Annotated in this window: 56 protein-coding genes, 2 tRNA genes, 2 rRNA genes, 1 other RNA gene and 1 riboswitch (2 of these 62 cut by a window edge); of the genes, 33 read left to right on the top strand and 28 right to left on the bottom strand. The window is 43.3% G+C overall.

Annotated features, from left to right (window positions below):
• Window positions 1–91, top strand: partial view of a dodecin domain-containing protein gene (locus ACVBDU_RS22360; RefSeq protein ID WP_447181896.1) — the 3' portion only. 56 nt of this gene lie to the left of the window's left edge; the window shows 91 of its 147 coding nt (coding positions 57–147); its start codon lies off the left edge, out of view; its stop codon occupies window positions 89–91.
• 275 nt (window positions 92–366) lie between these two features.
• Here ACVBDU_RS22360 and ACVBDU_RS22355 read toward each other — a convergent pair whose 3' ends face one another.
• Genes ACVBDU_RS22355 through ACVBDU_RS22345 form a run of 3 tightly spaced genes read right to left on the bottom strand, consistent with a single transcriptional unit; the run spans window position 367 to window position 2,463 of the window.
• Entirely contained in the window at window positions 367–1,263 is an 897-nt protein-coding gene (locus ACVBDU_RS22355; RefSeq protein ID WP_447181895.1) for a L,D-transpeptidase, read from the bottom strand.
• 25 nt (window positions 1,264–1,288) lie between these two features.
• The gene (locus ACVBDU_RS22350) at window positions 1,289–2,065 is read right to left on the bottom strand and encodes an LOG family protein (RefSeq protein ID WP_447181894.1); all 777 of its coding nucleotides are present in this window, start codon (window positions 2,063–2,065) and stop codon (window positions 1,289–1,291) included.
• A gap of 14 nt (window positions 2,066–2,079) precedes the next feature.
• Window positions 2,080–2,463, bottom strand: coding sequence for a hypothetical protein (locus ACVBDU_RS22345; RefSeq protein ID WP_447181893.1), 384 nt, complete (start codon window positions 2,461–2,463; stop codon window positions 2,080–2,082).
• Window positions 2,464–2,603: 140 nt separating this feature from the next.
• Between ACVBDU_RS22345 and ACVBDU_RS22340 the strand changes: the two genes are divergently transcribed.
• The 4 genes from ACVBDU_RS22340 (at window position 2,604) to ACVBDU_RS22325 (ending at window position 6,164) form a co-directional block, all read left to right on the top strand.
• A complete protein-coding gene (locus tag ACVBDU_RS22340; RefSeq protein WP_447181892.1) occupies window positions 2,604–3,374 on the top strand; it encodes an MlaE family ABC transporter permease in 771 nt (256 codons plus the stop codon).
• A gap of 14 nt (window positions 3,375–3,388) precedes the next feature.
• On the top strand, window positions 3,389–4,153 hold the full coding sequence (locus ACVBDU_RS22335) for an ABC transporter ATP-binding protein (RefSeq protein WP_447181891.1): 765 nt from the start codon (window positions 3,389–3,391) through the stop codon (window positions 4,151–4,153).
• A 7-nt stretch (window positions 4,154–4,160) separates the two neighbouring features.
• The gene (locus tag ACVBDU_RS22330) at window positions 4,161–5,138 is read left to right on the top strand and encodes an MlaD family protein (protein ID WP_447181890.1); all 978 of its coding nucleotides are present in this window, start codon (window positions 4,161–4,163) and stop codon (window positions 5,136–5,138) included.
• Between the two features lie 189 nt (window positions 5,139–5,327).
• Window positions 5,328–6,164 (top strand): universal stress protein, encoded by an 837-nt coding sequence (locus ACVBDU_RS22325; protein WP_447181889.1) that lies wholly within the window; start codon window positions 5,328–5,330, stop codon window positions 6,162–6,164.
• Between the two features lie 29 nt (window positions 6,165–6,193).
• On the opposite strand, the gene ACVBDU_RS22320 is transcribed toward ACVBDU_RS22325, so the two are convergent.
• Entirely contained in the window at window positions 6,194–6,778 is a 585-nt protein-coding gene (locus tag ACVBDU_RS22320) for a WG repeat-containing protein (protein ID WP_447181888.1), read from the bottom strand.
• Between the two features lie 153 nt (window positions 6,779–6,931).
• On the opposite strand from ACVBDU_RS22320, the gene ACVBDU_RS22315 reads away from it, so the two are divergent.
• The 7 genes from ACVBDU_RS22315 (at window position 6,932) to ACVBDU_RS22285 (ending at window position 12,880) form a co-directional block, all read left to right on the top strand.
• Window positions 6,932–7,747, top strand: coding sequence for a universal stress protein (locus ACVBDU_RS22315; RefSeq protein ID WP_447181887.1), 816 nt, complete (start codon window positions 6,932–6,934; stop codon window positions 7,745–7,747).
• A gap of 110 nt (window positions 7,748–7,857) precedes the next feature.
• Complete coding sequence (locus tag ACVBDU_RS22310) at window positions 7,858–8,673, top strand: universal stress protein (RefSeq protein WP_447181886.1); 816 nt, start codon at window positions 7,858–7,860, stop codon at window positions 8,671–8,673.
• Between the two features lie 122 nt (window positions 8,674–8,795).
• Entirely contained in the window at window positions 8,796–9,635 is an 840-nt protein-coding gene (locus tag ACVBDU_RS22305) for a universal stress protein (protein ID WP_447181885.1), read from the top strand.
• 86 nt (window positions 9,636–9,721) lie between these two features.
• A complete protein-coding gene (locus ACVBDU_RS22300; RefSeq protein ID WP_447181884.1) occupies window positions 9,722–10,138 on the top strand; it encodes a hypothetical protein in 417 nt (138 codons plus the stop codon).
• 44 nt (window positions 10,139–10,182) lie between these two features.
• Complete coding sequence (locus ACVBDU_RS22295) at window positions 10,183–11,037, top strand: PDDEXK family nuclease (RefSeq protein WP_447181883.1); 855 nt, start codon at window positions 10,183–10,185, stop codon at window positions 11,035–11,037.
• Window positions 11,034–12,407 (top strand): MBL fold metallo-hydrolase RNA specificity domain-containing protein, encoded by a 1,374-nt coding sequence (locus ACVBDU_RS22290; RefSeq protein WP_447181882.1) that lies wholly within the window; start codon window positions 11,034–11,036, stop codon window positions 12,405–12,407. The genes ACVBDU_RS22295 and ACVBDU_RS22290 overlap by 4 nt, the downstream gene beginning before the upstream one ends.
• An 83-nt stretch (window positions 12,408–12,490) precedes the next feature.
• Window positions 12,491–12,880 (top strand): DUF302 domain-containing protein, encoded by a 390-nt coding sequence (locus ACVBDU_RS22285; RefSeq protein WP_447181881.1) that lies wholly within the window; start codon window positions 12,491–12,493, stop codon window positions 12,878–12,880.
• Between the two features lie 36 nt (window positions 12,881–12,916).
• Here ACVBDU_RS22285 and pfkA read toward each other — a convergent pair whose 3' ends face one another.
• From pfkA to ACVBDU_RS22255, 6 genes are all read right to left on the bottom strand, one after another.
• The gene (gene pfkA, locus ACVBDU_RS22280; protein ID WP_447181880.1) at window positions 12,917–13,891 is read right to left on the bottom strand and encodes a 6-phosphofructokinase; all 975 of its coding nucleotides are present in this window, start codon (window positions 13,889–13,891) and stop codon (window positions 12,917–12,919) included.
• The gene (locus ACVBDU_RS22275; protein ID WP_447181879.1) at window positions 13,888–14,106 is read right to left on the bottom strand and encodes a hypothetical protein; all 219 of its coding nucleotides are present in this window, start codon (window positions 14,104–14,106) and stop codon (window positions 13,888–13,890) included. Before ACVBDU_RS22275 ends, pfkA begins: the two co-directional genes overlap by 4 nt.
• Before the next feature lie 219 nt (window positions 14,107–14,325).
• Window positions 14,326–14,550 carry a hypothetical protein gene (locus ACVBDU_RS22270; protein WP_447181878.1) on the bottom strand — a complete coding sequence of 75 codons (225 nt, stop codon included), beginning with the start codon at window positions 14,548–14,550 and terminating at the stop codon, window positions 14,326–14,328.
• Entirely contained in the window at window positions 14,547–14,969 is a 423-nt protein-coding gene (locus tag ACVBDU_RS22265; protein WP_447181877.1) for a hypothetical protein, read from the bottom strand. The genes ACVBDU_RS22270 and ACVBDU_RS22265 overlap by 4 nt, the downstream gene beginning before the upstream one ends.
• A gap of 21 nt (window positions 14,970–14,990) precedes the next feature.
• A complete protein-coding gene (locus ACVBDU_RS22260) occupies window positions 14,991–15,836 on the bottom strand; it encodes a universal stress protein (protein ID WP_447181876.1) in 846 nt (281 codons plus the stop codon).
• 32 nt (window positions 15,837–15,868) lie between these two features.
• Entirely contained in the window at window positions 15,869–16,168 is a 300-nt protein-coding gene (locus ACVBDU_RS22255; RefSeq protein WP_447181875.1) for an HPF/RaiA family ribosome-associated protein, read from the bottom strand.
• A 322-nt stretch (window positions 16,169–16,490) separates the two neighbouring features.
• On the opposite strand from ACVBDU_RS22255, the gene ACVBDU_RS22250 reads away from it, so the two are divergent.
• From ACVBDU_RS22250 to ACVBDU_RS22225, 6 genes are all read left to right on the top strand, one after another.
• On the top strand, window positions 16,491–17,573 hold the full coding sequence (locus tag ACVBDU_RS22250; RefSeq protein ID WP_447181874.1) for an ATP-binding protein: 1,083 nt from the start codon (window positions 16,491–16,493) through the stop codon (window positions 17,571–17,573).
• Complete coding sequence (locus ACVBDU_RS22245; RefSeq protein ID WP_447181873.1) at window positions 17,566–18,243, top strand: response regulator; 678 nt, start codon at window positions 17,566–17,568, stop codon at window positions 18,241–18,243. Before ACVBDU_RS22250 ends, ACVBDU_RS22245 begins: the two co-directional genes overlap by 8 nt.
• A 255-nt stretch (window positions 18,244–18,498) precedes the next feature.
• Window positions 18,499–18,666: a hypothetical protein gene (locus tag ACVBDU_RS22240; protein ID WP_447181872.1), complete on the top strand. Its 168-nt coding sequence runs from the start codon at window positions 18,499–18,501 to the stop codon at window positions 18,664–18,666.
• Window positions 18,667–18,679: 13 nt separating this feature from the next.
• Window positions 18,680–19,036, top strand: coding sequence for a hypothetical protein (locus ACVBDU_RS22235; protein ID WP_447181871.1), 357 nt, complete (start codon window positions 18,680–18,682; stop codon window positions 19,034–19,036).
• A 35-nt stretch (window positions 19,037–19,071) separates the two neighbouring features.
• Complete coding sequence (locus ACVBDU_RS22230; RefSeq protein ID WP_447181870.1) at window positions 19,072–20,409, top strand: TrkH family potassium uptake protein; 1,338 nt, start codon at window positions 19,072–19,074, stop codon at window positions 20,407–20,409.
• A gap of 45 nt (window positions 20,410–20,454) precedes the next feature.
• Window positions 20,455–21,579 carry a porin gene (locus tag ACVBDU_RS22225; RefSeq protein WP_447181869.1) on the top strand — a complete coding sequence of 375 codons (1,125 nt, stop codon included), beginning with the start codon at window positions 20,455–20,457 and terminating at the stop codon, window positions 21,577–21,579.
• 255 nt (window positions 21,580–21,834) lie between these two features.
• Here the strand turns inward: ACVBDU_RS22225 and ssrA are convergent.
• Window positions 21,835–22,232, bottom strand: a transfer-messenger RNA (tmRNA) gene (ssrA, locus tag ACVBDU_RS22220).
• A gap of 142 nt (window positions 22,233–22,374) precedes the next feature.
• On the opposite strand from ssrA, the gene ACVBDU_RS22215 reads away from it, so the two are divergent.
• Window positions 22,375–23,577, top strand: a complete 1,203-nt coding sequence (locus tag ACVBDU_RS22215) for an NAD(P)-dependent oxidoreductase (RefSeq protein WP_447181868.1) — start codon at window positions 22,375–22,377, stop codon at window positions 23,575–23,577.
• A gap of 17 nt (window positions 23,578–23,594) precedes the next feature.
• Here the strand turns inward: ACVBDU_RS22215 and ACVBDU_RS22210 are convergent, their stop codons facing one another.
• From ACVBDU_RS22210 to ACVBDU_RS22175, 8 genes are all read right to left on the bottom strand, one after another.
• Window positions 23,595–24,701, bottom strand: a complete 1,107-nt coding sequence (locus ACVBDU_RS22210) for an endonuclease/exonuclease/phosphatase family protein (protein ID WP_447181867.1) — start codon at window positions 24,699–24,701, stop codon at window positions 23,595–23,597.
• The gene (locus ACVBDU_RS22205) at window positions 24,701–24,865 is read right to left on the bottom strand and encodes a YqaE/Pmp3 family membrane protein (RefSeq protein WP_447181866.1); all 165 of its coding nucleotides are present in this window, start codon (window positions 24,863–24,865) and stop codon (window positions 24,701–24,703) included. The genes ACVBDU_RS22210 and ACVBDU_RS22205 overlap by 1 nt, the downstream gene beginning before the upstream one ends.
• A gap of 99 nt (window positions 24,866–24,964) precedes the next feature.
• Entirely contained in the window at window positions 24,965–25,783 is an 819-nt protein-coding gene (gene kdsA, locus ACVBDU_RS22200) for a 3-deoxy-8-phosphooctulonate synthase (protein WP_447181865.1), read from the bottom strand.
• Window positions 25,784–25,847: 64 nt separating this feature from the next.
• Window positions 25,848–26,591: a 23S rRNA (guanosine(2251)-2'-O)-methyltransferase RlmB gene (gene rlmB, locus ACVBDU_RS22195; RefSeq protein WP_447181864.1), complete on the bottom strand. Its 744-nt coding sequence runs from the start codon at window positions 26,589–26,591 to the stop codon at window positions 25,848–25,850.
• Between the two features lie 393 nt (window positions 26,592–26,984).
• Entirely contained in the window at window positions 26,985–27,686 is a 702-nt protein-coding gene (locus ACVBDU_RS22190) for a hypothetical protein (RefSeq protein WP_447181863.1), read from the bottom strand.
• Window positions 27,687–27,784: 98 nt separating this feature from the next.
• Window positions 27,785–28,786: a hypothetical protein gene (locus ACVBDU_RS22185; RefSeq protein ID WP_447181862.1), complete on the bottom strand. Its 1,002-nt coding sequence runs from the start codon at window positions 28,784–28,786 to the stop codon at window positions 27,785–27,787.
• Between the two features lie 13 nt (window positions 28,787–28,799).
• A complete protein-coding gene (locus ACVBDU_RS22180) occupies window positions 28,800–30,500 on the bottom strand; it encodes a SusD/RagB family nutrient-binding outer membrane lipoprotein (protein ID WP_447181861.1) in 1,701 nt (566 codons plus the stop codon).
• Between the two features lie 11 nt (window positions 30,501–30,511).
• Window positions 30,512–33,739 carry a SusC/RagA family TonB-linked outer membrane protein gene (locus tag ACVBDU_RS22175; RefSeq protein ID WP_447181860.1) on the bottom strand — a complete coding sequence of 1,076 codons (3,228 nt, stop codon included), beginning with the start codon at window positions 33,737–33,739 and terminating at the stop codon, window positions 30,512–30,514.
• Window positions 33,740–34,229: 490 nt separating this feature from the next.
• Here ACVBDU_RS22175 and ACVBDU_RS22170 point away from each other — a divergent pair, with 490 nt between their 5' ends.
• From ACVBDU_RS22170 to ACVBDU_RS22125, 10 genes are all read left to right on the top strand, one after another.
• Entirely contained in the window at window positions 34,230–36,431 is a 2,202-nt protein-coding gene (locus ACVBDU_RS22170) for a peptidase domain-containing ABC transporter (RefSeq protein WP_447181859.1), read from the top strand.
• Window positions 36,432–36,464: 33 nt separating this feature from the next.
• Complete coding sequence (locus ACVBDU_RS22165) at window positions 36,465–37,784, top strand: HlyD family secretion protein (RefSeq protein ID WP_447181858.1); 1,320 nt, start codon at window positions 36,465–36,467, stop codon at window positions 37,782–37,784.
• Between the two features lie 53 nt (window positions 37,785–37,837).
• On the top strand, window positions 37,838–37,990 hold the full coding sequence (locus tag ACVBDU_RS22160) for a hypothetical protein (protein ID WP_170164599.1): 153 nt from the start codon (window positions 37,838–37,840) through the stop codon (window positions 37,988–37,990).
• Between the two features lie 215 nt (window positions 37,991–38,205).
• The gene (locus tag ACVBDU_RS22155; RefSeq protein ID WP_447181857.1) at window positions 38,206–38,361 is read left to right on the top strand and encodes a hypothetical protein; all 156 of its coding nucleotides are present in this window, start codon (window positions 38,206–38,208) and stop codon (window positions 38,359–38,361) included.
• Between the two features lie 108 nt (window positions 38,362–38,469).
• The gene (locus ACVBDU_RS22150; protein ID WP_447181856.1) at window positions 38,470–38,640 is read left to right on the top strand and encodes a class I lanthipeptide; all 171 of its coding nucleotides are present in this window, start codon (window positions 38,470–38,472) and stop codon (window positions 38,638–38,640) included.
• 15 nt (window positions 38,641–38,655) lie between these two features.
• Window positions 38,656–38,859 carry a hypothetical protein gene (locus ACVBDU_RS22145; protein ID WP_447181855.1) on the top strand — a complete coding sequence of 68 codons (204 nt, stop codon included), beginning with the start codon at window positions 38,656–38,658 and terminating at the stop codon, window positions 38,857–38,859.
• A 161-nt stretch (window positions 38,860–39,020) separates the two neighbouring features.
• Window positions 39,021–39,284: a hypothetical protein gene (locus tag ACVBDU_RS22140; protein ID WP_447181854.1), complete on the top strand. Its 264-nt coding sequence runs from the start codon at window positions 39,021–39,023 to the stop codon at window positions 39,282–39,284.
• Window positions 39,285–39,491: 207 nt separating this feature from the next.
• A complete protein-coding gene (locus ACVBDU_RS22135) occupies window positions 39,492–40,700 on the top strand; it encodes a lanthionine synthetase C family protein (RefSeq protein WP_447181853.1) in 1,209 nt (402 codons plus the stop codon).
• Between the two features lie 63 nt (window positions 40,701–40,763).
• Window positions 40,764–43,007, top strand: a complete 2,244-nt coding sequence (locus ACVBDU_RS22130) for a lantibiotic dehydratase family protein (protein WP_447181852.1) — start codon at window positions 40,764–40,766, stop codon at window positions 43,005–43,007.
• On the top strand, window positions 42,997–43,914 hold the full coding sequence (locus ACVBDU_RS22125) for a thiopeptide-type bacteriocin biosynthesis protein (protein WP_447181851.1): 918 nt from the start codon (window positions 42,997–42,999) through the stop codon (window positions 43,912–43,914). The genes ACVBDU_RS22130 and ACVBDU_RS22125 overlap by 11 nt, the downstream gene beginning before the upstream one ends.
• 36 nt (window positions 43,915–43,950) lie before the next feature.
• On the opposite strand, the gene purE is transcribed toward ACVBDU_RS22125, so the two are convergent.
• The 9 genes from purE to thiS all read right to left on the bottom strand — a co-directional run bounded on the left by purE (window position 43,951) and on the right by thiS (window position 53,079).
• A complete protein-coding gene (purE, locus tag ACVBDU_RS22120) occupies window positions 43,951–44,436 on the bottom strand; it encodes a 5-(carboxyamino)imidazole ribonucleotide mutase (protein ID WP_447181850.1) in 486 nt (161 codons plus the stop codon).
• 79 nt (window positions 44,437–44,515) lie between these two features.
• Entirely contained in the window at window positions 44,516–45,679 is a 1,164-nt protein-coding gene (locus ACVBDU_RS22115; RefSeq protein WP_447181849.1) for a 5-(carboxyamino)imidazole ribonucleotide synthase, read from the bottom strand.
• Window positions 45,680–45,723: 44 nt separating this feature from the next.
• The gene (moeB, locus tag ACVBDU_RS22110; protein ID WP_447181848.1) at window positions 45,724–46,821 is read right to left on the bottom strand and encodes a molybdopterin-synthase adenylyltransferase MoeB; all 1,098 of its coding nucleotides are present in this window, start codon (window positions 46,819–46,821) and stop codon (window positions 45,724–45,726) included.
• Between the two features lie 64 nt (window positions 46,822–46,885).
• On the bottom strand, window positions 46,886–48,052 hold the full coding sequence (gene thiH, locus ACVBDU_RS22105) for a 2-iminoacetate synthase ThiH (protein ID WP_447181847.1): 1,167 nt from the start codon (window positions 48,050–48,052) through the stop codon (window positions 46,886–46,888).
• Between the two features lie 26 nt (window positions 48,053–48,078).
• Window positions 48,079–48,852: a thiazole synthase gene (locus ACVBDU_RS22100; protein WP_447181902.1), complete on the bottom strand. Its 774-nt coding sequence runs from the start codon at window positions 48,850–48,852 to the stop codon at window positions 48,079–48,081.
• Between the two features lie 7 nt (window positions 48,853–48,859).
• A complete protein-coding gene (locus ACVBDU_RS22095) occupies window positions 48,860–50,284 on the bottom strand; it encodes a thiamine phosphate synthase (protein WP_447181846.1) in 1,425 nt (474 codons plus the stop codon).
• Window positions 50,281–50,922, bottom strand: a complete 642-nt coding sequence (locus tag ACVBDU_RS22090; RefSeq protein WP_447181845.1) for a thiamine phosphate synthase — start codon at window positions 50,920–50,922, stop codon at window positions 50,281–50,283. The genes ACVBDU_RS22095 and ACVBDU_RS22090 overlap by 4 nt, the downstream gene beginning before the upstream one ends.
• A 41-nt stretch (window positions 50,923–50,963) precedes the next feature.
• Window positions 50,964–52,799 (bottom strand): phosphomethylpyrimidine synthase ThiC, encoded by a 1,836-nt coding sequence (gene thiC / locus ACVBDU_RS22085; protein ID WP_447181844.1) that lies wholly within the window; start codon window positions 52,797–52,799, stop codon window positions 50,964–50,966.
• A gap of 46 nt (window positions 52,800–52,845) precedes the next feature.
• Window positions 52,846–53,079 (bottom strand): sulfur carrier protein ThiS, encoded by a 234-nt coding sequence (gene thiS, locus ACVBDU_RS22080; RefSeq protein ID WP_447181843.1) that lies wholly within the window; start codon window positions 53,077–53,079, stop codon window positions 52,846–52,848.
• Window positions 53,080–53,178: 99 nt separating this feature from the next.
• Window positions 53,179–53,306: riboswitch (TPP riboswitch) on the bottom strand.
• Window positions 53,307–54,104: 798 nt separating this feature from the next.
• On the opposite strand from thiS, the gene ACVBDU_RS22075 reads away from it, so the two are divergent.
• From ACVBDU_RS22075 to ACVBDU_RS22060, 4 genes are all read left to right on the top strand, one after another.
• Window positions 54,105–55,622, top strand: a 16S ribosomal RNA gene (locus tag ACVBDU_RS22075).
• Window positions 55,623–55,772: 150 nt separating this feature from the next.
• A tRNA-Ile gene (locus tag ACVBDU_RS22070) sits at window positions 55,773–55,846 on the top strand.
• A 247-nt stretch (window positions 55,847–56,093) separates the two neighbouring features.
• Window positions 56,094–56,167, top strand: a tRNA-Ala gene (locus tag ACVBDU_RS22065).
• A 341-nt stretch (window positions 56,168–56,508) separates the two neighbouring features.
• Window positions 56,509–57,061, top strand: a 23S ribosomal RNA gene (locus tag ACVBDU_RS22060) (it continues 2,278 nt past the right edge of the window).
• The 16S and 23S rRNA genes sit together here with 2 tRNA genes alongside, the layout of an rRNA operon.

Raw genomic sequence — 57,061 nt, 5'->3', positions numbered from 1 at the left:
TATTAAAGATATGCAGTCAGTCATTGAACACAACCGGATTTCGGAATACAGGGTAAACGCCAAAGTGTGTTTTGAAGTCCCGGACGAATAAAGTATCAAAAATCTTATTACACGGCAAAAAATCAATTTCAATAACTCCTCGATTTGTATCCCCTATCTAGAGAATGTCTGCCGGCAGGTAGGGAGCTTATTGGTGTGTTGGTAATAACTTTGTAGATAATAGAAAAAGTCAGGATGAGTTCAACATGAAAAATAATTATTTTGCATGAAAAGTAAGTAAATAAAGAGGGCATCATCAAATTTGGTTACATTTACTTTTCTATCATATGATATTGCAGTATCCTCAAAAGGCACAAAATTGGAATTCTATTTCTTATTGTAGATGTCCTTTATGGAAATACTATTTCCGTTTTCATCTTTAATATTCAAATCATATCGGATATGAATAATAGTCCCTATAGGAGCATAGTAATATATATACCACATATCCGCTTCTTTAGTGCCTATGCAACCGTTGGAATAGGCTTTTTCCAGGGTTTCCGGATTGGTTGTGGGATGGATCATCTGCCCGTTACGCACTCCGTTTATTTCCGTTTCTATCCAGGGAATTTGCGGCATTACGGTAGTTTTGCCATCATCCCTTTTGGTCAGGTAAAAACGCTTTCCGTTAACCGGGTTATAAAATGCAGGGTTTCTTTCATGTCTTACTATGGTCCCTTTGCCGCTTGCGGTTTGGAGGTTGGTAATGCGATTTCCCATGGCGAGGTATTTTCTGGTGTTTTGGCCCACCCGTATAGGAAATGTGTACAGTAATAGGGAGTCCTGGTAAATACGAAGTTTGTATTCGGGAACATTGATGTCGATAAGCGCGTTCTCAAAAGTGTTTAACAGCCGGGGTACAGCCGTGGAATCCGGGATCATAAGAGAATCACCTGCCCGTAACACGATCATCTTCTTTTGGTCATACACAAAAGAGTCTTTGGCTATTTGCCGGTAATAGTCCGTATTGGCCAGGGTGTCTATGACCCACGGATTTGCACGTACCAGCAAATGCTCGGTAAGCGGATAGTTGATTTCCGGGGCATGCCGGGAGACCAGCGAGTCCATAAAATTAAAATATTCTCCTATGGTGACATCACGGGAAATACATGCGTGTTTTTCCATCGAATCCTTTGTTGTAGGCATTGTCCCCGGTGGAAAATACGGGGCCTCACCAGGAAAGGAAGAGATGATCAACGTCCAAAATAACCATATTGCAGTCATAGCTGTAATTTTTGATATTATTTTTTTATCCTTTTGGCTGGACGAGAGGCGCCTGATACCGTCTTCTTCCGCCGGTTTCTCCAAACCACCATTTGGTGTTATAGGCTTTTCTGACCAGGCCGAACTTCTGAATGGCCTGGGTGTTCAGGTGATTGACCATATCTTCCACGGAATCCGTAATAAAAAGTAATTTCAGGTCTTCCGGATCAATGCTTTCGTTCCTGGCCATTAATTGAATGTGTTCGTAGAGTTCCTTGTGATACGCTTTCCCGAACAAAACAACCGGGAAATGGTTTATCATTTTGGTCTGGATGAGGGTAAGGGCCTCGAACAGTTCGTCCAGTGTTCCTATACCGCCGGGCATGACAATAAAGGCGTAGGAATACTTTATCAGCAAAAATTTCCGGACAAAGAAATACGGGATATCTATCCATTTGTGCAGATAAGGGTTTGCTTCCTGTTCATGAGGCAGAATGATATTGCATCCCACAGAATATCCCCCGTTTTCATAAGCGCCCTTATTCGCAGCTTCCATGATACCGGGGCCGCCGCCTGTCATTACGGTAAAACCCATTTTCGCCAGGGCCTTTCCTATTTCTTCCGCCTGTTTATAATAGAGATTATCCGGTTCGAAACGGGCGGAGCCGAAAACAGTGACACAAGGACCTATAAAGTGCATTTTCCGGAAAGCACGTATAAAACTGTACTGTACCTTAATAGTAAAAAGCAACTCCTTTATACGATCTCTCGGGCCTTGCAGGAATGCTTTTTCTTCTTGGGTAAGGAATGAATTCTGTGTCATTTTGTAATTGTTGGTTACATGTATTTGGATAAAAAGGAAAAAAAGCGTTTTTTCAGATCGGTGTAGATGGAACGCTGCGTATCCATTTTTTCCCTCATGTCCTGGTGAAATCTCAGCGCTACCCGGTCTATAGCATCTTCATTGGCCATAAACTGACCGGCGATACCGATTTCATGAGCTTCTATTTTATTTTTCAGGCTTTCTATTTTACCCTTGTGCAGTATAAACTGGTTCTGAAATTGTCCCATTTCTGCCAGTACCCTGTCATTTGTCCATTTTTGCTGTATTTCCTCCAGCCTGTTTTCAAAAGAGACTATTTCGTCCTCCCGGAACAGGAGCTCTTTCTCCCAGAGTTTATGTTCAAAATGCAGATGCGCGTTGTCGATGATTGGTTTCATGGTATATGCTATTTAGTAAACCTTGCTAAGGTATTGTTATGTGTAGGGTTACGGAATGATAAATATCAGTGCAGAGGTATGATATTAATCATTTCCGCAATACTGTCTGAAATATACCTTTGAAGAAATAATCACAGTATATGTCGGGTGTAAAGCCAATATCGGACTTTTTCCAGCTAACGGGGGAGCTTTTCGTTTTCGGAAAGCGTTTTTTTGCCGAAGTATGGAAGCCCCCTTTTGAATTCGGGGAATTGTTACGTCAATGTTATAACGTAGGCAATCGGTCTTTGCCCCTGGTAGGAGTAACCGGTTTTATCATCGGTCTGGTACTGACCCTGCAAACACGGCCTACCTTACAGGAATTCGGTGCCGTGTCCTGGATGCCTGCCATGGTAAGCATTTCCATTATACGGGAAATAGGCCCGGTGGTCATAGCTCTTATCTGTGCCGGGCGCATCGCTTCCGGTTTCGGGGCAGAACTGGGGTCTATGCGGGTCACCGAACAAATTGAGGCCATGGAAGTTTCCGGGACTAACCCCTTTAAATTCCTGGTCGTTACCCGGATTATGGCTACGACACTCATGATTCCCTTACTGGTCATTTTCGGAGATGCCCTAGCCCTGTACGGCTCTTACCTGATAGAACACATAAAAGGAGATGTCTCTTTTATGCTGTACTTCAACCAGGTTTTCGAATCGCTGGAGTTTAGTGACCTGGTCCCTGCCACAGTGAAGACCTTTTTCTTTGGTTTTGCCATAGGTCTCGTGGGGTGCTTCAAAGGGTACAATTGTGCCCGGGGTACCGTGGGAGTGGGTGTCGCTGCCAATACGGCGGTAGTCATGGCTTCCATGCTCATTTTTATACTGGACTTCGTAGCGGTTCTGATCTCGGATATATTTTACGAATTATGAAAGGAGAAAAAAATATGACAACTGTAATATCCCATACCGGAAAAGACCGTGAAGTAGTCATCGATATCAAAGGACTCCGGAAAGCTTTTGAAAAAAATCATGTGCTGAACGGTTTTGAAATGAAACTTTTCAGAGGGGAAAACCTGGTAATCATGGGCAAATCCGGATCGGGTAAGACCGTAATGGTAAAATGCCTGGTGGGACTTATGCGGGCAGACAGCGGCAGTATTGAGATCATGGGGAAGGATATAACAAAACTGGACAGGGAAGCACTGGATGTGCTTCGTGCCGATATCGGTTTCCTGTTCCAGGGAAGCGCCCTTTACGATTCCATGACGGTAAGGGAAAACCTGGAATTTCCGTTGCGAAGGCATAAAGAGAGGTTTGGAGATAAAGCCGGCATGGAGGATATGGTTGTCGAAGCCCTGGAAAATGTAGGACTTGCCCATACCCTGGACTTAATGCCCGAAGAACTTTCCGGGGGTATGAAACGACGGGTGGCCCTGGCCCGGACATTGATCATGAAACCACAGATTATTTTGTATGACGAACCTACCAGCGGACTGGATCCCATTACAGCCAAGGAGATCATAGAACTGATGCGGAACATCCGGGAAAAATATCACACTTCGTCACTGATCATCACCCACGACGTGGATTGTGCCAGGGTTATTGCCGACCGGATGATACTCCTGGTAGACGGAATCAATTATGCCGAAGGAAGTTATGAAGAATTATACAGGGCTACCGACCCGAAGATCAGAGCCTTTTTTAAATAACAACATCATGACAAAGACAGCTTCAGAAAAAGTACGGTTAGGGGTTTTTGTAATAGCAGGAAGTCTTTTCCTCCTCGCCGCAGCCTATCTTATCGGAAACAACCAGAACCTGTTTCGCAAGAGTTTTACCATAAATACGGTTTTTACCAATGTTAACGGGTTGCAGAAAGGAAATAATGTCCGGTTTGCCGGAATTAATGTGGGAACGGTCAAGGCTATGGAAATGGAAAGTGATACCGCTATCCGGATTTATATGGTTATCGAGGAAAAAATGCTGGGATTCATCCGGAAAGATGCTATTGCCACCATAGGTTCTGACGGATTGGTAGGAAATATGATTGTGAATATTATCCCCGGTACGGGTTCGACAGAGACGATACGGGACGGAGACCAGATCGTTTCCTACACCAGGATAGGTACCGAAGACATGCTGAATACCCTGAGTACCACAAATGAGAATGCCGCGATGCTTATGGCCGACCTGTTAAAGATCACACGTTCGCTCACTCAGGGAAAAGGAACTTTAGGACGGTTGCTGAACGATACGGTAATGGCGACAGATCTTCAGCAGACTTTGGTTAATTTAAAACAAGCCAGTTACCGTACAAACCATGTTTTTAGTCAGTTAGATGGAATGATTAAGGACATCCGCCAAAAGGAAAATGTAGCGGGAATACTCTTGCAGGATACCCTTGCAGGAAAGAAGGTAAAGAATATCATTACCAACCTGGAGGCATCGAGTACCGGAATGAACGATATGGTCCAAAACCTCAATGATGTGGTCCTGGAACTCAGGGACGGCAAAGGCCCCCTGAATTATATTGCAACGGATACACTCCTGGTGCGTCAACTGGAAGCCACCATGCATAACATAGAAGAGGGAACCGGCCGTTTTAACGAGAATATGGAAGCCTTGAAGCACAACTTTTTGTTCCGGGGATATTTCCGGAAACAGGAGAAACAACAAAACAGGAAGATTAAATAGATCCCCGGTTTTAGAGGATGACCGGGCAGAGAACATGTATAAGCAGGCTGAATACAGATAAGAAGAAAGTGTTTCCATCCGACATTATTCACGTTAAGTAATAATCTCTACTAACAAGATAGGGGAAAACCACTTTATACGGGATGGCCCGGTATGGAGTGATGCATCTCCAACCAAAAAATTAAACTGATGAAAAAAATAATCGTTCCCACAGATTTTTCGGACTATGCCGAATACGCCCTGGAAGTTGCAGCTTCCATAGCTAAGGAGCAAAATGCCAAAATTTTATTGTTTCATATGGTAGGGGTATCCCGTACCTTTTTTACGGAAAATGAATACCAGGAATATGCCGAGGCCATGTATTATATGAAACTGGCCCGTAAAAAGTTCGATGAATTGCTGTCCAAAAGCTATATGAAAGGAATAGAAACGGAATGTGTGGTGCAAAATTACAAGGACTTTTCGCAATTAAACGATGTAGCAAAAGAGAAAGCAGCAGACCTTATTGTCATGGGATCACATGGTGCCGGAAAAACGTTTGGCATGTTCGTGGGCTCCAATACGGAAAAAGTGGTACGTCATTCGGATCTTCCCGTACTGGTTATAAAAGAGCGTATAAAAGGTTTTAAGATAAACAAAGCGGTCCTGGCCTGTGATTTTGAGCCTGGAAGCATTCACGCATTCCGGAAAGCCATAAAATTCTTTGCTTTATTCCGGAGTAAAGTACATATGTTGTATGTGAATCTACCCGGGGAATCGTTCAGGGATACCCTGCAGATCGAGGAAAAGGCAAGGGAATTTCTGTTCAATGCCGAAGGAAGGGACAAAAGGCTGGAAGACGTGAATTACTGGAACGACTATACTACGGAGCATGGCATCTCTGCCTTTAGCCGGAAAGAAAACGCTGATGTCATTGCTGTGTTAACCCACGGTAGAAGAGGCCTGGCCCATTTCTTTATGGGAAGCCTGGCGGAAGATATGGCAAACCGGGCAAAATGGCCTGTTGTAACCTTTAAAATGGATTAGCCTGAATCCCGGAATATAAGTCCTATGGTTTAGAGTTTATAAATACTCCATGTTCCGTTTTTGTCCTTTACACCAATAAGACGGGGAGATATTACTTTAGCCTCTATTTTGGGCTGTTTATATCTTTTTTCCGTTAACAGGACTCCCTTGATCTGTCTTAAATACCGAACGACTTCCCCTTTTTGGTTTATGATCACTTCGTCAAATTCATTGGCAATGATATCCTTGTCCATGTATTCGTTTTTTCCGCGGACCGTTCTACTCGTTACAATGGCAAAGGCCAGGCCATTATCAAAAGAAGTAGCATTGAGAAATACGGGAGATATAACTGTTTTTCCGGTTTGGTCCATATACCCGTAATACGCTATACCTTCTTTAACTTCCTTTATCAGGCAGAGCCCTTCCTTAAATGCAGGAGCATTGCCATGAACTACAATGTCCGGTCTGAAACCGATAACCAGGTCACCGTCGGGATTAATAAATCCCCATTCCCCGTTTTTTTCAACAGCGATAAGATCATCGGAAAGTTCCCCGATTCCCGATATCCCGGAAATTTGCTGTGCGAAAAGGGTAATACCCGACAGCAACAGTGTCCAAAAAATAAAATGTCTCATCTTTTCTTAATTTTAATGTTTGTGTCGAATGTATATGGAATTTTCCGGGTGTAAAATGATAAATATCAGTATATAAGACAGCGGTACATTGATATTTATCATGTTTTTTGTTCTGAGGTAAGGTTATTTTTGACGGTATATAAAAACCGCAAAATGAAGAAAATACTATTACCCACGGACTTTTCCGACAATGCCTGGAATGCCATCGCATACGCCCTGGAGATGTTTAAAGAAGAGGAGTGCGAGTTTTATGTATTGCACACTTATTTGCCTGCTTTCTACGAAGTGGATTATCACGGGATAATAGAAAACACTTTATCCGGGTTGGATACGACTATGGAAAGGATTCACCGGGAGTTTCCCAATGAAAAACACAGGTTTTATTCGCATTCGGACTTTGATCTGCTTACGGATGAGGTCAGGGACCTTACACGGGATGAAGGGATCGACATGATTGTTATGGGAACCAAAGGAGCTACCGGGGCCCGGCGGATCTTATTCGGAAGCAATACTGTCTTTGTAATGCGGAAAGCTACGATCCCGGTATTGGCCGTTCCCGACAGGTACGAATATAAAGGAGTGGAAAGAATACTGTTTCCCACGGACTATCTCAGGCATTTCAAAAAAGAAGAATTGGTGCCCCTGGTGGAAATAGCAAAAAAGTATCAATCCGAAATTACAGTACTTCATGTGGAAGAAGACCTGGATTGGACGGAAAATGAACAGCAAAACAAGGAAAGGTTAAGCGAACTCTTAACGGGTGTCGATTTTGACTTTGTGGTTGTCAACGATACGGACATCCCCGCCGCAATAGACGATCATTTAAGAGAGAATCATTACGGTTTACTGGTTATGATGCACCGACAACATTCTTTCCTGGGAAGATTGTTGCGGAGAAAAAATATCGATACCATCGGGTTTAAACTGGCGATCCCTTTTCTGGTACTTCAGGGAACTCCTGCAAAATAATCAAAAAGAATAAACCGGTATCCGGAATAATCATTGCCGCGTCTATTTTAAGATTATTTAAGTTGTAAAAGGTTCCATAGTAACCGTTGAAAAACCACAAAAACAGACATATGAAAAAAATACTGATCCCCACCGATTTTTCCGTCAATGCTCATAAAGCTATGGAATATGCCATATATCTTTTTGAAAGGGAGGCATGTACTTTTTATCTTTTAAATGCACAGGACACGAACCTGACAAGTTTAAACGCCGGGAGAACCAATAGTTTTTCTGCAAAAATGATGGAAGACCTGTTCAGAGAAATCTCTATAAAAAACACGAACCCGAAACATTTTTACGAAAGGGAAATAATATATGATTCTTTGGTTAATGCCATAGGGACAACAGTAATCTCCAAAAATGTGGATTACATTTTTATGGGGACAAAAGGCTCTACGGCGGCGAGAGAGATCTTTATGGGAAGCAATGCACTGAAGGTAATTAAAAACATGGATATCTGCCCGGTGGTAGCCGTTCCCGCGGAGTATGATTACGACCTTCCGGATGAAATACTATTTCCCACGGATTTTAAAAATACTTATGAAGAACCCGGATTAAAGCCCCTGAAGGAAATTGCCAGGTTGTGGGGGGCGAAAATTAGGATATTGTATATCACAGAAGAAGAACAACTAAACGATGTACAGGCAAAGAACAGGAAAAAACTGGGAAGGCTGTTAAAGAATCTAACCTTTACCCAGGAAGAAATTGTTAAATACGGCAATATATCCAAGGTTATTGCCGGGTATTCCGAAAATAAGTCTATCGGGATGGTTGCCATGATAAACAATAAACACAGTTTTGTGGAGAAGCTATTCCGGGAACCGGTAATCAGAAATGTGGTTTTCAGAACAAAGGTCCCTTTTCTGGTGATACCGGATATAACATGATCTTTATCAAAGATATGAAGAGACCAGAAGTGGGGTAAAACCATAATGAGATATCCCTATTCCCTGTCCGGTACGACAGGATGTATAAAATACCTATTACTAAACTAATAAAGACAGGTCCGATGAAACGAATACTTGTTCCCACCGATTTTTCCGCCAATGCAAGAAAAGCTGCTGAATATGTTGTTCAACTGTTCCGGGATGAGGCGTGTGAGGTCATACTGCTCCATACCTTTGGTTCCGGCAGTACGACAAATATGATGGTTTTACAGGCAGCCCATCCTGCTTATGAGGCAGCACTTGTAAAGTCGCAGAAAGGATTGAAAAAACTTTTTGATATTCTTAACCTCCCAGGGGTAAACGAAGATCATTCTTTTGAAATGGTTTCCAGGTATGGTCACCTGGTTGAAGTTATCAGGGAGATAATAGCCGCAAAGGATATCGATATGGTCGTTATGGGTACCCGGGGGGCAACCGGGGCTAAAGAAAGATGGTTTGGCAGTAATACCGTTGCGGTAATGGAAAGTGTGTTCAACTGTCCCATACTGGCAGTACCCGAATCTGCCGAGTTTAAAATTCCCGGAGGGATCGTATTTCCGTCTTCCTTTAAAAATTCCTATAAAAGAAAGGATATCAGTCCGCTACTGGAATTGGCGAGAAAACACAAATGCATCGTAAGAATATTACATATCGGGGACAAGGAAGAGCTGGATGAAGAACAGCGCGATAACAAAGCCTGTCTTATGGTAAGGCTGGAGGGGATAAAAACCTTTTATCATGCTTTGACCAATATAGATACCGAAACGGCGATTCGTTGTTTTACGGAAAGCCGTGAAGATGTGGACATGATAGCGTTTATGAACCAAAAGCGGAGTTTGTTCCGTACAATGATCAAAAAACCTGTACTCAAAGGGCTGGGGCACCATGGCAAAGTTCCCCTACTCGTTATGTATCGCTCGTAAAATTGATTAACCGGGTATTTATTCTTAAATTTATATATTATCCGAAAGCCCGGAACACAAAAATGTAATCTAAAAATCAAAGACTTATGAAGAATGTAGGTATCTGGATGGACAGGAGAAAAGCCCATCTCGTCACCATGGAAAAGGGTGATGAAAAACTGGAAACGGTAATTTCAAACATAGAGGCCTACAGGCCCGTAGGGGGATCGCGATCCAAAACAAGGTGGGGTCCACAAGATGTGGTCCAGGACAGCAAGTATACGGAAAGGAGAAAACACCAGATGAAAAGGTATTTTGAAGACCTGGCCACGAAGATCAGGGATGCGGAAGTCATAGCTATTTACGGCCCCGGGGCTGTAGGGCATAAATTTGCCGAATACCTGGAGAATGACCACAAACCTTTAAGAGAAAAAGTAAGATGTGTAGAAAAGGCTGATAGTATGACAGAGAATCAGGTGAGAGCATTGGTACGGAACTTTTTTGTCTCCGTTAACCGTGACTGATACTATAGCTAAAAAAGGTAAGATCGCAATACCTGACCGGAAATATGGACCATACCCAATCGTTTACAATTACAAAAGCCTCGGGAGAGCAGGCCGATTTTTCTTATGAGAAACTGCGTGCTTCCCTGAAGCACACCGGGGCGGGAGGGCAGCTTATAGAGCATATTATCCGAACGGTTCACAATGAACTTTACCCCGGTATTTCCACCAGGGAGATTTACAACCGGGCCTTTGCCATGCTTCGGAAAGACACCCCTGTATTTGCGTCTAAATACAAGCTCAAGAAGGCTATTTTTGAACTGGGGCCTACGGGGTTCCCGTTTGAGAAGTTCATTGGAGCTGTGTTACGTTATTCGGGCTATGAAAATGAAATAGGAAAGGTAGTTCCGGGAACCTGCGTAAACCATGAGGTTGATGTATTTGCAGGCAAGAACGGAACAATTACCCTTGTAGAGTGCAAATTTCATAGCGAACAGGGCCGGAAATGCAATGTTAAGATTCCCCTGTATATCCATTCCAGGTTCCTGGACATAAACAGTGCCTGGAAGAAAAATGGTGAAAATGATATGACAGAACCCTGGGTGGTGACCAATACCCGTTTTACTTCTGATGCCCTGCAATATGCTCAATGTGCCGGATTGTATTTGTTGAGCTGGGACCATCCGAAAGAAAATAGTCTGAAGGACAGAATAGACCGTCTCGGGTTGCATCCTGTCACATCTTCGACTTTAATGACAAAACGGGAAAAACAGTTTTTACTGGATAAAGGTATCGTACTATGCAGGGATTTGCACAAAGAATCCTTTATGCTCGATCATATTGGTGTTTCCGAAAAACGGAAGAAAAATATACTTCGGGAAATATGTGCATTGTGTAATGTAAATCACGCGGCAGAATGAAAAAAGAGGTTAAAATACATTTCCTGGGAGCCGCCGGCACTGTTACGGGGTCCAAATTCCTGGTAGAGACATCAGATCTGAAGGTCCTGATTGACTGCGGATTGTTCCAGGGAACCAAAGCATGGCGGGAACTGAACTGGCAGGAGATGGAGTTTGATGTGGCGGATCTGGATTTTGTAATCCTGACTCACGGTCACCTGGATCATGTAGGATATTTGCCCAGGCTCGTAAAACAGGGGTTTGAAGGTAAGATATACGGTACAGCACCTACGCTGGCCATAACCCGGATCATATTAAAAGACAGTGCTAAAATACAGGAAGAAGATGCCGATCGAGCCAATAAAGAGGGATTTTCCAGGCACCACCCGGCCCTGCCGTTATATACCGGGGAGGATGTGGAAAAAACCTTGCTGCACCTGGAAGTACAATCCCGTGACCATTGGATACATTTATCAGGAGATATTGCCGTCCGGTTCCGATATAACGGTCATATTCTGGGAGCGACATTTATAGAAATGGACCTATACGGCAAACGCCTTGTGTTTTCCGGGGACATAGGCAGGCCCGGGGACCCGCTTTTGTTTGATCCCGGGAAACCGGATAAGGCCGATTATCTCTTTGTGGAATCTACCTACGGAGACCGGCTCCATCCCCGCGAAGATGCCAGTGAAGTACTGGGTACTATAATCGGGGAAACCATACACAAAAGAGGGAACCTTATTATTCCCAGTTTTGCGGTAGAGCGGACGCAGGTGCTGATATATCTTTTGTGGAAGATGTACAAAAGAAACAAGATACCCCGTATCCCCGTTGTTATAGATACACCTATGGGCGAACAGGTACTGCAGGTTTTTCTACAGTATTTGGACTGGCACAAGGTAAGCCGGGACGAGTTCAGATCCATATTGAACTATGTGGAAATTGTAGACTCTTACCGGGAAACCTGGAATGTTATAGATAATACCCAACCAAAAATAGTGATTGCAGGAAGTGGTATGGTAACCGGGGGTAGGGTGCTGACCTATTTAAAACAGCTGATAGATAAGGAAAGCACTACCGTACTTTTGGTAGGTTTTCAGGCCGAAGGGACCAGGGGAAGAGACCTGAAGGAAGGTGCGAAGGAAATTAAGTTTTTTGGTAAATATTATCCTGTGCGTGCCAAAATAGAATGCATGGACTCTCTTTCGGCCCATGCAGACCAGGAGGAATTATTGAACTGGCTGTCTGAAATCAAAGGAAAACCGGAGAAAGTTTTTCTCATCCACGGAGAGCCGGAAAGCGCACGGGTTTTCGGGGAAAGGATTAAAGATGTGTATTCGTGGGACACTTACATTCCGGAACACAACGAGGTTATTACCCTGTTGCTTTAATGTCATTTTTCCTGTTGGTTGTGAAGTCCCGAAGAATCACAAAAAATATTGCAGAAAACAGATAACAAAATAAAAATGTTGTCATGAAATACTATTATGGAAGAATACTGAAGGATATCTCTTTTGACGAAGCCGTTGAAAAGGTAACCGGAAAACTATCGGAAGAAGGGTTTGGCGTACTCACCACTATTGATATTAAAGAAACGCTTAGAAAAAAACTGGATGTAGATTTTAAGAACTATAAAATATTAGGCGCGTGCAACCCGGCATTTGCCTACAGAGCCCTGCAGGAAGAAGATAAGATCGGTATAATGCTGCCGTGTAATGTGGTGGTACAGGAAAAAGCGCCCGGATTAGTGGAAGTAGCAGCAATTGACCCTGTTATTTCCATGCAGGGGATCGGAAATACTGCACTTGCCGGTATAGCGGAGGAGGTGAAAAATAAGTTGCAAAGAGTTATAGATATGTTGTAATCATGGCAGACATGTTTTTTTCGAAAGCAAGATCTCTTATGTCGTTAATATTTCCAGGAATTTCAGCGCATCTTTGTCTATATTCATATTCCTGTTTTTTACATTTGCAAGCGGCGTTGTGAAAAGATCATTTTTTATAATGCCAACCATACTGTTCTTTTCTCCCTTCAGCAAGGCTTCAACGGCTGCAACTCCCAGTCTTGCGGCAAGTATCCTGTCAAAAGCCGTAGGGGAACCTCCCCGTTGAATATGGCCAAGAACAGATATCCGGATATCCCTTCCCGCCGCATGTTTTTTAACCTTTTCCGCTATGGTGATGGCACCTCCGCTTTCATCGCCTTCTGCTACGACAATGATAAGAGATGTTTTTTCCCTGTTCCTGTTTTTAGCAAAACTGCGTTGTAAATATTCCAGATCGGCTGTGGTTTCGGGAATCAGGATACCATCTGCTCCGGAAGCCACTCCTGTGCCATAAGCAATATAGCCGGCATCCCTTCCCATCACTTCTACGATGAAAATGCGATCATGAGATTCGGCGGTATCCCGTATTTTGTCTATGGCCTGCATGGCAGTGTTGAGAGCGGTGTCATAGCCTATGCAATAGTCTGTTCCGGAAATATCATTATCTATGGTTTTCGGGATACCTATGACCGGAATGTCTTTATACTCTTCGCAAAATACACGACCTCCTTTTAGCGAACCGTCACCGCCAATGAGTATAAGGGCATCTATTCCGTTTTCCCGGAGCCGGTGATAAGCTGCTTTGCGTCCCTCGTCGGTTTTAAACCGGGCGCTTCGGGAAGATTTTAAAATAGTTCCCCCGAGATGTATAATATGATTTATTCCGGGAGGATGCAATGGCATAAAGTCCCCGGTAATCATACCTTCAAATCCTCCTTTTATCCCCAGAGTTTTTATATTATGGTAGGAAGCGGCTTTCACTATGGCCCGGATACAGGCATTCAGGCCCGGAACATCTCCTCCTGAAGTCAATATGGCAATTTTCTTCATGCTCTGATCTTTTGATGACCGTGTTCGTAATGATACAGCAAGTGTTTTAGGTCGTCTAAATATCGGGAAAAAATTTCATTGTCCAGTCGCGGCTGCTCCATATACGGAATAGTTATGGGGTTTTCGTCCAGCAACAAGTATAGTTCGGGATACTCTTCTTCGATTTTTGTTAAAAGAGCGTAAATGTCATTTTGGATTTTTCCTGGTTGTTGCATGACAATTATATTAAATGTGATCCTAAAAGTAGCTATAAATGAGCTTTTTGTGTATGATAAATGTCATTGACAGCTGGTCTTTTGGGAATTATTTTTAAACCGGTTAACCATACGGTTTTTTATGATGAATAAATTACCCGGTAATGTGTTTTCCTATATTCGCAGACATTTCAGAGAAGGATATGTCAGAAATGTCGAATCCGTGCGAGATAAAAACGGTCATTTGCTGAGCAAAGCAAAAGTATGGAGGCGATCCTGGTGATTGACCAGGAGCTGAAAGGTCTTTTCATAAGCATTATCTATGATCTGTTGTACTTCGGTGTCTATCTTCCGTGCGGTTTCCTCGCTGTATGGCCTGAATAAGGATTGTTCCGTTCTCCCTGTGGAATCGTAATAGTTGATGTTACGTAAAACATCAGCTTGGCAATGATCTGTTTTTATCAATGGGTGCTTTTATGATCCTTATCACTATCCGGAGAACAATCACACATATTGCAGATTACGGTACGCATGTGTTCATCGCTCATCATCATAAAACTCATAGTTTCGCAAAAAACACTGTCCCTGCCCATCATATCTATGAGGTGCTGCATGGTACCTTTTGCTGCTTCCCGGTTGTTTTCCAGCATATTCCGGGTCAGTTTAAAGTCGTTGTTCAACAGGTGTATAGCGTATTCGTTTTTAGTGATATGTTCCATAATTTCTCCTGTCATTCCCCGGTCGTTACACATAGCAGTTATGATTTCATTTCGCTGTACGGGGTCTTTGAGCAACTCCCCGATCGTTTGCGGTTGTTCCCGGGAACAACCGCTTATGAAGAAAGATAAGACCAGAATTATCGGTAATACATTGTTGATTCTCATGTCGTTTTTATCTATGGATTATCAGCGGTTTTGGATATGCATAACCAGAATGGGGGTTTTGGTATAAAAGCTAATGCCTTTTACCACCGGTTTTTCTATTACCCTGTAGAAGAAACTGTGTTTCCTGTTTACCAGTGCAATAAGATCGGCATTCCTGCTTTCGGTAAAACAGCTTATTCCCACGGCAGGCTCAATGTTGGTGAGGGAATGAAAGGTATATTTGGTTCCATCCAGGTGTTCCTCCAATAGTCTTTTGTTCCCTGTTTGGGTTTCCGTAAGTTCTTCGTTCTCCTTGATATGTAATACCCGTATTGTCGGTTTAAATTCCCTCGCTATATTTAATAAAGGAGATATTTCATTTTCTTTATAAGGCAATTCGTAGGAAGTGGGAACAATAATTTCCCTGTATCCCGTAAATTCAGCCTGGGAAGGAATAGCCAGGACCGGGCAGGCGGTAACATTTTCCATGACGGTCACAGCATTGCTCCCGTAATTTATTCCTTTGGCGTTTTTGGCGCCTTTGGTCCCCATAACTACCATATCTATACCTTTTTCTTCTACAAGATGGTTTATGGCGTCCAGGAGAAAATTATTTTTGGAAAGACCTTCAAAAGAATGTTTTGGGTTTTTGGCAAATGCTAACCGGCGTACAGTATCTTTTATATTTTTCCGGCTTTCTTCTAAAGCAATATCATAAGCCGGATTTCCGGGCTCCGGGTACATCATGTTGGAGGTGGAATAATTGTAAACCTTAAATATATTCAACACGTAAAACATACATTCTTCGTGTTTATACAGTTCCGTGGCATAGGCAATGGCGTTCTGCGCGTGGTCTGAGAAGTCGGTGGGAAGGAGGATTCGTTTCATGATTTTTATTTTTAGCGGTTGAAAAAGTTCCGTCAACGGGGACTCATCTGGTGTTTTCTTTTGTTCAATTGTTGTTTTACATCATTTAGTGTTTCGGCCAGTGAAATTTCAAAGGACGTTTCATTGGAAGAAGCAAATATCTCAGGCCCCGGTACGCTGAGCCGGATATCACAGATCTTACCCCTGCCGCCGGAGGACGGGTCCTGTTTAAAAAAGACATCGGCTTTAATAACCCAGTCAAATTTATTGGTCAGGACATGCAGTTTTTTCACGGTGAGAGCTTCAAGTTTTTTGTCAGTGTTCAGTTTTACAAAATGGATGTCAGTTTTCATTTTTTAGTTTTTTTATTAAAAGAGATTCAAAATTCTTTTCCTGTTGCGGATTTTATCCGGATTCTTGTTTCCCGGCATAAAGCCCCGGAGACGTTTTATTTTGTAAAGAAAAGCATAGCAACCCGGTTGTGAAATGATGAATATCATGTCTTTGAAAGTCGGGGAATGATAAATTGGATGTTATTGATTTTTAGAAACTGTTAAAGAGATATGTGAGGGTTATCTCTGCAAAAATCTGTTTCTTAGTATATTTGAATAGCTTATCATACATCTTTGTAAAATCTTTATATCTCATTCCCTAAATTTGTAACAAAACAATTCGTTGGATTTATTCAGAACGAGGAAATATAACCCTGCCAGTCAATATGCGATAAGTGTTTTTCTTATCATTTTGACTTCGATCATCGCTTTTTTTTCGGTAGATTTTATCGGTTATCGGGTGGTGGCCCTGGTTTTGTTGCTGGTCGTTTCACTACTGGCCATGTTGTTTGACATTTTCCCTGTTCTGATCACCGCGTTCCTTAGTGCCCTGATCTGGAATTTTTTCTTTATCCCGCCCACCTTTACCTTTCATATCGGTACCCCGGAAGACGCCTTGATGTTCCTGATGTATTTTGTCATTGCCCTGATCAATGCGGTATTGACTTTCAAGATCAGGGAATATGAAAGAAAAGCCAGGGATGAGGAAGAAAGGGAGAAAAGTATCCGTTTGTACAACACCCTGCTCAATTCCCTGTCACACGAATTGCGGACACCCATATCTGCGATAATCGGAGCCATTGATACTATTAAGGACAATGGAGGGAAATTGTCTCATGGTAACAAAACGGAATTATATTCCGAAATTGAAATTGCAGCGTTTCGCCTGAACCGGCAGGTGGAAAACCTTTTGAGTATGAGCAGGCTGGAAGCCGGGATATTAAAACCCAATCCGGACTGGTGCGATACAAACGAGCTGGTTTTTAAGGTTATTCAAAGCAATAAGGAAGATGCCAGGGAGCATTATATAGAATTTACACCGGATGAAAACCTTCCCCTTTTTAAAATGGACAGCGGGCTTACCGCACAGGTGTTACACAATGTCCTTCACAATGCTTTACAGCACACTCCTGGTGGAACCACGATCCAAATTAAAGTGGAAAATACGGGAGACCAATGCAGAATTACCATTTCAGATAACGGACCGGGATTTCCGGAAGATGAGATAGGCCTGGTTTTTGACAAATTTTACAGGTTGTCCCATTCGGCTACCGGAGGAACAGGGTTAGGCCTTTCCATAGCCAAAGGATTTACCGAAGCCCTTGACGGAAGAATTCAACTGGAAAACCAACAGGAAGGCGGGGCTATATTCACTATTGATATTCCCTCGGAAACCTCATTCCTTAATCCTTTGGAAGATGAATAAAGCGGAAATACTTATTATTGACGATGAACCCCAGATACGAAAACTACTTCAGATCAACCTGGAAAGTAACGGTTATAAGGCAATACAGGCCGTGAACGGGAAAGAAGGCCTGGCCCTGGCAGCAAACCATCTGCCGGAACTCATCCTCCTGGACCTGGGTTTGCCCGACAAAAGCGGACACGACATCCTGAAAGAATTAAAAGAATGGTATCACAAGCCCATTATAATTCTCTCTGTCCGGGATGGTGAAAGCGACATTATTTCCGCACTGGACAACGGGGCTACCGACTACCTCACCAAACCATTCAGAACCGGGGAGCTACTGGCAAGGATACGTTCTGCTATACGGAGAAGTCAACATGTAGCGAACGAAACCACAATAGTCTGTGGTGTTCTTGAAATAAACCTGGTAGCACGGGTGGTTAAAAAGGACGGTAAAATTATAAAGCTAACCTCAACAGAATATAATCTTTTGGCTCTTTTTGCCAGGAACGAAGGCAGGGTATTGACGCACCAGTATATTTTAAAGGAGATCTGGGGTTATAGTTACCAAGCCGAAACCCAATACCTCCGGGTGTTTGTGGGTACTCTGCGTAAAAAAATCGAAGAGAATCCCAATAACCCGCAGCATATTATTACCGAAAGTGGCGTCGGTTATCGCTTTCAGTGACCTTTATAAAATCTTTATATCTCCGCAATAAACCTTGATTTTTTACATATCCCTTTCACCTGACCTTTGTAGTGTTCAAATATCACAGGTGTGAAATGCCCATGAACAGTTCGGACTTATTTCCGATCCCGATAATTATCGGGATCATCGGCGATAATATTCCCGGGTATTACTCACAACGAATTTAAATTATATGATGGAGTCGGTGAGTCTTCGATTTCCATACGGCCTGTGAGAAACAAATAAAAAGAAGAGATGAAATGGAATTTTTTCTATGACGAAACCGAAGGGGTGTCCTATCATTCCTTAAAAGATTGGTACCGGGAAATCCGCTACCTGGTCTGGCCTGCTGTTATTATCATCGTTTTAATGGTTACGGCCTTTCTTCTGGTCTATATCCATGCTATTCTGAATGCTCAATAGTAATATTAAAAAAATGACTACCGAAAACAGAATTTTTGACTGGGGCGAAGATACCGCAGCGATCATTGTTAACATTTGCCTCGATGTAAATGCTTTGAAATTGTTGTGTCGAGAAAGACATACTACGGACATGACCAGAATTTTCCGGTGTGATGAAGATATAGGGAAGAGCCTGGACAGGTTGCTGGGGGCCGGAAACAGGAAAGAATTTAAAGACTGCCTGGAAATTTCCAAAAAACAGGTGGAAGAAATTATCCGGATTGGCACTTCGGGCCAGCTTCATTTTCCGGAGATGTATCCCATAAAAAATTGCCTGGAACAGCTTCACACTCGTCTAAACCTCCTGGAAGAAAAAATAAATAGTGATTAAGTTTGGTCTTTTAGACTGTTTTTAAGAAAAAATATATGCACAGTTTAATTAAAAAATATCGGAAATTCCAATTGTCTCTTTCTCCACAACAGAATTTACTGTATGGATTTATCACCTATACTTGTATAGGCTGGTTGCTCTTATGTTTTCCTTTTTTTCACAAACAGGCGGTTTCAGCCCTGGATAGCCTGTTTATTGCTACTTCGGCGATTTCTACAACCGGATTGGTAACCGTAAGTGTATTTGACACTTATAACTGGTTCGGACAACTGGTGGTGATGATACTTTTTCAGATAGGAGGTATCGGCTATATGACTTTTACTTCTTTTATTTTATTGTCCAAAAAAAGTAACCTTACTCACTGGCACCAACGTATTCTGAATGCAGAGTTTGCCATGCCCAAAGGGTTCCAGATCAAGGATTTTTTGCGGGCGGTCATTATTTTTACCGTGGTGATAGAAACCCTCGGGGCCTTGTCCCTGTATATAGCTTTTACCAGTGCCGGGGTAGAACACAATTTTGCCATCTGGAGCAGTATCTATCACAGTGTTTCCGCTTTCTGTACGGCGGGATTCGGGCTTTATAATGACAGTTTTGAACAATTTGCCGGAAATACTCCGGTCAACGTTATCCTCTCGGTACTGGCTATTTGCGGGTCCCTGGGCTTTATCGTGGTGACGGATGTATGGAACAGGCTATCCGGAAAGGTCAAATGTATTACCTATACTACTAAAATCATTTTTACGGTACTCTTTCTTTTATTGACGATAGGTACTGCTATGATTTACTTTTTTGAGCCGTCTGTAAGTTCTCTGGGAAGCTCTAAACTAATGGCTTCCTTTTTCCAGGCCATGACCGCATTGACCACGGTAGGTTTTAATACGATTCCGATCGGTGATTTTTCGCTAGCCGTTCTTCTTATAGTCATTCTTTTGATGTATGTAGGAGCTTCTCCTTCCGGTACCGGAGGTGGACTGAAATCCACAACCCTAACAGCTTTGATAGCCATTATGTGGAGCCGTATCCGGAACAATAACCGGGTGACTTTTTTTGGTAAGACCATTCCTTTGGAGCGCTTGTATGTAGCGACTTCGGTTTTTATCCTTTATGCTTCGGTCATATTTGTGGCTACCTTATTGCTGGCCTTCACAGAAGATTTTCCCCTGCACAATATCCTGTTCGAGATCACTTCTGCCATCGGTACGGTGGGGTTAAGTACTGGTATTACGGGCGATCTGAGTGCTTCGGGTAAACTGGTAGTCATCTTTGTTATGTTTGTCGGTCGATTGGGAGTACTGACTTTTGGTCTGGCGATTCTGGCGAAAAGACAACGACTCAAAACAAGAGCAGACCTGGACGATCTGGCTGTTTAGTATTTCTCCTTTCTTTTCTCAGATAGTTTCTTAAAATTTTAAACTATGTACATAAGATCAATAATTCTTTGTATTTGCCTTTTTACCGTCTTCAATCACAGTATGGCACAGACCGATAGTTCCTGGCAACAAAAGCCTCAAATCCGCCTTTCCGGTTTTATGGACGTGTTTTATGTCTATGATTTTAACCACCCCGGAACGGACTATCGCCAGCCTTTTTTCTTTAATCACAACCGGCATAATGAATTTAACCTGAACCTGGGACTGGTAAGCCTGGCGTTGGAACACGAAAAATACAGGGCTAATCTGGCCATGCAGGCAGGTACCTATGCCAATGACAATTACGCAGCCGAACCCGGAGTTTTGAAAAACATCTTTGAGGCCAACATCGGAATATCGTTAAACCAAAAGAACAATCTTTGGCTGGATGCCGGGATCTTACCTTCACATATAGGTTTTGAAAGTGCCGTTTCTATGGATAACCCGACATTGACAAGGTCTATGTTAGCAGAGAATTCTCCTTACTTTCTCACAGGAGCCAGGCTCACTTATACACCGAGCAGTACATGGGAATTAGCCGTATTGGTTTGCAACGGCTGGCAGCGTATTGAACGGTTACAGGGAAATTCCCTGCTTTCTTTTGGTACCAGGGTGACTTACAGTCCGGGTGACGGAATGACGTTGAACTGGAGTACGTTTATTGGTACCGATGATCCGGACAGTACACGACGGATGCGGTATTTTAATAATGTATACGGCCAGTTTCAGCTGACGGACAGGCTTGGGATCACCGCAGGTTTTGATATGGGGATACAACAAAAACAGAAAAACAGTTCGGCATATGATATTTGGCTGAGCCCGGTTTTGATAGGGCAATATACGGTAAATGAAAACTGGAAAACAGCAATCCGGGCAGAATACTACCAGGATAAAACCGGGATTATTATTCCAACGGGAACGGCAAACGGATTTACAACCACAGGATTATCCTGGAATGTCGATTATGCACCGATTCCCTGGATGTCTTGCAGGCTGGAAGGCCGTTGGTTGCATAGTCGTGATACTGTATTTGAGACTAAGGACGGAACTTCCAATAATAACTTTTTCATAGGGACATCAATAGCAGTTAAGTTTTCGGAAGTCTTAGGGAGGGATAACCAGGTAAAATAGTATTGAGTTCGTCTAAGACGTGAGGTTTCCGGGATATGATCTCTCCTGTGAGATATGTGAAATCAAACAAAAATATGTCTCGATGAAGTTGCAGGAATTTCTGGCTTGTTTGAGGAATTTTCGGCACGATGATCGTGTGTCTTAAAATACCTTTTTCCCGATGGAAAAATCTATAAAATTACCAATTGCAATTTTCCCTTATTCTTTCCCTTTTAAAATTAAACCCCCGTAAACTCAGTGTTTACGAGGGTTTATTAGTGGAGTCGGAGAGAATCGAACTCTCGTCCAAACAGGCAATTAAAAAGCTTTCTACATGCTTAGTTCTCGTTCGTTTTTCGACGCAGGGCTGACCGAAAACCGCCTACCGTGCGCTTAGCTTCTTAAGGTTTAAAATATTGCCGAAGCTACAATATCTCTATGTTGACTTTTATGGTGCCTCCTTGCGGACCGCCGTCAACAAGGGCTATCCGGAGACATCCTGCTTTTCCGCCTTGCGGAAACGTGGCTAAATCCTACTATAATTCGGATTACGCAGCAAGAGCGTAGTTATTCTCGCCATTTAAAAGGTGTGAAACATGAGATTTAAGAGCTATATCCCAGCGCTCTGCATGCTTACATTTCAATTCGACCCGCTGTCAAAACCAGTCGACCCCAGTATGTAAAGAACGTCGTAAAATAATTACGGAACCGCAAAGGTACTACAAAAAATTATTCGCCGAAAATCTTGCGGGGAATAATTACAACAGTTACATTTGAAACAAATAGTATGCCAAAAAGTTATAAAAATATAATTACATGAAATTTGGAATAATCAGGGAGAGAAAAAACCCTCCGGATAAAAGGGTGGTATTGTCTCCATCTGCCTGTATACGAATTAAAGAACAGTTCCCGCAGGTGGAATTATATATAGAAAGCTCGGACATCCGGGTTTTTTCGGATAAAGATTATGAAGAAGCCGGTTTTCCTGTTACAGATGATGTTGCGGATTGTGATGTACTTTTAGGGGTGAAAGAGGTTCCTGCAGATGCTTTGATCCGTGGTAAAAAATATTTTTTCTTTTCACATACTATTAAAAAGCAGCCGTACAATCGAAAATTATTACAGGCTATCCTGGATAAAAATATAGAATTGTACGACCACGAGGTCATAACGGCACCCGGTGGACGACGATTAGTGGCATTCGGACGTTATGCGGGGATAGTAGGGGCATATAACGGAATAAGAGCTTATGGGTTAAAATCAGGACTTTACGACATCCCTAAAGCCGACACACTTCCGGACCAATTGGCTTTGATCGAAGTTTTGAAAAAAACAAAGCTGCCCGATATAAAAATACTGCTTACCGGAAAGGGAAGAGTAGGCGGAGGTGTAAAAGAAATGCTGGACGGTATGGGACTTAAAGAGGTAGATTATGAGATGTATCTGAACCAGACCTTTTCGCACCCAGTATATTGCCGGATAGATGTACTGGAGTATAATAAAAGGAAAAACGGAGAATCTGCTTCTGTTCCGGATTTTTACAAGAATCCGCAGGAATATGAATCCGATTTTATGCGGTTTGCCCGCGTAACGGACCTATACATAGCAGGACATTTTTACGGTCAAGGGGCTCCCGCTATTTTCACCCGTAAAGATGCTATGTCCCCGGAGTTTAATATTTGTGTTGTAGCGGATATAAGCTGTGATATAGACGGCCCGGTTGCGTCTACTATTCGGGCATCTACCATCGCCGACCCCGTTTACGGTTATGATCCTCGAACCGGGGCGGAGACAGATTTCAGGCAGGATGACGCTATAGCAGTAATGGCAGTAGATAACCTGCCCTGTGAATTGCCCAGGGATGCCAGTGAAGGATTCGGTGATATGTTCACGGAATATGTTATGCCTGCTTTTTTTAATGAGGACAAAGATGGTGTCCTGGAGCGTGCGCGAATGACTTGTGAAGGGCGCTTAACCGATCGTTATGCCTACTTGCAGGATTATGTCGATGGCAAATAGAGGGGCGCTTTCCGGATTCATGCGCCGGTTGACTTGTATTGGGTTTTTTCTGTTTTGACGATAGGATCTGCCTTGGCAATTTTTTCCTGCGCAAGATCTTTATCTTCGCGGTCTGCTTCAGGTTCTTCCTGTACTTTTTCGGCGAGTGTACGGAATTGCAGATCGGCATATATAGGAAAATGATCCGAGCCTACGCCAGGTAATCTGCGGATTTTATTAAGCATAAAATCCTTGGAATGGAATACGTGATCCAGCGGCCATCGAAGAAAAAAATAGCCGGCATGAAATGTACTGAACATTCCCCTGCCTATTCTCGGGTCTAATAATCCGCTGATTTTCCGGAAAAGGGTGGTGGTATATGACCAGGCCACATCGTTCAGGTCTCCGAAAACAAGAGTGGTTTCTTCTGCCCTTTTTACCTTTTCCCCCACAAGTAATAATTCGGCATCCCTGTCTGTAGAGGTATCACTTTCCGTAGGACTTGGCGGCATAGGATGGAGACAATGGATTTTAACTTTCTTCCCGGAAGGTAGCTTTACATAAGATTCAATAGACGGGATATCGTCTTTCACCAGGTACATTGTTTTTGCATCTTCCAGTTCCAGGTTGGAGTACAGGTGCATTCCGTAAAGATTATCTAGCGGGATTTTAACACTATACGGGTAATCTTTTTCAAGGACGTTCAATTGCTCTTCCCACCAGGAATCCGTTTCCAGGGTAAGTACCATATTTGGATTTTTCCGGCGTATAAGTTCAATGAGTTTGTCGGAATTTCTGTTTGGGGTAAGTACGTTACTTATCAGGAAAGAAATACGATTATGATCATCCTTTTTTCCTTTGTAACGGATTACTTCCGTTCTGTAAAATGGGGTATACGGTAAAATTTTTGATGTCTGATAGAAAATACAAAGAGTTAAAACACCTGTAAAAATAAAGGGAAATGGAGTTGTAAAATGAAAAAAACAAAGACATAATACAAGTCCTGTTATTCCCAGTAGCCACAACTGCATTCGGGGAAAATCAAACATACGAATCTGCCAGTCGTCCCACTTCAGGAGTGGAGCAAGAGTGAAAATAATAAAAACGGAAGAAAGCGCAATGGCCGTTATTTCCGGTATCTGCATTATTTATCGTGTTTTGCAATAATCCATATGGCATGAATAATTCCGGGAAGAAACCCTAACAGGGTTAAAAGAATATTCAACCAGAAAGCTCCTTTGAGACCTACGGTAAGGAATACACCCAAAGGAGGGAGGATAATTGCAAATATTATTCTCAGAATACTCATATCTTTTATTATTTTAAAGATTTGTCTAAACTAAGATAGCTTTTTCTGTCTGATAAGACAACTAATATATGCGCATATTTTCCCCAATAGCGATACCTGTTAAAGGGAATTTATTGTTTTTCGGATGGCAACCAGGTTGGTCAATAATTTTTCCAGGTGATCGATATGGAGCATGTTTGCTCCGTCACTTTTGGCATTAGCCGGGTCGAAGTGGGTCTCGAGGAACAATCCGTCCACGCCGTTAACCACACCTGCACGGGCAATGGTTTCGATCATATCCGGTCTTCCCCCGGTAACTCCGCTGGTTTGGTTGGGCTGCTGAAGCGAGTGGGTGATATCCAGTACCACCGGGGCATATTGCCGCATAGTGGGAATCCCCCGGAAATCTACGATCAGGTCCTGGTATCCGAACATAGTTCCTCTGTCCGTAATAACCGCTTGCTCATTACCACTGTCCAGAACTTTCTGTACGGCATGTTTCATACTTTCCGGACTCATAAACTGTCCTTTTTTCAGGTTTATGGTCTTTCCCGTTTTTGCCGCGGCAACCACCAGATCGGTCTGGCGAACAAGAAATGCAGGGATTTGTAGAATATCCACATACTCTGCAGCTTTGGTGGCATCATCTATTTCATGAATATCCGTAACCGTGGGAATATGAAAGGTTTCGGACACCTTCCGGAGTATTTTAAGAGCTTTTTCGTCGCCGATACCGGTAAAACTGTCTATACGGCTGCGGTTGGCTTTTTTGAAACTTCCTTTGAATACGTATGGTATCTGTAGCTTGTCGGTAATATTTACTACTTTTTCCGCAATGCGCATGGCCATCTCTTCTCCTTCTATGGCACATGGGCCGGCAAGGAGGAAAAAGTTGTTGGTATCGGTATATTTTATTTGTGGGATCGCTTCTATTTTCATGGTAACGTTATTTTATTCCTGTCCCGGTATCTACGGAAAAGGGTTTTGTTTTACAATAGCAAATTTAGAGGGTATTTTGTCGTTGTCTTACCACTTCATATAAAAAAACACCGCAGGCCACGGATACATTCAACGAGCCAATACTACCATACATGGGAAGCCGGGCCCTGTGGTCGGCAGATTTCAGAACGGATGGTGAAATACCTTTATCCTCAGCCCCCATTACAATAGCCAGGGGAGTGTCCAGTTGCAGATCGTAAAGCGTATCTTCGGTTTTTTCGGTAGCGGCAATGACTTGTATACCGGATGCCTGGAGATAAAATACAGCATCTTTGATATGGTCTACCCTGCAAATAGGTACATTAAACGCTGCCCCTGCAGAAGTCTTTACCGTATCGGCTGTTACGGGAGCTCCTCCTTTGTTCTGGACAATGATACCGTGTACCCCGGTGCATTCGGCAGTGCGGATGACAGCACCGAAATTCCGCACGTCCGTAAGCTGGTCCAAAAGTAAAAAGAAAGGTGTTTCCCCGGATTCTACAGTATTCATAACCAGGTTTTCCAGGGAATGAAATTCCACAGGCGATATATTGGCAATAACACCCTGATGATTTTTTTTGCTGAGTCGATCGAGTTTCTCCAGGGGAACAAATGATGCGTTTATCTGTTCTTTGCGGAGCAGGGTTTCCAATTCCGAGAACAATGCGCCCTTCAGCCCTTTCTGGATGAAGACCTTGTCAATGGCTTTACCGGAATTAATGGCTTCTATTACCGCCCGGATACCGAATATCTGATAGTCTTTTTGCATGGGGCAAAGGTATGAAAAAGAAGCTGTTCTTATCCTGGATAAAAACAGCTTTCATACATTTGTAAATTTAAGACTGTTAAAAGAACTCGTCGTTATACACAGGGAGGACCTGGGATAAATCTACAGTTTGTCCCGTCATATTCGGGATTTGTGGTGCAGCATGTCAATTCGGGATCACAACACTTTGTAGGAGTTCCGGGAGGAGCTCCGCCAAGAATTGTTTTCTGTTCGTTTTTGTTCAGTACCTGAACGTCTTTTAACTTTAGTAAATCTTGTAGCATAATTGAAAATTAACAGGTTGATTTCTCCCAAACATTTAGAGACACTCAGGACTGTGTCTTTTACAGCTTCCGAACATGTTATTTTATCGGCATATTCTTTGAATTTCAGTGGTCATAACTGCAATAAAGAGTTGCAATATTCAATAACGTTTATCAGGTCTTCTGATTCTTTGACGTTCAGGTTATTTTCTCTAATATACAGTTTTATATCTGCTCCTCTGGCTTTAAATAGCTTTATAACATAGTTGTTTTTAGATTTTATCTCCACGATTTCCTCGTCGCCAAACAGCACAAAAAAATCTTCCAGGTCAACGAATCTTGCGGGTACATCCACATCAAAACTCGTTACTGCAGGCTTAGATTCCGTGAGGACTTTTCGATATTTTTTCAGTAAAGTACACTTTTCATTTTTGGAAACTACTTCAAAGTACCCGAATTCTTTCACATCCCTGTTCTTGTAGTATTTGAAGATAAATTTTCTCTTATTCAACACTATTTCTATGTCACTTGCCGCTGCGACAGCATGTATGGTATCTTCTTTTTTTAGTTCAAATTCTTCGGCATAGATGTTATATCGCAGCATATGTTCACCAAGAGCTTTGTCCCGGTAGTATATGATGCCGGGGGCAAAATTTTCGTCCAGGTAAGCAGAACCGGTGATTTTTGTAGCTGTTGTCCTGTTGTGTCTGGAAGGATCTATTTTCCGGATCACCTGTTGGGCATATTCTATAACCCTGAGGTCTTCTGTAAACCGGTTGGCTGGTTGTGCCCTGTTGGATGGATCCTGGGGATAGAGTGCAATAGTAAATAACATTGCGAAAAGGGTAACGGGTATTATTTGGATTTTCCGGGATTTCATTATTAGCTAATAACAAAGAAAGGGGCGGTACGCCCCTTCTTCAAGTTTACTTATTAATTGTTTTCCGTAAAGATAGCCGGCCAGTCTTCGTCATTTTCCCTGGTAAGCACGGTGGTACCGCCTTCCCCGAAAGCGTTGGACCATTCTATCGTCATTTCCGGACCGGAAACACCGGTTATGATATAGGAATAGGCAGCGGCATCCGAATCTTCCTCCCGGGATATTTCCAACCCCTGACATACCCAACCGATTCTTGTACCGCTTTCCGTATCGGGGTCTGCACCATAACAGGGGTATAGGCCAAAACTGAGATCGGAGGTAGCGTAAGAACCTTCGGTATCGGTTTCTTCCCAGGTCACCGTACCTGTGATGGTATCTTCTTCACATTCGCCGGGAAAGTCGGAAACAGTACCTGTAAAGGTATTTGTGGTTACAAAGGAATGTGTTCCCGCCAGGCTTTCCGTGATCACACACGGAATGGATACGTTATAGGTGAAAGGAGAGGCAAAGAAAGCCCCTCCGGATACGGTGGCACCCACGGTGGATTTGGAAAAAATCCTACCGTCCGTAAGTTCCAGTTCGAAGCTGACAGCCCAGTTATCTCCTCCTTTTACTTCGGATATATCTATCCCGGTGGTTGAGATCATTTCTGCCACAGAAACGGAATATACATACCGGGGCATACCGTCATCGTCTGTTGTAAATTCGGAAGCGGGTATAGTACTGTGCAAAATATCTCCGGTGGAAATCCCGGTATCATTGCTGTCTGCCAGGTCTGTGTTATCCTGGAAACGTATATATGTACGAACTTCCCGGAGTAAGGCACCGTCTTCATAATCGTCTTCCTGAAGAACAACGGTAAAACCAAAACCTTCCTCAAACTGAGAGGTGTTGTAATTATACGGTGTTGCATCGGACTCTATATCGATGGTTCTGAGGATGGCCCCTCTGGTCATATCATCGTAAACCATATCCACTGTTTTATCTCCGTCACAGGAAAGGAATGAGATGATAAGCAAGGACATGAGCAATAATCTATTTGAATGTTTTTTCATGATTCGTATTTTTTTAATTGGCAACAGGAAAACCTTGCTCCGGATTAGTATCCCAGAATACTCTGGTGGTAACATTAGATTTCTGACTTACATTAGCATTATTATTGGCATATGCGGCAGGATACAGGAACGACCGGATAAACCCTCCGGGATTTGGTTCTAGGTTTGGCTGCAGGTCATAAGGGGCTCCTGTTCTTCTGTAAAAATTATAGGCATCTATGCCATTACCGAAAAGAGTAACCCACAATTCTTTGGCTATGATGTTGAATTTTTCGTCTCCGGAAGCAGCATCATAAAGTTGCCCGACTTCCGCCATATAGTCAATGTCATCCGTTAATGGCGCTGCTTCAGACAGATCTGCATTACCATCCAGTTCGCCAAAGCTTCTTACTTTGGAGAAAGATTTGGCAATACCGGCAAGCATATGGCTTTTTGCGTCTGCCGTATTTCCTTCTTCATAGCTGATCTCCGCCAGAAGGAAGTCTATTGTAGAGCTGAGGAGTATGGGGGTAATTCCCGCACCGCCACCTCCGAGGCTTATATCTACGGCTTCAAAAGTATTGTCATCAAATCGTCCTCCTGCCGGGTATACGCCCCAGGTGGTTCTCCGGTTCCCATCGGGGGGAATACCGTCATCATCCCCGTGATCTCGTCCCCAATAACCGTTTGGAAGGTTACAGAAAGAATAGCCACCGTTTATATAATGTTGTGGAGTAGGCTCTACGCTACAGGTGAGTTCCTGTTGGTTGGTCGGAGCCCCGTTACCGGGAGTAGTAGGGTTCTGACGATAGAAATAGTACTGCATCCTGGGGTCTGGTTTTTCAAAAGTGGAATATGCGTTTCCCACTTTATCCGATTGCATGTAATTCATCAGCCAGTTAGGCATATAGCTTTCGGCTCCCGTAGATTTATAGTTGTCTATGTATTTGGGATGGCGGCTGTCCGGATTCACTATATTACGCCCCCATTGAAATTGAAAGTCTTCTGAGATATCTGTGATATAAGTCCCTGAATCTACAATTGCGTTGATATTGTCTATAGCACTGTCATCTACAAGGCGTTGTTGTACGTAAATTTTTATTTTCAGCGAATTAGCAAGTTTTTCCCAATTGGTCCAATCATTACCATAGTACATGTCGAACTGAGGATTGGCCAGGTAATCTTCATCGAGGAACAATACAATGGCTTCATCAAGCAGTCCGAGAGCTGCCTGGTATACGGAAGCTCCGGGATCGGGGGCCGGGTTGAAATTTTCAGCTCCCCGAAGCGCTTCACTATATGGGATCTCACCGAAAAAGTCTACAAGCGTTACTATGGTGTAAGCTTCCAAAACCTTTCCTATGGCAATATGCTTTTTCAGTTCGGTTTCTTCCGCAAGGGGATACATGGCATAAATGTCTGCCAGCATGGTAGAATATGCTGTTCTCCATTCGTAATCAAAATCGGAAGGACTGTATGCCTGTAAATACTGCCTGGTATCCATCCACCCAAGTCTTGTGACCCCGGAGGCTACAATAGCGAGTCCTTCGTCACCTTCACCGTCAAAAAGTTTTGCAAAGTCAACCTGTATCTTGTTTAGATAGAAGTCGGCAGAGGCTTCTCCGGGAGGAAGCTGGTTAGGGTCTTCGGTAAGGTCCAGATCTGTTGTTTCGCAGGAAAACAATATTCCTAATGAAAAGATCATGGGTATTATTTTGTGATTCCACATTTTCATGGTCGTATATTTTAAAAAGTTACTTTTATAGACATTCCGTATCTCCTGGAACTCGGCCCGTTCAGGAATTCAAGTCCGAATCCGTTTCCTACACCCGTTCCAACCGCGTCGGTATCGAAATTTGTACTGGAAGGAACTCCGAAGGCTTTGTACCAGAGATTCTGCCCGCTAAAAGTGATGTTTACGGTTCCGAAAGGTGTTTTTTCCAGCATTCTTTGCGGCAGGGAATATCCGAAAGATACTTCCCGAAGCCTTAAAATGCTACCGTCATATATCTGCAGTTCACTGGGGCCGAAAGCTATATTGGAAAAGTAAAAATCAGAGTTGTTTACCTGGATGTTATTGGTTGTGCCGTCTTCCTTTACCCCGGGAAGGATGAAAGTGTCTTCCCTGTCTTCGGTGTCTGTCACCAGCCCGCGCCCTACCAGGGCAGAAACGGTATTGGTGTAAATATCACCTCCGTGGCGGTATGCCCAGCTCATGCCGAGAGAGAAGTTTTTATACCGGAAGTTGTTGTTTATGTTCAGTCTCCAGTCCGGGTTAGGATCTCCTATTTCAAACAGACCGGCTTCTGCGATGTACATACCTCCGCTATCTACCATAAGGTTCCCGTTTTCGTCGCGTAGTACCCGGTTCCCCATAATTATACCATAGGGTCTTCCTTCAACGGCAAAGTTGCCAAGATCTGAGGTGCCCAGGGTGATGTTACTGTCCTGGGTAATACGAATGTTATCCGTATCGTTCCCCAGGTCCTTGACTGTGGTTTCATCTGTAGTGAAGTTCCCGGAGATCGTCCAGTTAAAACCTTCTCCTTCATTTCGGAATACAGCATAAGAAAGGTCTGCTTCAATACCTTTTACCTGCACTTCCCCGATATTGGTGAATGTGGAAGTATACCCGGTAGCGGGGTCCAGAGGACGACTGGTGATGAGGTCGGTAGTAGTTTTCTGGTATACGGACAGATCAAGGCTCACCCTGTTTTGTATGAACCTGGATTCGATACCCAATTCTATTTCGGATACTCTTTCGGGTTTCAGGCTGGTATTACCAAGTCCGTTGGCAACGGTATTGGAAGTAACCAGGGTGCCGTCAATGATAAATTCCCTGGTGTTGAGGTCCAGCCCGGAAAATATAGGATAATCTCCCGCAAAACCTGCAGAAGTACCATACCCGGCTCTTATTTTAAGGAAATTAAGTCCTTCGAAATTACTCCACCCTTCAAAAGCTGTGGTAGGGATAAAAGAAACGCTGGCACTCGGGTAGAAGATACTACGGTTTTCCGAGGCAAAGTTGGAGACCCAGTCATTACGGCCTACCAGGGTAAGGTACGCATAGTTTTTATAACCGAATTCCGCCTGTCCGTACATCCCGACAATATTTTGATCGGAATCGAATTGTATGGGAGTTTGCGATTCGAAATTATAATGTCTGAAGATGTTAAACACTTTCTGCTGATCGCTTTGTACACCCTGGCGGGAAAATTCGGTACGCCGTGCATTGGCGCCGACGTTAAAAGAGATATCGAGGTCTTCAGTGATGAGGTAATTACCATTCAGCTGAAAAGTATGGTCCCATGTCGTATTTTTATTATCGTAGGTGGTGTATCGGCCTAATAACGGACCTTCTGCACCTCCTTTGTTTTGCCCGCTTTCGTTTCGTTCCGTAAAGAAATCTATGGTTGTTCTCCAGAAAAAGTTAATGTTATCATTTATTTTATAGGAAACAGTTCCGTTTCCGTAGACCCTGTTGGTATATTGGTTCCCGAAAGCATTGGCAGCGGTCCACCTGGGGTTTTGAATGTCGTTTCCACCCCGGTAGTATACACTTCTTCCGTCGACAGGGCTTTGATAGGGAAGGTTCATAAGGTCTATACTGCGTGGTGTAAAGAACAAATGACCGAATACGGAAGAACTTTCTCCGAATGCTCCGTTACCTGCACTGGCTGCAACAGGAGGTGATATAAAATCTGTTCTGGAGTAGTTTAAAGTACCATTAACCGAAAAATTATTGGATAACTCTATTTTACCTCCCAGGCCGAAAGTGTTTCTTTTCAGGGAATTCCCCGGAGTAAAACCCTGGTCGTCCATATGGCCGAAATTGGCATTATAGGCCATTTTACCGTCCTCAGACTGGCCGCCGACGTTTACGGAAGTATTCAGTACGGTTCCCGTGCGGAAAAAATCTTTGACACCATCATAAGGTTGATAGCGATAGGGCACTCCTGCATATTCGGGGAAATGGGATGCGAGAACACTATTATTTTGAGTAGGGTTGTTTATTAGAGGAGTACCATCATTGTCAAAGCCCATAAAGGCACTACCAAAATCGTTGGGATTGGTGCTGGAAAAAGAAGGTCCCCAGTTGCTGAAGAACCACCCGAAAGCCTGGTCAAATCCCCCTCCGTACTTGTCCGTGTAATCGGGGAAGGAGGCAATTTCATTAAAGAAAACCGATTGGTTTACGGTGATTTCAAATTTTTTGTTAGCCGCTCCGGCAGCACCGTTCTTGGTAGTAATGAGGATAACCCCGTTTCTGCCGGCAGTACCGTAGAGAGCGGATGCCGCTAAACCTTTTAGAATAGAAATACTTTCAATGCTGTTGGGATCCAGGTCTATAAAACGGCTGGACCCGTTGTTACCATCCACAAAATCGCCCTGGGCATTGGTACCTGAGTTAAACGGTATTCCGTCAACAATAAAAAGTGGCTGGTTGCCCCCTGTAACGGAAGTATACCCCCGGATAATCATGTTAGTACCCGAACCGGACATTCCGTTGGTAGCATTAATCTGAACGCCGGAAGCCTGACCGTTTAGCACTCTTCCGAGGTCACCTTCCGCCTTTTGCTCCAGGTTTTCGGAACCCACGGTAGTCACCGCGTATCCCAGTGCTTTTTTCTCTCTTCGGATACCCTGGGAAGTAACAATCACTTCATCCAGGGCCTGGGCGCTTTCGGCCAATTGAACATTTATGGTGTTTCCCGTACCGATTGTACGTTCCGCATCCTGCTGACCTATATAGGTAAACAAGAGGGTTTGCCCGGCATTTGCCCGGATAGTGTAATTGCCGTCAAAATCAGTCTGGGTGCCGCTGGTAGTTCCCTTAACGACAATGTTTACCCCAGGGAGCGGCATGCCGTCCTGATCGGTAACTGTCCCCGAGATCGTTTTTTCCTGTGCATGAGAGAGGTGCACAGTAAACGCTAACAGCAGCGTTAAAATGATGCTGAACTTTGTTTTCATATTTTGTTATTATTTGAATTAGTTGTGGGTAAAATTCCAAAAACGGAATTACATATGCAAATAATATGTTAAATTAAGTTAATTTAGTATTTTATTTCTATACTTGTTAAAATAAAGAGAGAAAAATATCTAATGTTGTAAAATAAGTATGGTTACGTTGGGGATTTGATGTTTTGTGTGTAAGTGAATATTTCAGTTGATGAAAGAAATAGAACTGGATTTGAACTTACTTCTTAAGAAGAAGGCTTCGTGAAATTGTAATTCATCTCAAAAGAGATACTATGGCAGCATTAATTTGTGGATTTTAGTTTTAATGAGATAATAAGGTGTTTTATAGTGTTTTAATCGGGATTTTGTCTTATGAAAAAAATGACTTATCTCTATTGTTGTATTCTTTTAATACATACTTCTCTACTTTTTTTTATTTTAGTAAGCTGAACACAATTCCTTGCCCAACAAAAAAAGGAGTTCTACTTGCTAAAACCTATTTATGAATCTAAAGAAATTTCCGTTTTACAGGCAGCTGGATCAAATGGATTGCGGTCCTACCTGTCTTCGAATGATTGCCAGGTATCACGGAAGATCTTATGCTACCGATTTTCTGCGCCGGAAGGCAAATATTACACGGGAAGGAGTATCTCTCGGAGGAATTGCCGAGGCCGCCGAAAGTATCGGTTTTCACTCCCTGGCGGTAAGCATTGATTTCAAGACTTTGGAAGAAGAAGTGCCCCTGCCTTGTATTGCACATTGGAGACAGCGGCATTTTGTAGTTGTTTATGCTATAAAAAAAGGACAGGTATACGTTGCCGATCCGGCTCATGGACTTGTTAAATATGATAAAAGAGAATTTATATCCGGTTGGATAGGCAAAAATGCGGATATTGAAGATGAAGGCTACCTGCTTTTACTGGAACCGACACCCAATTTTTACGAAAGCGGAAGAGATGTAAAAACCGAGTATGGCTTTAAATTCCTGTTCTGGTATTTCAAACCGTATAAAAAGCATTTGACGCAGTTGATCCTGGGATTGGTAGTGGGGAGTTTGCTTCAGTTGATATTTCCCTTCCTTACCCAGGCCGTGGTAGACTACGGTATTAATTACCAGAATCTGAATTTTGTATATCTTGTTCTTGTCGCGCAGTTAACACTGTTTATTTCCCAAACCACGGTAGAACTTATTCGCGGATGGATACTTTTGCATGTAACCAGCAGGGTAAACATCAATCTTATTTCCGATTTTCTCATTAAACTGATGCGCCTGCCTATTGCGTTTTTCGATTCCAAGAACACAGGAGATATTATTCAGCGTATTTACGATCATAACCGGATACAGAATTTTTTGTCGACAACCACTTTAAATACTTTGTTCTCTGCTTTTAATGTGGTGATATTCGGGGTGATACTGGCGTATTACAACCTCAGTATATTTCTCGTTTTTCTGTTTGGGTCCATCTTTTATATAGGCTGGACTTTACTTTTTATGAAAAAACGGGCGGAGCTGGATTATAAGCGTTTCGATCAGTCTTCCGATAATCAGAGCAGCCTGTACCAGTTGATATCGGGGATGCAGGAAATAAAACTGAACGGATCGGAACGGCGAAGACGGTGGGAATGGGAGGCTATTCAGGTACGACTATTCAAGATATCCATAAAAGGTCTGTCACTATCTCAAACGCAGAATACCGGGGGACGCTTCCTGAACGAATTAAAAAATATCCTTATAACCTTCATAGCGGCAAAGTCGGTTATAGATGGGGACCTTACGCTGGGTATGATGCTGTCCGTTCAATATATAATAGGACAGTTGAATCTGCCTATTAATAACTTTATTACTTTCATCCAAAGTGGACAGGATGCTAAAATAAGTCTGGAGAGATTGGCCGAAATACATTCGAAAGAAGATGAAGAAGATCCGTTTGAAGACAATATAACGGACCTTCCGGAAAATAAGAGTATTAAGTTTCGGGATGTAAGTTTTCGGTACGGAGGGCAATCTTCCCCGTTGGTTCTGGATAACCTTAATTTTGAGATACCTGAAGGGAAGGTAACTGCGATTGTGGGGGCAAGCGGAAGCGGAAAAACCACACTGATTAAACTCCTTCTTAGATTTTACGAACCTTCCGAAGGCGTTATACAGGTCGGGAACGCCAGGTTAAAAAACCTGAACACCACAATTTGGAGAAGATCATGCGGTTCCGTAATGCAGGACGGTTTTCTGTTTGGCGATACCATAGCGCGGAATATAACGGAATCGGATTCGGAAGGTGTCATCAGCAAAGAAAGATTGATACACGCGGTTAGTGTGGCAAATATAGAGGATTTTGTGGAGGAACAGCCCTCGGGATATAATACCAAAATAGGCTCCAGTGGTGTAAATATCAGTGGCGGACAAAGGCAGCGTATTCTTATTGCCCGTTCCGTGTATAAAGATCCCAAATACATCTTTTTTGACGAAGCTACCAGTGCCCTGGACGCAAACAATGAAAAAACCATTATGGAAAACCTGGAAGAGTTTTACAAAGGGAAAACCGTGGTGGTGGTTGCACATCGGCTGAGTACCGTCAAAAACGCAGATCAGATCATAGTCCTGGAAAAAGGAAAAATAATAGAACAGGGAACACATAAAGAACTCGCGAAGAAAAAAGGAGCGTATTTTACCCTGGTAAAAAATCAGTTGGAACTGGGAGAGTAATATTGTGCCTTTCAAATCTGTTTGGAAATACCTATGAGCGAAACCAAAAATAAAAAGAAAAAGATCGATTTCCTGGACGAGCGTTCCGATCAGGTCCAGGAAATTCTGGGAGAAGCGCCCAATTGGATGATTAGCTGGGGCACCACAGTGGTTTTTATTATAGTTTTCGTTCTTATCGTCGGTAGTGCACTGATAAGCTATGACGACATAATTACGGCTCGTATAACCATCACAACCAAAACCCCTCCGGCATATATCCAGGCTAATAGTGGGGGAAAACTTACCGGCTTGTATGTTACGGCAGATCAGTCTGTGGAAGAAAATGAGATATTAGCGGAAGTGGAGAACACAGCCAGCCTGAGGGATGTTTATTGGTTGAAAAAAAGGCTTTCGGATTTTACTCCTGCATTAATTCCGCCGGATTCCATACCAAAGGTTTTTCCGCCCCATCTTCAATTGGGAAGTATCCGGCAGGCATATTCCAATTTTGCTTCCCAATATCAGAAATATGTCCTTTTTCACCTGCTGGAGCCGAATAAAAATGAAATTGTGGCAGCTACCCGGCAGATAGAAGAGCAGTATGACCTGTTGACAAAACAACAGAATCAGATGGATCTTTTTGCCCAGGAGTTGGCGTTTTCCGAGTCGGAATATGCACGTAATAAAGCATTGTTGGACAAAGGGGTTATCTCCCGTTCCGAATTCGAATCGATTTCCCGTGGATATCTTGCGGACAAACAACGATATGAAAATCTTAAAAGTTCCATATCCAATACACGTATTGCCATAGCTTCATTGAGTGGTAATAAAACACAATCTACCATCACAGGGGAGGAACTCACTTACAGTTACCAGCAAGACCTGGAAGGAGGACTCGAAACCCTGAAGAACGAAATACATAACTGGGAACTTACTTATGTATTAAAGAGCCCGATGAAAGGTAAAGTCTCTATGTTTGACATAAGGCATAAATACCAGAATGTCAAGGCAGGAGATGTTCTCTTCACCATAGTTCCGGAAGAAACAGATTCACTGATAGGACAGGTTACCATGCCGGTACAGAATTCCGGTAAAGTTAAAGTAGGACAGAAAGTGATTATAAAACTGGATAATTATCCTTACGAAGAATGGGGAGGGCTTAGCGGGAAAATTGTAGATATATCCGCTGTCCCAAAAAAAGGCGAAGCTATGTATTCTATTTATGTTAATGTAGGTAGCCTGGAAACCTCGTTTGATAAAAAACTGGAGTTCCGCCAGGAAATGCAGGGAAATGCAGAGATTATCACCGAAGAACTCAGTATACTACAGAGGATTTTTTATCAATTAACCAAAATATTTTCACGGAACACTTAAGGTTTGTTATTTTTTTTCTATATTGAAAGTCCAAATCTTAAATAGTAATTACCATGAAAAAAAGAAGTCTTAAATCGCTTAAGCTAAACAAGAAAACAATTTCTGGTTTCAATCCGGAAAAAGTAAAAGGAGGAGACTGGCCAACCTATGGCTGTGGAGATTCCTGGCCACCGGCATGTTCGGCCGCAAGACCTTGTATCGGTTAAACCGACCTTTAATTTCCCCGTTCCGGGGAGATTTTTTTATTTTATTTTTTGTGTTGCAGGAAGGAATAAAGAATTTCCATTCAGGATTTTCTTCTATGTAAAGGCCGTCCGGAATAGAATGGTATATTTTGTCATACCTCACAGGTATTTGGCAATATAACGCCGGGATATTTTTTACTTCGTCCTGCTTCCAACCGAACCCAAACACTTTTCCTATGAAAAAAAGAAGCTTAAAATCGCTCAAGCTCAACAAAAAGACGATTTCCGGTTTTACCCCCGAAAAATTAAAAGGCGGAGAAGACTGGACCAGTCCGGCTTGTACCGGTTCCTGGCCTCCGGAGTGTTCCGCGGCCCGGCCGTGTGTCGGCTAGGTCCCTTTGTTTTGCCGTACCCGATGTTTATCACGGGTGGTAAAAATGAAGATAAAGAGTAAAAATTTTGATTACTCCCTTACATATTAATTATAAAAATCAAGTATCATGAAAAAAAAGAATCTGAAAAATCTGAATCTGAACAAAACAGTGGTTAGTCGTCTGGACCGTAAAACCGCTGACGAAATTTTAGGAGGAGAAACCGGGATTAGTTGCGCAAGCTGCCCTGGGCCTACCCTGTCTTTAAAAGAGCCATGCCCCACAGTATGCAATAATTAAAAAGGCTCCACTCTTATGAAAAAAAGAACCCTAAAAACCCTGAAATTAAATAAACGTACGATATCCACACTCCATTCGGAGAATATCAAAGGAGGAGACTGGATAAGCTATGGTTGCGGATACACCTGGCAACCCGTTTGTAATCCCGCAACAATGAAGGTCTGTGATCCCATTACAGGAGATGGCAATTGCGGCGGGACTACCGGGGGATGCCCGTAAAGAAAATTGTTTTTGAATTTATAATGTTAAATATTACCACCTTGGGCCGAAACAATCCTGAGGTGGTTTTTGTTTTTAGCGTTAAATTGTAACAATTACAGTGTGTTTTTTGTTTAATTTTTATAAATTAGAAGATTCCTAACCAAAAACGAAGAAACATTATGAAAAAAAAGAGACTTACCGGAAAGTTGATCCTTAGAAAAGAAAATATTTCCAACCTGAATGCTATAAAAGGAGGATGGAAAACTGCAGTTGGTTGTAATACGGATGAATACGACACCTGTGCCACAAATGACTGTGGGACCGGAGGGTGTGGTACTGGCAATTGCGGAACAGGAGGATGTGTGACGGAGTATAACTGTACAACAGATGTACATCCCATAACAGACCCAATTCATTGCAGAACATGCGGTCCTTGTATGTAAGGATACATCTGAACCTTACCTATTAGATTCAAAGCTATATTTGATTTATTTCAATATAGCTTTGCTTATGTTTGGGTAATATCCTCTATGATATGATAAGGTTATACTTTTTACAGAGTTACGTTATCTGTCGTTAATCCTTAAGGTCGACTTACTATTTCGAGCAAAATGCCATGATCGATAAACTAACCTACATAATATGTATGCATGGAAGAACAACTTTTTCAAAACAAACTGAAGGAAATAAACCAAATTCTAGAAGAAAAATACAAAGAAAGTGATCAAACGGGAGTACTTGCCGGAATGGCCGGTATTGCCTTGTTTCATTTTTATTACGCTAAATATACGGACACTGATGAATTTGCCGATGCGGGTGTGGAAGTTCTTACCGACTGTATCGAACGCATTAACGACGGGTATGGATTTCCGACTTATTGTTCCGGTCTTGCCGGAACCGGGTGGACGCTCGACCACCTGGAACAGCAGGATTTTATGGATGCGGAAAGTGATGAATTACTTGCCGAGCTCGATCCGTATCTTCACAATGTTATGATTTCCGATATGAAAGACGGGAATTACGATTTTCTACATGGGGCATTGGGATATGGATTTTATTTTTTGAAACGATTTGAAAATACCAATTCCCCGGAACAAAAAAAGCGATATGAAAATTATCTTCTGGAGCTTGTAGCGAAATTAAAGGAACTTAGAGAAACGGAAGGAAATACCATAAAATGGCTTTCCGTTCTCTTTGCAGAGACGGGAGAAAAGGGATATAACCTGAGTTTATCGCATGGGATGTCCAGTATTATAAACTTTTTGTCCCGATTATATAAATATGAAGTATTCCGGATTGAGGTACGGGATATGCTGAAAGGAGGAACCGAATATATATTGAGTTGTAAGAATAAGGACCCCGATATCATTTCCCTGTTCCCCAGCTGGATCAGAGATGAGGATGAAGAAGACAGTGTAAGTCGTTTGGCATGGTGTTATGGAGATCTCGGGGTGGGTATTTCCTTATGGCAGGCATCCAAAAGTCTTCAGGATAAAGAATTAAGAGAGACCGCTTTGGAAATTCTCCGGCATTCGGCCAAAAGAACTTCCCCGGAGAGTCATATGGTAAAAGATGCGGGCTTATGTCACGGTTCTTATGGCAACGCCCAGATATTTAATCGCATGTATGCCGAAACCGGAGAAGAAATCTTCCGGGAAGCGGCGGTTTTCTGGATAGCCGATGGTCTTGAGAAAGCAATCCATGAGGATGGGTATGCCGGGTATAAGCAGTGGAAAGGACAGGACGGAGAATGGAAAGGAGAGATTAATCTCCTCGAAGGTATTGCCGGGATAGGGCTCAGTATTATCAGCCATTTGTCGGGAGACAACTCCTGGGATGAATGTTTGATGATAGGGTAATAACACACCCGGAAAAACAGAAAATCGTATTTTTAAATTACAATTAAGGCCAAAATCCGAACAATGAACAATAACCCATACCAAAACTTTCCCGGTTTTGTACTGCGAACACCGTTATTTCCTTTCAATTTTTATACAGACCTTACCGGAGAGGAAAGTATTCCCGATCAAAAATTAAAGGAGTTACTCAAAAACACGGTAATACGTGAAGCCGTGTTTCTGGCATCTCCACCACTCTATGAAGAATTATGCCGATGGGAAAAGGATGAAATAACCGATGAGAAGAAAAAAAATAAGCTGGTCTGCTCCTTTCTCAAATACCTGTCCCGCATGTCTTCGCGGTGCACGCCTTTCGGCCTTTTTGCAGGATGTAATGTAGGGGAGTTAGGTGAAACAACAACAATAGAACTTCAGGGATCAGGCAGAAATCAAAGACATACAAGACTGGACATGAATTACCTGGTAGCCTTGTCTCAGGATCTAGTGAAAAATCAGAATATCCGGGAGCAGTTACTGTTCTATCCCAATTCCAGTATTTATCGTGCGGGAGATCAATTGCGTTATATAGAATACAAGTATGTAAACAGTAAAAGACATCACCATATTGTGGCCGTTGACGATTCGGAATACCTTTCCGGAGTATTTGAAAAGGCGACTAAGGGAGCTCTGCTAAAAGATCTTGCCAAAACTCTTATTGACGATGAAATTACATATGAGGAGGCTGCCGGGTTCCTGGAAGAACTGGTGGAAAGCCAGCTTTTAATAAGTGAACTGGAGCCATCGGTTTCCGGGCCGGAGTTTTCAGAACAGATTAAAGGTGTGCTCGGAAGATTACAAGGTACGAAAGAGTTACTGAACATACTTGATGAGGTGGATTCCCGGATTGAAGAGCTGGATAAAGCTATAGGAAATCCTCCCGAAAAATATATAGAACTCAGTGAATTTCTGAAGCAACTGGGAACCGGTTTTGAACTGAAATATCTGTTCCAGACCGATATGATCATGAGAACGGAGAAAAATATTCTGGATACCTCCGTAGTGGATACGGTAAAAAAAGGAATAACCTTTCTCAATAAAATAACCCTCCCTCCCAAAAACACTTTGCTGGATCAATTCAAGACGGCCTTCTATGAGCGTTTTGAAGAGCGGGAGGTGCCTTTGTCAAAAGCATTGGATGTGGAAATAGGGATCGGTTATAAGCAGGACCAAGGAGCGGGAGATGTAAATCCGCTGGTAGATGACCTTGTGATCCCCGGAAAGAAAGCTAAGCACGAAGTTTCGGAGATTCGTTGGAGCGGGGTATACAGTATATTGCAAAAGAAATTGGTATATGCCATAGGACGGGGAGCATATTGTATTACGCTTCGGGATGAAGATTTTAAAGATTTTGAGGAGAACTGGCAGGATTTGCCGGATACTGTTTCCACCATGATAGAAATTGTCGAAGAAGATGGCAAAGAAAAATTCCGATTTAGTGGCGCGGGCGGTTCCAGTGCAGCTAATTTATTGGGACGTTTTTGTCATGGAGATGAAAAACTGAACGCGTACACACAGCAGATCATAAATACGGAAGCCAGTGTAAATAAAGACAGGATACTAGCCGAAGTAGTACATTTGCCCGAATCGAGGGTAGGCAATATACTGATGCGCCCGGCATTCAGAAAATATGAAATTCCCTATCTTGCCAAATCCGTGCTGCCGGAAGAAGGGCAATTGCCTATAGCGGATCTTCGTATTTCCGTAAAACTTGGAAGGAAGGTACAGTTGAGATCCGAAAAACTCGGAAAAGAAATAGTGCCACACCTTACAAATGCCCACAATTACAGCTCCAATTCCCTGCCTATTTATCATTTTCTATGTGATATGCAGACCCAGGGACTGCGATCGGGCGTAGGCTTTAACCTGGGGCCTTTTGCGGACGAATATGCTTTTATACCCCGTGTGGAATATAAAAACCTGATCCTCTCCGAAGCTACCTGGAACCTTAAAAAAGAAGATATAGAGCCTCTTAAAAAACAGGAAAAAGATGATGAGAAGTTAAAGAAAGCTACCGAAGAACTCTGTAAGGAAAGAAAAATTCCGCAATACGCTATGCTTACCGATGGGGATAATGAATTATTGATTAACTTTAATAACCTCACTTCGGTCCGGATGTTACTGGATACAGTCAGGAAGAGGGCAGGTTTTAAACTGACGGAATTTTTCTTTGCCAAAGAAGGAAAGATAAAAGACGGAAAGAAACATCATTATGCCAATCAGGTGGTACTTTCTTTTTATAATAATGAAAGATTGACAAATGGACAGTAAACCTACACAACGCAATTTTATTCTCGGCGATAGCTGGTTGTTTTATAAAATATACACCGGCCCCAAAACTTCCGATGTTGTCCTTACCGAAGCTATCCGGCCGATTGCCGGTAAACTTGTAAAAGAAGGAATTATAGACAAATGGTTTTTTATCCGCTACTCCGATCCTAAGCACCATCTCCGGGTTCGCTTTCACTGTAACACCCCGGAGAACATTGCCATAATAATCAACAGCCTCCTTCCTTTGCTCCGGGATTTTACAGATAAGGACCTGGTATGGAAAATACAAGCGGATGCATACAAGCGGGAACTGGAACGTTACGGAAATAATACTATGGAACTGGCGGAATCCCTGTTTTTTTACGACAGTGAAATGATAGCGGAATTTCTCAGTATGATAGAAGGAGACGAAGGGGAGGAGTTACGATGGCTGTTTTCCTTGCGTGCGATGGATTCCCTTTTGGATAGTTTTATGTACTCCGAAGAGGAAAAGCTCCATGTAATGAAAATGCTGAAAACAGGCTTTGGCGAAGAATTCGGGATGGGAAGGCCTTTGAAGAAACAACTGGATGGTAAATATCGCGAACAAAGGAAAAAAATAGATGAATTTATGGTGTTCCGGGCAGCAGACAATCCGGACTATGCCCCGATACTGGAAATATTAGAGCAGAAAAAAAAGTGTATTATCCCTGTAGTGCAGGGAATATTAAAGTATAACGAAGAGAAAACATTGGAAGTTCCGCTCAATGATCTGATGGGAAGCTACATTCATATGTTGATGAACCGCTTGTTTAAATCCAAAAACCGTATGCACGAAATGGTCTGTTATGATTTTCTGTATCGCTATTACCGGTCTTCCATAGCCAGAAAGCAGAAAACAGAGGTTGCTAAAAAGGTGCTGTCGTAAAACAAAAAAGGGCCTTTTTTAAGCCCTTTTGTTTTCTTATTGTTTGATGCTCTTGGCCCCTTCGATAACTTTACTCTTCAGCCCTTCCTTATAAACCAATACTTTGTCGAGGACGCATTTGTCACCGCTTCCTATGATCTGGGCTGCCAGTATTCCCGCATTTTTTGCACCGTTCAACGCTACAGTAGCAACAGGAACCCCTCCGGGCATTTGAAGGATAGACAGTACGGAATCCCAACCGTCAATAGAATTACTGCTCTTTACAGGCACCCCGATAACAGGCAGGGGGGAGAGAGCAGCAACCATTCCGGGAAGGTGTGCAGCACCGCCAGCACCTGCTATAATAACCGAAATTCCTCTTTCATGGGCGTTTTTCCCGAAATCGAACATTTTTTCCGGGGTCCTGTGCGCGGAAACAATATCCACTTCCACCTCAATATCAAAACCTTTTAAAATATCTATAGCGTCCTGCATTACTGGCAGGTCGCTCGTGCTTCCCATGATAACAGCTACTTTGCTCATTCGACTTGTTTTTTGTATTCCGGAAATCTGTCTGGTGACGAATGCTTTACCGAAATATAGTTAGATGATTTTTAATGTGCTAAAAAAGATCGTGGCTTACCACTTTTATAGTATCCTTCACTTTTTCAGCAATTTCCCTGGCCTTGTCAATGTCTTTGTTCACTATGGTAACATGCCCCATTTTCCGGAAAGGCCTGGTTTCTTTTTTGCCATAGATATGCGGGGTAACACCATCCATTTTCATAATGTCTTCTATATTCTGGTATTTCACCTTTCCCGTATATCCTTCTTCCCCGGTAAGGTTAACCATGATACCGCCTACTTTACTAGCCGTATTGCCCAAAGGTAATTCCAGGATGGCTCTTAAATGTTGTTCAAATTGGTTCGTATAACTGGCTTCGATACTGTAATGCCCGCTATTATGCGGACGTGGAGCAACTTCATTGACCAATATATCATTGTTTTGCGTCTGGAACATTTCCACCGCCAGAAGACCTACATGCTTATAGGCCTCGGAAACCCGTAAGGCTACCAGTTGTGCCTTTTCCGCAACTCGTGCATCTATCCTTGCCGGGCATATGACATATTCTACCTGGTTAGCCGTGGGGTGAAATTCCATTTCCACTACAGGATATGTCGTCACTTTACCTTTGGCATTCCTGGCAACAATAACGGCAAGTTCGTTTTTAAACGGGATCATTTCTTCCGTAATACATTCCACATTTGGAAGATCTTCCAGGTCGGAGTACGTGCGAACCACTTTTACACCTTTCCCGTCATAGCCAAATTGTGCGCTTTTCCAGACAAAAGGAAAACGGATACTCTCATTTTCAAGAGCAGTGAGGATTTCACTGGTATATGCAAACCTTGCAAACGGAGCTGTAGGGATATCGTGGTCCACATAAAATAATTTCTGTGTGGCCTTGTTTTGAATAATCTTTAGGGTGGCAGGGGAAGGAAAGACTTTTACTCCCTCTTTTTCCAGTTTTTCAAGAGCGCTGACGTTCACATTTTCAATTTCGAAAGTCAGCACGTCTACTTTCTTCCCGAATTCATAAACCGTATCGAAGTCCATAAGATCACCGGTTGCGAACTCATTGCAGGCAATTCGGCTGGGTGCATCGTCACTAGGGTCCAGAACACAAGTATATATGTCGTATTTCCGGGTTTCATATAACAACATTTTGCCCAGTTGCCCGCCACCGAGTATACCCAATTTAAAATCGGAAGAAAAGTAGTTCATCTATTTTGTGTTTGTATTTTCCTCCGCAAAAATAGTTATTTGTTTCAGTTTACGGAATTCGGCACCGAATTAAGTCCGCCCTGAAGACTTGAAACCTGTTCAGAAGGATGTTCACGGGAGTACCATTGCGCGGCCTGTAAACTCCGTACACCACTCTGGCAGTAAAACACAATATGCTTGTTTTTAGGTATGTTCGGGAATCTCCCGGTTAATTCATTCAGTGGGATATGCAAATCGGTATATTCAGGGAAAAGGGTGCCGATCTTCGAAATTTCCCGCTCCTCTTTTGTTCGGACATCAATAATAACCAGGTTTTCCGGGATACTTTTTGTAATATCCCTAATGGTAATTTCAGGTACAATGCCGTTTTCATTAATACAGGCATATTCCATATCGTAAAGTCCTTCGGGAATTTCAAAGACATTTTTCCGGAACTGTAGCACACGTGTCTGCATGGTCAGGCAGTCAATGGTAAACAGCTTTCCGCTTAACACTTCTCCGATACCGCAGATAATTTTTATGACTTCATTGGCCTGTATAGTGCCTACAATACCAGGTAAAACACCGAGAACGCCTATTTCCGAACAATTAGGAGCAGTCCCTGGTGGTGGCGGATCAGGGAAAAGACAGCGATAAGTAGGCCCGTCCTGGTAATTAAACACAGACACTTGCCCCTCGAATTTAAATATGGAACCGAAAACTACCGGTTTGTTACAGATCACAGCAGCATCATTGACGAGATAACGGGTGGGAAAGTTGTCCGATCCGTCTACAATAATATCATAGGAGGAAAACAATTCCAGCGCATTTTCTTTAGTGAGTGCAGTCGGATAAGGGGTTATTCCGATATGAGGATTTAATCCGGATAATTTTTCCGAAGCAGTAACGGCTTTGTTTAGTCCAACATCACTTACCGTAAACAAAACCTGGCGGTGGAGGTTGGAAAGATCTACCGTATCGTGGTCTATAATGCCTATATGTCCCACACCCGCCGCAGTGAGATAGGGGAGTATGGCAGAACCTAATCCGCCGGCACCTATTACCAGGACCCTGGATTCTTTTAATCTGGCCTGTCCTTCTTTCCCGATCTCCTTCAGGATGAGTTGCCTGTGGTATTGTTCTTTTTCGGCTGTGGAAAACATAAACTCTATTCGATATATTTACAAATTTACATAATTCAATATAGTAAAGGAGAACTGGTTTATGTTAATACCCCTTTTCCCAATCCTTCCATACCACTTCGTACTCTTGGCTTCTGATCATACCGGCTATTTCTTCCGTACTTCTCTCATCAGAAATTTCGAATTGTTCCAACGATTGCGGGTCTACCACATAACCTCCGGGATTGGTTTTGGATTCCGCACTGATGGAATTTATTCCCAGCTTGATGATATTGTTTCTGAAATTCATGTTTTCCCTTGTGGAAAGAGAAAGTTCCACATCTTCGTCCAGCATTCGGTAAGCGAAAATAAGTTGGGCGAGGTCAGAATCCGTCATAATGACTTTAGGTTCCAGTCCTCCAGAATGCGGGCGTAATCGTGGAAAGGAAATGGAATATCGTGTTTTCCAATATTTTTTTTGCAGGTATTTGAGATGGAGTGCGGTAAAAAAACTGTCCGTTCTCCAGTCTTCCAGCCCGAACAGTGCACCGAGCCCTGTTTTGTATATACCGGCTTTCCCCAGACGGTCAGGAGTGTCCAGGCGATATTGAAAATTCGATTTTTTACCCTTCGGATGGTGGATTTTATAACATTCCTCGTGATATGTTTCCTGGTAGACTAATACGGCATAAAGACCTTCTTCTATCAGTTCCCGGTATTCTTCCGTATCCAGAGGCTGCACTTCAATACTGATATTGGAAAAGTACGGACGGATCAGCCGGATGGCATTTTTCAGGTAAGGTACTCCCACGGTTTTGTTAGCTTCCCCGGTAACGAGTAATATGTGGTCATACCCTTTACTCTTCAGAAAACCTGCTTCCCGGAGTATTTCTTCATCTGTCAAGGTCCTCCGGGGGATTTTGTTGGTAAGGCTGAACCCGCAATAGGTGCAGATGTTCTGGCATTCGTTAGACAGGTACATGGGTGCATACATCTGTATCACTTTTCCGAAACGGCGTTGTGTGATTTGCATACTCTCCCCGGCCATTTGTTCCAGGAAAGGTTTGGCGGCAGGAGAAATAAGGGCTTTGAAATCCTCCAGGTTTCGTCGGGTCTTGTGTAGTGCCTCCTGAACTTCCGATGCGGTTTTCGAATAGATTTCTGCTTCTATATCTTTCCATTGGTATTTCCGGAAGATATCATAGAAAAGGTTCTCCTCTGTTTCGCTTCCGGATGGAACCGTGTTTTTACTGTTTTTGAGTGTTACGGACATATTCTTTTACTTCCTGAAGTTTGTAATTATTCGGTAAGAAACGAGGTTAAAGGACTGCTTGCCTCTGCCTGTGGTCTTATCTGGGCTAACCTGGCATTATAAGCAATTCTTCCCGCCTGAATGGCCAGTTTAAAAGCATGTGCCATGGCTATGGGATCTCCTGCGACTGCAATGGCGGTGTTGACCAATACGGCATCTGCTCCGATCTCCATAGCGGCGGCGGCATGGGAAGGGCTTCCTATTCCAGCATCCACAATTACCGGTACATTACTTTGTTCTATGATGATCTCCAGGAAATCCAGAGTTTTTAATCCTTTGTTACTGCCTATCGGGGCACCTAATGGCATAACACATTGAGATCCTACTTCTTCAAGACGTTTGCACAATACCGGGTCAGCATGAATATAAGGCATAACAATAAACCCCTGTTTTACCAGTTCTTCTGCCGCCAGGAGGGTTTCTATCGGGTCGGGCAACAGGTATTTCGGGTCCGGATGGATTTCCAGTTTAATCCAGTTGGTTTCCAGGGCCTCCCTTGCCAGTTGCGCGGCAAATACAGCTTCTTTGGCCGTTCGTACCCCCGAGGTGTTGGGCAACAGGTTTATTCCTGTTTCCAGGAGAGAAGTGTGTATGTCTTCTGACTTGTCTTCGGGGTTTACCCTTTTCAGGGCAACCGTGGCAAGTTCACTTTCCGAAGCCAAAACAGCTTCCCTCATCAGACTTGCGGAACTGAATTTTCCCGTGCCTATAAAAAGACGGGATGTGAATTCTCTTTCTGCTATAATTAATGTGTCATTCATCATATTGTTATTTTTTGACGGAGGCGGAAACCGTGCCGGTATTGTTCGTTGTTCTTTGAAAATAATCCTGTAGGGTAGCAATGGTCTTTTCCAGATCGAAGCTTTTATTTCCGTTGTCCTTTTGTGTTAAAAGTCCGGAAACAGCTATTCCGGCAATTCCTGTTTTCAGGATGGGAACAATATCTTCCCTGGTGATTCCTCCTATGGCTATAATGGGAATATCTATTTTCTTTAGCTTTACTTCTTCCATAATACGGGAATATCCTTCGACACCCAGCACCGGGCTGAGGTTTTTCTTTGTAGTGGTGAACCGGAAAGGACCCAGGCCTATATAATCTACTTTTTCACGAGCCAGTTCCTCTATATCCTCTATAGTATTTGCTGTCCCCCCGATAATAAAACCAGGGCCGAGGATTTTCCGGGCTGCTCCCGGCGGCAGATCATTTTTTCCTAAGTGTACACCGTCCGCTCCCGTAGCTTTGGCAACAGATACATGGTCGTCGATAAGTAACTTGGCGTCATATTGTTTGCATATATCCAGGGCCTGAAAGGCTGTTTTCAAGACATCCCTTTCCGTATAATCTTTCATCCGAAGCTGTATCCATTTACCGCCGGACAGGCAAACATTCCGTATATGCTCCAGGTGCTCATCCGGAGTTTGTCCCTGGGAAATATATTGCAAAGACAGCCTTCCCGGTTTTGTTTCCTGCAAACCGTCAAGAAGAAAACGATATGTGTATTCTTTGGCAAGTTCACATGATTTTTCCAGGGAATATCCCTGCGCGAGATAGGTGGCTATAGCTGTAGAAAGCACACATCCGCTTCCGTGCCGGTCGATGTTGAGAATTTCCCTGGGCGGAAATTCCTGGGAAAGGGAATCTTTTCTGTACAGGATATCCGTGCCCCTGCGCTCATCCCGGTGCCCTCCCTTTAAGAACAGATGGCAACGGGAAGATATTTCGGCAATGGTCTCAGCAATATTCCGGCTTCCGGAAAGAACTTTGATCTCATCATAATTCGGGGTAATGAGGTAACATTGTTCCAGGATTTCGTATAATTCCGTAAGTTTTATACTATCGTGAAACGCGTAGCCACTGCCGGATTTTAAAACAGGGTCCCAGATAATGCGTATACCAGGATTTTTATATTGCAGAAGACCGAGGATCTTATGCATAATCTCCATATTCTCCACAATACCGATTTTGGCAACCTGTACCGGGTAACTATCCATAAGCAATTCCAGTTGCTCCAGGATAAGTCCCGTGTCTGTCCAGATACATTTTTTGAATGTAAGATCGTTCTGTACCGTTAGTGCTGTGCAAACACTCAGTCCTTTACCCCCCAGGTTTTGTACAGTTTCGATATCTGCTGTCATCCCTGCACCGCCACAGGAGTCATGTCCTGCGATAGTAAGTATATAAGGCTTCATCATTGTCTTACGGGTTCTATACTTTTCATATTAATAATATCCGGCGCTGTTTCCGGAAACTGAGAAAAAGCCTTTACCGGGTTTTTGGCATGCCATATATAGCCCAGGACGGCGGCCCCGGAAAATCCGGTTTTCGATATGTCGGAAATATTCCCGGGAGTAATTCCTCCCAGGGCTATAACCGGGAATGATATTCTTTCCCCGGAGATATCAAAACAACGTCCTTTATACCCCGCTTTGGAAATACTGTCAAAAACGGGGCTTAAAAAGGCATAATTGAAGGGATGTTCCCCATAGGATCTCAAAATTTCCAAAGAATGGAAAGATGTGCTTACGGAGAACCCCTCATTCCGGTACTTGTCCGGTAATGTTTCAATATCTTCCTTACCGTTTTCCCGTATTCCTTCCGGAAGATGTATTCCTTTCACATGGTAATCCCGCCTGAGTTCATAATGACTATGAATAACAATTCCCGGATGGTATATCTCCGGTATGTTGTTCAGAAAACCGGCCATTTCTTTCCTGTTCATTTCCGGTTTCCGGAGGTGAAGCACGGCCAGCCCCTTTTGAAACATGCGGATGATATCCGGTGTGTCGTCCGGGGAAGTTTCCGGTTTGGTTATTACAATGAGTCCGGACATATGGTTAGCTTTTCTTTCGTTTTATCCATGGCGTATGAAGATTATAAATAGATTTCACTCCCTTTATCCGTGAATTCTTTGGCTTTTTCTTTCATGCCATCCGTGATTTTCTGCTCTTCCAGGTCACGTATTTCCTGGGATATTTTCATCGAGCAGAATTTCGGGCCGCACATGGAGCAGAAGTGGGCAACCTTGGCGCCTTCGGCGGGCAGGGTTTCATCGTGGAATTCACGGGCGGTATCCGGGTCGAGCGACAGGTTGAACTGATCTTCCCAGCGGAATTCAAACCTGGCTTTACTCAGGGCATCGTCCCTGTATTGCGCTCCGGGATGTCCTTTGGCCAGGTCCGCAGCATGGGCGGCTATCTTATAGGTAATAACCCCGGTTTTTACGTCCTCTTTATTAGGAAGTCCGAGGTGCTCCTTGGGAGTTACATAACACAACATGGCCGTGCCGTACCAACCGATCATAGCTGCGCCAATGCCGGAGGTGATGTGGTCATATCCCGGAGCTATATCGGTCGTAAGCGGCCCGAGTGTATAAAAAGGAGCCTCTCCGCAAGCGCTGAGTTGCTTGTCCATATTTTCTTTTATCATATGCATCGGTACATGTCCCGGTCCTTCGATGATGGTCTGCACGTCGTGCTTCCATGCTATTTTGGTTAATTCCCCCAGGGTTTCCAGTTCGGCAAACTGGGCTTCGTCATTAGCATCCGCAAGGCTTCCGGGACGCAGACCGTCCCCGAGAGAGAAAGACACATCGTAAGCCTTCATGATCTCGCATATTTCCTCGAAATGTGTATATAAGAAACTTTCCTTATGATGTGCAAGACACCATTTTGCCATAATAGAGCCTCCCCTGGAAACTATACCGGTTACCCGTTTGGCGGTCATAGGGATATAGCGCAGCAATACCCCGGCGTGAATGGTAAAATAGTCTACTCCCTGTTCGGCCTGTTCTATTAGAGTGTCCCGGAAGATGTCCCAGGTAAGGTCCTCGGCTATTCCGTTAACTTTTTCCAGGGCCTGGTAGATGGGAACGGTACCTATGGGAACAGGGGAATTACGAAGTATCCATTCGCGGGTTTCGTGTATGTTTTTCCCGGTAGAAAGGTCCATAATAGTATCGGCGCCCCAGCGACAGGCCCATACGGCTTTTTCCACTTCCTCCTCTATATTGGAGGTTACGGCAGAATTACCGATGTTGGCATTTATTTTAACGAGGAAGTTACGCCCTATGATCATTGGCTCGCTTTCCGGGTGGTTTATGTTGTTGGGGATAACGGCCCTTCCTTTGGCTACTTCGTCTCTTACAAATTCCGGAGTGATGACTTTCGGGATTGCGGCCCCCCAGCTATTTCCAGGATGTTGTTGCGAGAGTTGCTGTATTTCCTGTAATTTCTGGTTTTCCCGTATGGCTATGAATTCCATTTCCGGGGTAATGATCCCCTTTTTGGCATAATGCATCTGGGTTACATTTTGTCCTGTTCTGGCGCATAAGGGTTTCCGGATATGTTTAAAGCGAAGGGTCTCAAGATCGGTATTATAAAGTCTTTTATTGGAATATGCCGAACTGAACTCCGGCAATTGTTCCACGTCACCTCTGGAAGCAATCCATTGGCTGCGCACCGGAGGTATGCCTTTTTCCACATCGATAGTCATGGAAGGATCGGTAAAAGGCCCGCTGGTATCATATACGGTTACCGGCGGATTGCTTTCCGTGGCTCCGGTAAGAGAGTGTTTGGAATCGCTCAGGGTTATTTCCCGCATCGGAATGCGGATATCGGGATATAAGGTCCCGGGAACATATACTTTTCTGGAGTTAGGCAAAGGAGTCCTGGTGATGATCTGTTTGCCCGGTGTTTTGTCTTTTTTCATTGGAAAGTTTTTAAGTTATACGGAATAAAGAGGAATGATAATGCAATTATCCTCCCTGGGTCGCTTTGATGATGAGAATATCCTGCTTGTCGGACAAGATGTAGTTTGTCCATTGTTTTTGCGGGATGATTTCTCTGGAAAATTCTTCTTGGGAGGATGTGGTCAGGGCTATGGCAATACCTTGTGGCGGAATGGCCATGTGTCGGATGAGGTCTGCAATAGTGCTTTGCAGAGCTAAAGAAACAGCTTTGTCGTTTACATTTACCGTTATTGTTTCCATACTTTTTGTTTTAAAGTTTCAGGAACAATAGGAAATGCTTCTGTAAGGTAAGAATATGTGAAAACAAAATCCGGGCAACGGATTTCTCTTTTTCAGAAAGTACAATATTCGCCTTTTCCCTTCGCCGGTATTATCCGGATCAGGTTCCGAGGGTATTTCTCAGCCTTATCTCCCAACCCGTTATATTGTATCCGGGCGTGGAGTGTAAAGCACCCCTAAAGTTCTTGTTACAAAGGTATATAAAAATTATGGGGATAAAAAAGTATGTAACCTATATATTAGGGCAGACACATCGCACGGAGAAAGTTAAAGAGTATTCGGATATTTAAGTGTACAGGTAAGAGATGGATAACTCACAAACCCGAATACGGGCACACTTGCATGCGGACAACCGGGAATGTAAATATTTTAAGAAGCGTTTGCCTTGACCTATTATATAACAGGAAGCAGAGATACGATGCCCCCTGTGTAACCGTTTTCGGGATTTGGAGGGAGCCGGATGTATGATATTAAGAGCAGGGAAGAGCGGAAAAATAAGAAATGTTATTCCTAACTAATTCATCTTCAATATAGATGTAAAAAAGGGGTAAAAAGGTTTAAAAATATTTGGATTTGGCAGGGAAGTCGTTTTATATTTGCACCCGCTTTGAAGGAGATGGTTTGGTAGTAAGAAAGCGGAAAAAGTTCTTTTAAAAAATGTTGTAAAAAGTTTGTGAGTTTGAAAAAACGGATTACTTTTGCAGCCGCTTTGAACAGGAGAGATGATGAGGGATGAAGCGGAAAGTTCTTTAAAAAAAGTAGGCAAAAAAGTTGGTGAGTTTAAAAAAACGTTTTACTTTTGCAGCCGCTTTATTAGAGAGCGAAAAGATAAGAAGAATTTAGGAAAGTTCCTTGAAATATTGTTGACAGCACTAAGGATAAAATTTACGAGAGTAAGTTTTGATCATTAGGAAGATTTAAGCAAAATTATTTTGAGTAGGAAATGCTTTATGTATCGGATGTTCTAAATAGATATTTAAGAATAAACGATGAAGAGTTTGATCCTGGCTCAGGATGAACGCTAGCGGCAGGCCTAACACATGCAAGTCGAGGGGTATAAGGAGCTTGCTCCTTAGAGACCGGCGCACGGGTGCGTAACGCGTATGCAATCTACCTTATGCAGGGGAATAGCCCGAAGAAATTTGGATTAATGCCCCATGGTATATAGAATAGGCATCTATTTTATCTTAAAGTTGAGGCGGCATAAGATGAGCATGCGTCCCATTAGCTAGTTGGTATGGTAACGGCATACCAAGGCAACGATGGGTAGGGGTCCTGAGAGGGAGATCCCCCACACTGGTACTGAGACACGGACCAGACTCCTACGGGAGGCAGCAGTGAGGAATATTGGACAATGGTCGGGAGACTGATCCAGCCATGCCGCGTGCAGGAAGACTGCCCTATGGGTTGTAAACTGCTTTTCTACGAGAAGAATAAGAGGTACGCGTACCTTGATGACGGTATCGTAGGAATAAGCACCGGCTAACTCCGTGCCAGCAGCCGCGGTAATACGGAGGGTGCAAGCGTTATCCGGAATCATTGGGTTTAAAGGGTCCGTAGGCGGGCTGTTAAGTCAGGGGTGAAAGTTTGCCGCTTAACGGTAAAATTGCCTTTGATACTGGCGGTCTTGAATATGTGTGAAGTGATTAGAATATGTAGTGTAGCGGTGAAATGCATAGATATTACATAGAATACCGATTGCGAAGGCAGGTCACTAACACATCATTGACGCTGATGGACGAAAGCGTGGGTAGCGAACAGGATTAGATACCCTGGTAGTCCACGCCGTAAACGATGGATACTAGCTGTTGGTTCGCAAGGATCAGTGGCTAAGCGAAAGTGATAAGTATCCCACCTGGGGAGTACGTTCGCAAGAATGAAACTCAAAGGAATTGACGGGGGCCCGCACAAGCGGTGGAGCATGTGGTTTAATTCGATGATACGCGAGGAACCTTACCAAGGCTTAAATGTGGATTGACGTAATTGGAAACAGTTATTTCTTCGGACAATTCACAAGGTGCTGCATGGTTGTCGTCAGCTCGTGCCGTGAGGTGTCAGGTTAAGTCCTATAACGAGCGCAACCCCTGTGGTTAGTTACCAGCGAGTAATGTCGGGGACTCTAACCAGACTGCCGGTGCAAACCGTGAGGAAGGTGGGGATGACGTCAAATCATCACGGCCCTTACGTCTTGGGCTACACACGTGCTACAATGGTCGGTACAGAGAGCAGCCACTGGGTGACCAGGCGCGAATCTATAAAACCGATCACAGTTCGGATCGGAGTCTGCAACTCGACTCCGTGAAGCTGGAATCGCTAGTAATCGGATATCAGCCATGATCCGGTGAATACGTTCCCGGGCCTTGTACACACCGCCCGTCAAGCCATGGAAGCTGGGGGTACCTGAAGTCGGTGACCGCAAGGAGCTGCCTAGGGTAAAACTGGTAACTGGGGCTAAGTCGTAACAAGGTAGCCGTACCGGAAGGTGCGGCTGGAACACCTCCTTTCTAGAGAAACGGGATGTTCGATACGAGCGAATTTGAAAGGAATAATTTTGCTTATGCTGTCAATAAAAAAAAGCAATTGCAGGTTGCATGTTGCAAGTTACAGGTTGAAAAAGTCTGTAAGAGGTAGCGGAGACTTGTAATTTTAGAGACAGTCTCGTAGCTCAGCTGGTTAGAGCGCTACACTGATAATGTAGAGGTCGGCAGTTCGAGCCTGCCCGAGACTACAAGTCGAGGGAGGAGAGAGGTTTATCCTGGTCCCGATAGTTATCGGGATATCGAAGGGAGCCTGCCCGAGACTACGGGAAATTAGCGGTACGGAGATAGAAGTAGGAAGTTAGAAGTAGGACTGCGTATCGGTGCCACGTTTTTTTAGCGCGGTAAAGAAAGTTCATAGATTATATATTGTTAGGAAATTCTGGAAGTTGAGAATTCTACATTCAAGATTCTGAGTTCGACATTCGGGATTCAAGAGGGGAATTAGCTCAGCTGGCTAGAGCGCCTGCCTTGCACGCAGGAGGTCATCGGTTCGACTCCGATATTCTCCACATAAGAGATGAAAGTTCATATAAGATTGAAGGAAATCAGCCATTAGGGGCTGGATCGTCCCGACATGCAGTCGGGAAGGTCATCGGTTCGACTCCGATATTCTCCACGAGGCCAAAGGTCGAAGCAGCATAAGTGCAAACACTTATCTGTGACGACTTGCCGAAAAGTTCATTGACATATTGAGATAAAGCAAATACGAGCAAGATGAAAATCTTGTAGATAGAATTAAAGTAAAAGAGCAAATTAGAATTTGGATTTGAGAGTGTAGGGATTAGGAGTATAGGAGTATTTAATATATTCTAAGGTCTAATATCTGTCTTCTCATATCTGATTAAAGGTATTATAAGTTATGTAAGGGCGTATGGGGAATGCCTAGGCTCTCAGAGGCGAAGAAGGACGTGATAAGCTGCGAAAAGCTGCGGGGATCGGCACATACGAATTGATCCGCAGATATCCGAATGGGGCAACCCACTATACTGAAGGTATAGTATCCCGATATTTATCGGGAGGCGAACGCGGGGAACTGAAACATCTAAGTACCCGTAGGAGAAGAAAACAAGAGTGATTCCGTAAGTAGTGGCGAGCGAACGCGGAGCAGCCCAAACCATAGTTGTTACGGCAATTATGGGGTAGTAGGACTGCGATATTGATTGTACGCTGAATTAGAAACCTTTGGAAAGAGGTACCGTAGAGGGTGATAGTCCCGTATAGGTAAGGTTGTATAAATCATAGCAGTATCCTGAGTAGCGCGGGGCACGTGAAACCCTGTGTGAATCTGGCGGGACCATCCGCTAAGGCTAAATACTCCTGAGAGACCGATAGTGAACCAGTACCGTGAGGGAAAGGTGAAAAGAACCCTGAATAAGGGAGTGAAATAGATCCTGAAACCATAC

The sequence above is a fragment of the Sinomicrobium endophyticum genome, from assembly GCF_052983315.1.
This window is presented reverse-complemented; position numbering and strand designations above follow the sequence as displayed.

What these genes read in the sequence shown, in the direction of transcription:
- ACVBDU_RS22100 (WP_447181902.1), bottom strand. Translation starts at nt 48,852, where the DNA reads ATGAATGACACATTAATTATAGCAGAAAGAGAATTCACATCCCGTCTT.
- thiS (WP_447181843.1), bottom strand. Translation starts at nt 53,079, where the DNA reads ATGGAAACAATAACGGTAAATGTAAACGACAAAGCTGTTTCTTTAGCT.
- ACVBDU_RS22355 (WP_447181895.1), bottom strand. Translation starts at nt 1,263, where the DNA reads ATGACTGCAATATGGTTATTTTGGACGTTGATCATCTCTTCCTTTCCT.
- ACVBDU_RS22275 (WP_447181879.1), bottom strand. Translation starts at nt 14,106, where the DNA reads ATGCAACAACCAGGAAAAATCCAAAATGACATTTACGCTCTTTTAACA.
- ACVBDU_RS22090 (WP_447181845.1), bottom strand. Translation starts at nt 50,922, where the DNA reads ATGTCCGGACTCATTGTAATAACCAAACCGGAAACTTCCCCGGACGAC.
- kdsA (WP_447181865.1), bottom strand. Translation starts at nt 25,783, where the DNA reads ATGAAAATAGAAGCGATCCCACAAATAAAATATACCGATACCAACAAC.
- ACVBDU_RS22115 (WP_447181849.1), bottom strand. Translation starts at nt 45,679, where the DNA reads ATGAACTACTTTTCTTCCGATTTTAAATTGGGTATACTCGGTGGCGGG.
- ACVBDU_RS22175 (WP_447181860.1), bottom strand. Translation starts at nt 33,739, where the DNA reads ATGAAAACAAAGTTCAGCATCATTTTAACGCTGCTGTTAGCGTTTACT.
- ACVBDU_RS22320 (WP_447181888.1), bottom strand. Translation starts at nt 6,778, where the DNA reads ATGAGACATTTTATTTTTTGGACACTGTTGCTGTCGGGTATTACCCTT.
- ACVBDU_RS22215 (WP_447181868.1), top strand. Translation starts at nt 22,375, where the DNA reads ATGAAATTTGGAATAATCAGGGAGAGAAAAAACCCTCCGGATAAAAGG.
- pfkA (WP_447181880.1), bottom strand. Translation starts at nt 13,891, where the DNA reads ATGAAGAAAATTGCCATATTGACTTCAGGAGGAGATGTTCCGGGCCTG.
- ACVBDU_RS22205 (WP_447181866.1), bottom strand. Translation starts at nt 24,865, where the DNA reads ATGAGTATTCTGAGAATAATATTTGCAATTATCCTCCCTCCTTTGGGT.
- ACVBDU_RS22210 (WP_447181867.1), bottom strand. Translation starts at nt 24,701, where the DNA reads ATGCAGATACCGGAAATAACGGCCATTGCGCTTTCTTCCGTTTTTATT.
- purE (WP_447181850.1), bottom strand. Translation starts at nt 44,436, where the DNA reads ATGAGCAAAGTAGCTGTTATCATGGGAAGCACGAGCGACCTGCCAGTA.
- ACVBDU_RS22170 (WP_447181859.1), top strand. Translation starts at nt 34,230, where the DNA reads ATGAATCTAAAGAAATTTCCGTTTTACAGGCAGCTGGATCAAATGGAT.
- ACVBDU_RS22315 (WP_447181887.1), top strand. Translation starts at nt 6,932, where the DNA reads ATGAAGAAAATACTATTACCCACGGACTTTTCCGACAATGCCTGGAAT.
- ACVBDU_RS22285 (WP_447181881.1), top strand. Translation starts at nt 12,491, where the DNA reads ATGAAATACTATTATGGAAGAATACTGAAGGATATCTCTTTTGACGAA.
- ACVBDU_RS22335 (WP_447181891.1), top strand. Translation starts at nt 3,389, where the DNA reads ATGACAACTGTAATATCCCATACCGGAAAAGACCGTGAAGTAGTCATC.
- ACVBDU_RS22185 (WP_447181862.1), bottom strand. Translation starts at nt 28,786, where the DNA reads ATGAAAAAACATTCAAATAGATTATTGCTCATGTCCTTGCTTATCATC.
- ACVBDU_RS22340 (WP_447181892.1), top strand. Translation starts at nt 2,604, where the DNA reads ATGTCGGGTGTAAAGCCAATATCGGACTTTTTCCAGCTAACGGGGGAG.
- ACVBDU_RS22260 (WP_447181876.1), bottom strand. Translation starts at nt 15,836, where the DNA reads ATGAAACGAATCCTCCTTCCCACCGACTTCTCAGACCACGCGCAGAAC.
- ACVBDU_RS22310 (WP_447181886.1), top strand. Translation starts at nt 7,858, where the DNA reads ATGAAAAAAATACTGATCCCCACCGATTTTTCCGTCAATGCTCATAAA.
- ACVBDU_RS22225 (WP_447181869.1), top strand. Translation starts at nt 20,455, where the DNA reads ATGTACATAAGATCAATAATTCTTTGTATTTGCCTTTTTACCGTCTTC.
- ACVBDU_RS22180 (WP_447181861.1), bottom strand. Translation starts at nt 30,500, where the DNA reads ATGAAAATGTGGAATCACAAAATAATACCCATGATCTTTTCATTAGGA.
- ACVBDU_RS22230 (WP_447181870.1), top strand. Translation starts at nt 19,072, where the DNA reads ATGCACAGTTTAATTAAAAAATATCGGAAATTCCAATTGTCTCTTTCT.
- ACVBDU_RS22245 (WP_447181873.1), top strand. Translation starts at nt 17,566, where the DNA reads ATGAATAAAGCGGAAATACTTATTATTGACGATGAACCCCAGATACGA.
- ACVBDU_RS22165 (WP_447181858.1), top strand. Translation starts at nt 36,465, where the DNA reads ATGAGCGAAACCAAAAATAAAAAGAAAAAGATCGATTTCCTGGACGAG.
- ACVBDU_RS22130 (WP_447181852.1), top strand. Translation starts at nt 40,764, where the DNA reads ATGAACAATAACCCATACCAAAACTTTCCCGGTTTTGTACTGCGAACA.
- ACVBDU_RS22255 (WP_447181875.1), bottom strand. Translation starts at nt 16,168, where the DNA reads ATGAAAACTGACATCCATTTTGTAAAACTGAACACTGACAAAAAACTT.
- ACVBDU_RS22325 (WP_447181889.1), top strand. Translation starts at nt 5,328, where the DNA reads ATGAAAAAAATAATCGTTCCCACAGATTTTTCGGACTATGCCGAATAC.
- ACVBDU_RS22160 (WP_170164599.1), top strand. Translation starts at nt 37,838, where the DNA reads ATGAAAAAAAGAAGTCTTAAATCGCTTAAGCTAAACAAGAAAACAATT.
- ACVBDU_RS22095 (WP_447181846.1), bottom strand. Translation starts at nt 50,284, where the DNA reads ATGATGAAGCCTTATATACTTACTATCGCAGGACATGACTCCTGTGGC.
- ACVBDU_RS22140 (WP_447181854.1), top strand. Translation starts at nt 39,021, where the DNA reads ATGAAAAAAAAGAGACTTACCGGAAAGTTGATCCTTAGAAAAGAAAAT.
- ACVBDU_RS22305 (WP_447181885.1), top strand. Translation starts at nt 8,796, where the DNA reads ATGAAACGAATACTTGTTCCCACCGATTTTTCCGCCAATGCAAGAAAA.
- ACVBDU_RS22235 (WP_447181871.1), top strand. Translation starts at nt 18,680, where the DNA reads ATGACTACCGAAAACAGAATTTTTGACTGGGGCGAAGATACCGCAGCG.
- rlmB (WP_447181864.1), bottom strand. Translation starts at nt 26,591, where the DNA reads ATGCAAAAAGACTATCAGATATTCGGTATCCGGGCGGTAATAGAAGCC.
- ACVBDU_RS22295 (WP_447181883.1), top strand. Translation starts at nt 10,183, where the DNA reads ATGGACCATACCCAATCGTTTACAATTACAAAAGCCTCGGGAGAGCAG.
- ACVBDU_RS22265 (WP_447181877.1), bottom strand. Translation starts at nt 14,969, where the DNA reads ATGAGAATCAACAATGTATTACCGATAATTCTGGTCTTATCTTTCTTC.
- ACVBDU_RS22125 (WP_447181851.1), top strand. Translation starts at nt 42,997, where the DNA reads ATGGACAGTAAACCTACACAACGCAATTTTATTCTCGGCGATAGCTGG.
- ACVBDU_RS22145 (WP_447181855.1), top strand. Translation starts at nt 38,656, where the DNA reads ATGAAAAAAAGAACCCTAAAAACCCTGAAATTAAATAAACGTACGATA.
- ACVBDU_RS22240 (WP_447181872.1), top strand. Translation starts at nt 18,499, where the DNA reads ATGAAATGGAATTTTTTCTATGACGAAACCGAAGGGGTGTCCTATCAT.
- ACVBDU_RS22350 (WP_447181894.1), bottom strand. Translation starts at nt 2,065, where the DNA reads ATGACACAGAATTCATTCCTTACCCAAGAAGAAAAAGCATTCCTGCAA.
- ACVBDU_RS22190 (WP_447181863.1), bottom strand. Translation starts at nt 27,686, where the DNA reads ATGTTATTTACTATTGCACTCTATCCCCAGGATCCATCCAACAGGGCA.
- ACVBDU_RS22150 (WP_447181856.1), top strand. Translation starts at nt 38,470, where the DNA reads ATGAAAAAAAAGAATCTGAAAAATCTGAATCTGAACAAAACAGTGGTT.
- moeB (WP_447181848.1), bottom strand. Translation starts at nt 46,821, where the DNA reads ATGTTTTCCACAGCCGAAAAAGAACAATACCACAGGCAACTCATCCTG.
- ACVBDU_RS22155 (WP_447181857.1), top strand. Translation starts at nt 38,206, where the DNA reads ATGAAAAAAAGAAGCTTAAAATCGCTCAAGCTCAACAAAAAGACGATT.
- thiC (WP_447181844.1), bottom strand. Translation starts at nt 52,799, where the DNA reads ATGAAAAAAGACAAAACACCGGGCAAACAGATCATCACCAGGACTCCT.
- ACVBDU_RS22330 (WP_447181890.1), top strand. Translation starts at nt 4,161, where the DNA reads ATGACAAAGACAGCTTCAGAAAAAGTACGGTTAGGGGTTTTTGTAATA.
- ACVBDU_RS22345 (WP_447181893.1), bottom strand. Translation starts at nt 2,463, where the DNA reads ATGAAACCAATCATCGACAACGCGCATCTGCATTTTGAACATAAACTC.
- thiH (WP_447181847.1), bottom strand. Translation starts at nt 48,052, where the DNA reads ATGTCCGTAACACTCAAAAACAGTAAAAACACGGTTCCATCCGGAAGC.
- ACVBDU_RS22135 (WP_447181853.1), top strand. Translation starts at nt 39,492, where the DNA reads ATGGAAGAACAACTTTTTCAAAACAAACTGAAGGAAATAAACCAAATT.
- ACVBDU_RS22290 (WP_447181882.1), top strand. Translation starts at nt 11,034, where the DNA reads ATGAAAAAAGAGGTTAAAATACATTTCCTGGGAGCCGCCGGCACTGTT.
- ACVBDU_RS22300 (WP_447181884.1), top strand. Translation starts at nt 9,722, where the DNA reads ATGAAGAATGTAGGTATCTGGATGGACAGGAGAAAAGCCCATCTCGTC.